We start from the raw sequence: 54480 nt of genomic DNA on the forward strand, positions 1-54480 counted from the left end.
ACGAGCTACAGCGAACCGCAGTCCCAACCGGACTGCGGTTCGCTGTAGGCTGGCGGGGCCGGGGCGTAGCGGAAAGGACCGCCGATCCGGGAATCCGGAGGAAGACGCCATGCCGAGCCGCCGCCATCTCCTCGCCGTCGCCGCCGCGTCGCTGCCCGTCCTCGGCGGCGCCGTCGCGGCGCGGGCCGAGGCACGCTTCGCCAGCATGACCATGTTCATCCCCGCCGGCCCCGGCGGCGGCTGGGACGGGCTCGGCCGCGCCATCGAGCAGGTGGCGCGCCCGGCCGGCCTGGTCGGCAGCTTCCAGTTCGAGAACATCGGCGGCGCCGGCGGCACGGTGGGCCTGCCGCGCTTCGTGTCGCAGCGGCGCGGCCGGCCCAATGCGCTGATGGTCTCGGGCTCGATCATGGTGGGCGCCGTGCTCACCAACCGCTCCCCGGTCGGGCTGAAGGACGTCTCGCCGGTCGCGCGCCTCACCGAGGAATCGGGCGTGGTCGTGGTGCCGGCCGAGAGCGAATTCCGCGACCTGAAGTCGCTGCTCGACGCGTTCCGGGCGGGGCCCGGGGCCGTCTCCGTCGCGGGCGGCTCGGCGGGCGGGACGGACCACATCACGCTCGGGCTGATCCTGAAGTCGCTCGGCCGCTCGGCGCGCGAGGCCTCCTACGTCGCCTTCGCCGGCGGCGGCCCGGCGCAGGCGGCGATCCTCGGTGCGCAGGTGCGGGCCGGCATCTCGGGCCTCTCGGAATTCGCCGAGCAGATCAAGGCCGGGCGGATGCGCGCGCTGGCCACCACCGGCGAGCGCCGCGTCCTGCCCGAGGTGCCGACGCTGAAGGAGAGCGGCCTCGACATCGTCATGACCAACTGGCGCGGCGTCTTCGCCCCGCCCGGGCTGCAACCGGCGCAGCATGCGGCGCTGGTGCAGCTCATGACCGAGATCCACGCCCTGCCGGCCTGGGCCGAGCTGCTGCGCACCCGCGACTGGGAGGACGCCTTCCTCACCGGCGCCGACTTCGAAAGCTTCCTCCGCCGCGACACCGAGGCCACCGGGACGGTGCTGAAGGAGCTGGGGCTGGCCTCGTGAGGCCGGAACCGCGCGCGGCCTGGCCCGACTTCGCCGTCGGGCTCGGCATCCTCGCCCTCGGCGGGCTGGCGCTGTGGCAGGCGGCGGCGATCCCGCCCTCGCCGGTCTATGCCCAGCTCGGCCCCAAGGCGGTGCCCTACCTCGTCGCCGCCGGGCTGCTGCTGCTGGGCTGCGGCCTCACCGCCAGCGCGCTGCGCGGCGGCTGGTCGGCGGCGCTGCCCGAGGTGCGGGAGGCGCCGCCGCCCAACCGGCGCGCCTTCGCCTGGCTGCTGGCCGGGCTCGCCGTCAACCTGCTGCTGATCGACCGGCTCGGCTTCGTCGTCGCGGCCACGGGGCAGTTCGTGCTGGTCGCGCGCGCCTTCGGTTCCCGCCGGCCGCTGCGCGACCTCGCCATCGGCCTCGCCGTGACGCTCGCCGCCTATCTCGGCTTCGACCGTGTGCTCGGCGTCTCGATCGGCGCCGGCATCCTGGAAGGGTGGCTGTAGCCTTGCCAGCGACAATGGACGTCTGGACCGGACTGGCGACGGGCTTCGGCCACGCGCTCACCCTCGGCAATCTCGGCTGGGCGCTGCTCGGCTGCTTCCTCGGCACCGCGGTCGGCGTGCTGCCCGGCATCGGCCCGGCGCTGACCATCGCGCTGCTGCTGCCGATCACCTTCCAGGTGCCGGCGACCGGCGCCTTCATCCTGTTCTGCGGCGTGTTCTACGGCGCGATGTATGGCGGCTCCACCACCTCGATCCTGCTCAACACGCCGGGCGAGTCGGGCTCCATCATCACCGCGCTGGAGGGGGCGAGGATGGCGCGCAACGGCCGCGCCGGGCCGGCGCTGGCGACCGCCGCGATCGGCTCCTTCGTCGCCGGCACGATCGGCACGCTGGGGATCAGCTTCCTCGGCCCGCTGATCGTGGAGTACGCGCTGCGCCTCGGCCCGGCCGAGTATTTCTGCCTGATGGTGCTCTGCTTCGTCACCGTCTCGGCGGTGCTCGGCGGCTCGCCGCTGCGGGGGCTGACCAGCCTGTTCTTCGGCCTGCTGCTCGGCCTCGTCGGCATCGACCTGCAGACGGGACAGCCGCGCCTGACCTTCGGCATCCCGGAGCTGCTCGACGGCGTCAACGTCGTGCTGGTGGCGGTCGCGCTGTTCGCGGTGGGCGAGACGCTCTATCTGGCGTGGAACCACGTGGAGGGGCGGCAGGAGATCCGCCCGGTCGGGCATCTCTGGCTGTCGCGCGCCGACTGGAAGCGCAGCGTCGGCCCCTGGCTGCGCGGCGCGCTGCTCGGCTTCCCCTTCGGCGTGATGCCGGCCGGCGGCACCGAGATGCCGACCATGCTGAGCTACTACGCCGAGCGGAAGCTCTCGAAGCACCCCGAGGAGTTCGGCACGGTGGGCGCCATCGAGGGCGTGGCGGGGCCGGAGGCGGCCAACAACGCCGCCGCCGCCGGCATCCTGGTGCCGATGCTCACCCTCGGCCTGCCCACCTCCGCCACCGCCGCGATCATGCTCTCCGCCTTCCAGAGCTACGGCATCCAGCCCGGGCCGATGCTGTTCACCTCGCAGGCGGAGCTGGTCTGGACGCTGATCGCCAGCCTCTACGTCGCCAACGTGCTGCTGGTGGTGCTGAACCTGCCGCTGGTCGGGCTCTGGGTGCGCATCCTGCGGATCCCGACGCCGCTGCTCTACGCCGGCATCCTGGTCTTCGCGACGATCGGCACCTACGGCATCTCGAACTCGGTGATCGACCTCGTGCTGCTCTACGGCATCGGCCTCGTCGCCATGCTGATGCGCCGCTTCGACTTCCCCACCGCCCCGGTGGTGATCGGCATGATCCTCGGGCCCATGGCCGAGCAGGCGCTGCGCCAGGCGCTGACCATCAGCCAGGGCGACTGGAGCGTGTTCCTGACGCGCCCGCTCTCGGCGACGCTGCTGCTGCTGGCGCTGCTGGCGCTGACGGGGCCGCGCCTCTGGGGCATGCTGCGCTTCCTCATCGGCCACCTCATCGGACGGAGAACGGCATGAGCCAGCCCTGGGCGGCGCTGCTCGACCTCGACGGCACGCTGATCGATTCCGGGCCGGGCATCATCGCCAGCCACCAGGCCGCGCTGCGCGCCCTCGGGCACGAGCCGGACCCGTCGCTCGACCTCACCTTCGTCATCGGCCCGCCGCTGGAGGACGTGGCGCACCTGCTCCTCGGCCCCTATGGCGAGACCCGCTTCGACGAATACCGCGCCGCCTATCTCGACCACCAGGAGCACGTCGCCCTGCTGCGGAGCACGCCCTATCCCGGCATTCCCGAGGCGCTGGACGCGCTGGCGGCGGACGGTGCCACGCTCTACCTCGCCACCTCCAAGCGCGAGGTGTTCGCGCGGCGCATCCTGGCGCATCTCGGCCTCGACGGCCGCTTCCGCGGCATCCACGGCGCGCAGCCGGGCGGGGTGCGGGCGCGGAAGCCGGAGCTGCTCGCGCACGTGCTGGCCGAGCACGGGATCGATGCCGGACGCGCGGTGATGGCGGGCGACCGGCGCTACGACATCACCGGCGCCCATGCCAACGCGCTGCGCGCGGTGGGCGTGCTGTGGGGCTACGGCACGCGGGAGGAGCTGGAGGAGGCCGGGGCGGACCGGCTGGCCGAGGCGCCCGGCGCGCTGGCCGCGGCGATGCGCGCGGCGCTGCGCGGCTGAGGCCGCTGGCGGCCTGCGGCCGTGGCCTCGTCGCGGGCGCGCCGGCGGCATCCCGGCGCGCCCGGCGTCGCCGTCACACGTCGAAGAACACCGTCTCGCCCTCGCCCTGCAGGCGCACGTCGAAGGTGTACACCACGGCGCCGTTGCGCACGCTGCGCTCGGCGATCAGCGTCTGCCGCCGCCCGGGCGGATCGACCATGCGCAGCACCGGGTCGGCGGCGTTCGCCTCCGCCTCGTCCGAGAAGTAGATGCGCGTGCTGAGGCCGATGTTGATGCCGCGCGCGGCCAGCCACAGGTTGATGTGCGGCGCCATCGGCTTGTGGCCGTGCCGGCCGATCACCCGGCCCGGCTTGATCGTCTCGAAGTGCCAGACGCCGCTCTCGAAATCCGTCCCCGTGCGGCCCCAGCCGCGGAAGGCCGGGTCGATCGCCTTGCCTTCCTGACGGTCGGCGGGGTGGTTGTAGCGGCCGGCGGCGTTGGCCTGCCAGATCTCCAGCAGGATGTCCTTGGTGGGCGAGCCGGTGCCGTCCAGGACCCGGCCTTCCAGGCGGATGCGCTCGCCCTTGGTCTCGGGCTTCACCAGCACGTTGCTGAAGTTCTTCTCGAAGATGTCGAAGCCGGCCTGGTGCGGGATCAGGCCGATATGCACGTAGGGACCGGCGGTCTGCGAGGCGGTCTCGTGCAGCGGGAGCTCGATGGTCGGGTGCAGCATGGCTCAGTTCCCCTCCAGCTTGTTCTCGAACAGCGTCGAGCGCTTGCCGCGCAGCACGATGTCCCAGCGATAGGCGATGGTGTCGAGCGGGACGGTGTTGTTGAGGTCGAGCTTCGCCACCAGCCGCTGCCGCGCCGCCTCGTCGGGGATGACCTTGAGGATGCTGTCGTGGGGGATCAGCGGGTCGCCCTCGAAGTACATCTGCGTGATCAGACGCTGCGCGAAGCCGCTGCCGAACAGCGAGAAGTGGATGTGCGCCGGGCGCCAGTCGTTCACCCGGTTGCGGAACGGGTAGGCGCCGGGCTTGATGGTGCGGAAGTAGTAGTAGCCGTTCTCGTCGGTGATGCAGCGGCCGCAGCCGCCGAAATTGGGGTCGATCGGTGCGAGGTAGGTGTCGTTCTTATGCCGGTAGCGGCCGCCCGCGTTGGCCTGCCAGAATTCGACCAGCGAGTGCGGCACGGCGCGGCCGTTCTCGTCCAGCACGCGGCCATGGACGATGATGCGCTCGCCGATCGGCTGGCCGGTCTTGGCGTAGTTGAGGATCAGGTCGTTGTCGAGCTCGCCCAGCTCGTCATGGCCGAAGACCGGCCCGGTCACCTCGGAGAGCGAGTTCTGCAGCGACCAGAGCGCCAGGCGCGGCGAGCGCAGCACGCTGGTCTTGTAGACCGGCGTGAAGGCGGGCGGCTGCAGGCTCCGGTCCCGCTGGAAGAATTCGGCTGTATCCTTCATGGGATTTCCTTGTCCCTTACGGTCGTGGCAGGGCTGCGACGGGCCGGCCTGCGCGATGGCGGGCAGGCCGCCGAGGCTCGCATGGCGTGGCGGGCGGCGCCTTGATCCAGCGCAAGGTCGCCCCGCTCGCCGCGTCCCCGGCGCCGCGCCCCGGCGTCAGGCCGCCTGCGGCAGGCCGAGCAGGGTGCGCGCCTGGGCCGGCGTCGCCACCTCGCGCCAGTTGCGCCGCACCATCTCGGCGGCCAGCGCGACCAGCTCGGCATTGCTGGCGGCGAGCCGGTCGCGGCTGATGCGGATGTTGTCCTCAAGGCCGGTGCGCACGCCGTGGCCGCCGCGCGCCAGCACCCATTCCATCACCCGCGACTGGTTGACGCCGATCCCGGCCGCCGTCCAGGTCGCCTCGGGCAGCACCACGCGCAGCTCGTTCAGCAGGATGTCGAGCAGGCGCTCCTCGGCGGGCATGGCGTTCTTGACGCCCATCACGAACTGCACGTGCGGGCGCGGGTTCATCAGCCCGGCATCGACGAGGCGGCGCGCGCCGTGGATGTGCGAGAGGTCGAACACCTCGATCTCCGGCAGCACCGAATTCGCCTGCATGCGGGTGGCGAGGTCGGTCACCAGCGCGGCGGAGTTCTCGTAGACGATGGTCGGGAAGTTGACCGAGCCGGTGGAGAGGGAGGCCATGTCGGGCCGCAGCTCCAGCGCGTTGCCGCGCGAGGCGGGGTCGCGGCCGCGACCGCCGGTGCTGAACTGGATGATCATCCCCGGACAGTGCCGGCGCACCCCCTCCTGCACCTGGCCGAACAGGGCGGGGTCGGAGGAGGGGCTCTCGTCCGGGTTGCGGACGTGGATGTGCACCAGCGACGCGCCGGCCTCGTAGGCCGCGTGCGTGCTCTCGATCTGCTCGGACGGCGTGACCGGCACCGCCGGGTTGTCCTTCTTGCGCGGCACCGAGCCGGTGATCGCGACGGAGATGACACAGGGTTCGGCCATGGTGTTGCCTTCCGTTTCGTTGCTTGCCCCGGGGCTGTCTCGGGCGGTCCCGGCCGGGTCGCCCGGCCGGAAGGCGGGATGCTACTCCAGGCGGATGCCGCGCTCCTGGATCAGGTCGCCCCATTTCCTGGACTCGGCGGCGAGCTGGGCGGGCCATTGCTCGGGCGAGCCGATCGCGGGGAAGACCGAGTTCTGCTCCAGGCGCTTGACGAATTCCGGGTCCTTCGCGGCGGCGACCAGCGCGCCGTGCAGCTTCTGGATGATCGCGGCCGGCGTGCCGTGCGGCGCGAGCAGCGCGAAGTCCGAGGTGCACTCGTAGCCGGGGAAGCCCGATTCCGCGATGGTCGGCACGTTCGGCGCCAGCGGGTTGCGCTCCTTCGAGCTGACGCCGAGGGCCACGATCTGGTCCGAGGCGATCAGCGGCAGCGCCGTCACCGCGTCCACGAAGGCCATCTGCACCTCGTTGGCGATCAGCGCCTGCACCGCCGGCGCGCCGCCGCGATAGGTGACGTTCTCGACCTGGATGCCGGCCATGGAGAGGAACAGCTCGGTGGCGAGATGCGCGGAGCTGCCGGCGCCGGAGGAGCCGTAGCTCATCTGCCGCGGCGCCGCCTTGGCCTTCGCCACGAAGCCCGCGATGTCGCGCACGCCGAGCTGCTTGTTGACGCAGAGGAAGATCGGCGTCGTCGCCACCTTGCCGATGCCGTCGAAGGCGCGCTCGTCGTCGTAGCCGCGCTGCGGGAAGAGGTGGCGCGCCATGGCGTAGGTGCTGTTGACGCCGAGCAGGAGCGTGTAGCCGTCGGGCCGCGCGCGGGCGACGCTGCCATGGCCGATCGTGCCGCTGGCGCCCGGGCGGTTGTCCACCACCACGTTGCCGGGCAGCGTCGCCGAGAGTGCCTGCGCCAGCACGCGGGCCACGAAGTCGGTGGAGCCGCCGGGGGCCCAGGCCACCACGATGGTCACGGGGCGGGTGCCGGGGAACGAGCCGGCCCCCTGGGTGGCGGCCCCCTGGGCCGAATTCCCTTGGGCCGAGTTCCCCTGGGCACGGGAATCGCGCGGGGCGAGGCCGCCGAGGACGGCGAGGCTGCCGAGCATGGCGGCGCCGAGATCGCGACGTTTCAAGGACATCCGTCCATTCTCCCTTACCCGGCCGGACGTTGCCGACCCGGGCTGCCTGCACCCGATAGCGTTGATGTACGTACCGGATGGTGAAAAGCTGTTGACCGGTACGTACCGGATAGTCCATAGCGGCGCAAGCGGAAAAAAGATGGAGGAGGCGCCGGCACCATGCACCCGATCCCGAATCCGGCCGAAGGGCGGCCAGGCGCCGTTCCCCGGCGCCCGGTGCGCACGATACGCTTGCGATCGCGGCGATGGCAGCATCCGTTCGCCGCCCGTCGGCGGAAAGAGGGGCCGGGCCCTGCCGCCTCCCTCCGGGTGGCCGCGCTTCCGTCGCTTTCCCGCCCGTCCCCTCCGGTGGCGTTCCGCCGCACGCTCCCCCTTTCCTCGCCCCACGGCGCCGCCGGCGCCAATTCCCGGGAACAAGCCGCATGATTTCCGACGCCAGCCCCGCCGTGCTTGCCGGCCTGATCGGCTACGGCATCCAGGCCTCGCGCACCCCGGCCATGCATGAGCGCGAGGGCGCCGAGCAGGGCCTGCGCCTGATCTACCGGCTGATCGACCTCGCCGAGCTGCGCCTCGGCGTCGAGGCGCTGCCCGAGCTGATCACCGCCGCGCGGCGCCTCGGCTATGACGGGCTCAACATCACCTATCCCTGCAAGCAGGCGGTGATCCCGCTGCTCGACGGGCTCTCGGACGATGCGCGGGCCCTCGGCGCGGTGAACACCGTGGTGCTGCGCGACGGCAAGGCCGTCGGCCACAACACGGACTGGTACGGCTACGCCGAGAATTTCCGCCGTGGCCTGCCGGACGTGGCGCGCCACCGTGTCGTGCAATTCGGTGCCGGCGGCGCCGGCTCGGCGGTGGCGCACGCGCTGCTGACGCTGGGCGTCGGGGAGCTGTCCATCGTCGACGTCGATGCCGGCCGGGCCGGGGCGCTGGCCGAATCGCTCTGCGGGCATTTCGGCGCCGGCCGCGCCGTGGTGGCGGGCGACGTGGCGAAGGCGGTCGCGGCGGCGGACGGGATCGTCAACACCACGCCGCTCGGCATGGCCAAGAGCCCCGGCATGCCGCTGCCGGCCGATCTGCTGCGGCTGGCGCTCTGGGTCTCGGACATCGTCTACTTCCCGCTGGAGACCGAGCTGCTGCGCACCGCCCGCGCCGCCGGCTGCCGCACCCTCGATGGCGGCGGCATGGCGGTGTTCCAGGCGGTGGGGGCGTTCCGCCACTTCACCGGGCTGGAGCCGGACGCGGAGCGGATGCGCCGGCACTTCGACTCGATGGGCTGAGGCCGCGGGCGGGGCGGGTCGGCGGCGGGGCGCCTGTCACGCAAGTATCACATCGGTTCCGCTTGAACCGGCGCCCCGGGCCCGTCACAGGGTCCGGCAGCCGGTGGGCTGCCGCCGGCCAGGGGAGCCCCGGATGGAATACGCGCGCCGCTTCAAGTTCCTGGTCTGTGCCCCGGCCTTCGACGAGGCCGATCTGGAGGGGGCGCGGCTGCGCCAGATCCTCGCCGAGATCGAGGGGATGGGCTACGGCGTGCTGCGTGCCCGGCGCGACGACGATGCCGAGCTGGTGGTGCGCACCGATGCCGCGATCGGCTGCGTGGTGGTGGACTGGGGCAAGAAGGGCCTCCAGGGCAAGGCCGCCTCGCTGATCTCGCTGGTGCGCCGGCGCGGCACCGAGGTGCCGATCTTCCTGCTGGTGCGCCGCCGCCGGCTGGAGGACATCCCGGTGGACGTGCTCGACGACGTGGACGGCTTCGTCTTCCTCGCCGAGGAGACGCCCGAATTCATCGCCAAGAACCTGGTGGCGCGGCTGCGCCAGTACGCCGAGACGCTGAAGACCCCCTTCTTCGGCGCGCTCGCGGACTATGCCGAGCAGGGCAACCAGCTCTGGACCTGCCCCGGCCACAATGGCGGCATGTTCTACAGCCGCAGCCCGGTGGGGCGCATCTTCGTCGAGCATCTGGGCGAGGCGATCTTCCGCGACGACCTGGACAATTCCGTCCTCCAGCTCGGCGACCTGCTGACCCACGAGGGCCCGGCGCTGACCGCGCAGCGCGAGGCGGCCAAGATCTTCGGCGCCGAGCGCACCTACTTCGTGCTGAACGGCACCTCCACCTCGAACAAGATCGCCCTTTCCGCCGTGCTGGCCGAGGGCGACCTCGTGCTGTTCGACCGCAACAACCACAAGGCGGCGCATCACGGCGCGCTGTTCCTCTCCGGCGCCGTGCCGGTCTTCGTCGAGGCGGCGCGCAACCCGCATGGGCTGATCGGGCCGATGCGCCAGGGCGCGCTGGACGAGGAATTCCTGCGCGACGCCATCCGCCGCAACCCGCTGGTGCGCGACCCCGAGGCCTGGCGCCGCCCGCGCCCCTTCCGCGCCGCGGTGCTGGAGCAGTGCACCTACGACGGCACGATCTACTCCGCCGAGGAGGTGATCCGCCGCGTCGGCCATCTCTGCGACTACATCCTGTTCGACGAGGCCTGGGCGGGCTTCATGAAGTTCCACCCGCTGTTCCGCGGCCGCTTCGGCATGGGGCTGGAGAATCTCGGCCCGGACTCGCCGGGGATCATGGTGACGCAGAGCACCCACAAGCAGCTCGCCAGCTTCTCGCAGGCCTCGCAGATCCACGTGAAGGACAGCCATCTCGGCCAGCAGGCGCGGCGCGTCGGGCACCGGCGCTTCAACGAGATGTTCCTGCTGCACGCCTCCACCAGCCCGTTCTACCCGCTCTTCGCCTCGCTCGACGTCGGCGCGCAGATGATGAAGGGCCGCTCGGGCGAGGTGCTGTGGGACGACACGATCCGCCTCGGCATCGAGATGCGCAAGAAGCTGCGCCTGACGGCGCGCGAGGTGGCCGAGCGCGAGCGCGACCCGGCGCGGCGCTGGTTCTTCGAGCCCTTCGTGCCCAAGACCGTGCCGCTCGACGGCGTGCCCACGGCCTGGGAGGAGGTGCCGACCGACCTGCTCGCCTCGCGCCCCGAATTCTGGGAGTTCCGCCCGGGCGAGGACTGGCACGGCTTCGGCGACGTGCCGGCGGGCTGGGCGATGACCGACCCGAACAAGCTTACCGTGCTGACCCCGGGCTTCCGCGAGGGCGGCTACGACGCGCATGGCGTGCCGGCGCCGGTGGTGGCGGAGTACCTGCGGCAGAACCGCATCGTGCCGGAGAAGAACGACCTCAACAGCCTGCTCTTCCTGCTCACCCCCGGCAGCGAGAGCAGCAAGGCCGGCACGCTGCTCTCGCACCTCGTCACCTTCAAGAAGCTGCACGACGAGAACGCGCCGCTGGAGGAGGTGATCCCGGGCTTCGTCGCGCGCCGGCCGAAGCGCTACGCGGGGCTGCGGCTGCGCGACCTCTGCGCCGAGATGCATGCCTTCTACCGCGACCAGAACGTCAGCCAGCTCCAGGCGGCGCAGTTCCGCGCCGAACACTTCCCGGAGCTGGCCATGCCGCCGCACGAGGCGGTGCGCGAGCTGGTGCGCAACCGGGTGGATTACGTGCCGCTAGAGGAGACCTTCGGCCGCGTCGCGGTCACGCTCTGGCTGGTCTATCCGCCAGGCATCGCGACGGTGATCCCGGGCGAGCGGCTGGGGCCGGCGGCGCGGCCGATGATCGAGTACCTGCGCGCCTTCGAGCGCGCCGCGAACGAATTCCCCGGCTTCGAGAACGAGGTGCAGGGCCTGTACCGGGAGACGATGCCGGACGGCTCGGTGCGCTTCTATACCTACGTGCTGCGGGAAGCCGTGGCCCCGCGCGACTGACGGCCCAGCATGCGGGCCGGCACGGTGGCCGGCCGGCGCGCCACCGGGCGCCGGCCGCTACGGTGCCGGCGCGGCGGGCGCCCCAGCCGCCGCTTCCGGCCGCAGATAGCCGAGCACCGCCTCCACGATCATGCGTTTCTGCGCCGCCGCCTGCTCCGGCGCCGTCAGGTCGCGGCCGTAGATCACGCCGAGCGTGTGCCGGTTGGAGACGCGGTGGAAGCAGAAGCCGTTGATCAGCATATGCAGGTCGAACGGATCCACCCCGGCGCGGAAGACACCCTCCCGCACGCCGCGTTCGAGCAGCGTCCGCACCGTGCCGATCACCGTCGCGTTGCGCTGCCCGATCGTCGGCGACTGCGCGATGTGGCTGGCGTGGTGGATGTTCTCCACCGCCACGAGGCGCACGAATTCCGGGTGCGCCGCGTGGTAGTCGAAGGTGACCTCCACCAGCCGGCGCATCGCCTCCGCCGGCGGCAGCGTATCGAGGACGAGACCGCGCTCCGCCTCCCGGATGCCGCCGTACATCTCCTCCAGCACGGCGGCGAAGAGCTGCTCCTTGCTGGTGAAGTAGTAGTAGATCATCCGCTTGGTGGTGGCGGTGCGGGCGGCGATCTCGTCCACGCGGGCGCCGCTCAGCCCCTTCTCGGCGAACTCGGCGATCGCCGCGTCCAGGATCGCCCGGCGGGTCTGCTCCGGCGCGCGGCTGCGCGTCGGCGCGGCCGTCTCCTCCGCGCCGGCGGACTCGTTGAGGGCCTCGGCTGGCTCCAGCATGGCGATTGTGAACTACCCGGATTGTTCGCAACCAAGCTGGCCACGGACGCCGCCTGAGATCAAGCTCGAATGCGGCAACGCGCCGGGCGGGCAGGGGCGCGGCTCAGGGCCCAGGCGGCGCCTCCAGGCAGCCGCGCCGCACCAGCTCCTCCCGCACCAGCTTCTTGGCGATCTTGCCGTAGCCGGACTGCGGCAGCGCCTCCCAGAAGAAGACGCGGCGCGGCAGCTTGTAGCGGGCCACCTTGCCGTCCAGCCAGCCGAGCAGCGCCGCCTCGTCCGGCGCGGAGCCCGGCCGCGCCACGCAGACCGCGACGCCGACCTCGCCCCACTCCCGGTCCGGCACGCCGAGGATCGCGACCTCGGTGACGTCCGGATGGGTCAGCAGCTTCTCCTCGATCTCGCGCGGATACACGTTGGAGCCGCCCGAGATGTACATGTCCGAGGCCCGGCCGGTGATGTAGAGGAAGCCTTCCGCGTCGAGGTGGCCGAGGTCGCCGGTGCGGAACCAGCCGTCGCGGAAGGACTTCGCGTTGGCCTCGGGGTTGTCGTAGTAGCCGGCGAACACGGCGGGGCCGCAGACGCAGATCTCGCCCGTCTCGCCCGCCGCCAGCTCGCGGCCCTGCCCGTCCTGGATCGAGACCTGCATCGCCGTGCGCTCGAAGCCGCAGGTGCCGATGCGCGCCTGCGGGCCGTCCTCGATGCTGTGCAGGGCGGGGGGCAGCACGGTGATGTTGCCGGTCACCTCGCCGAGGCCGAAATACTGCACCAGCACCGGCCCCAGCTTGCGCAGCGCGTGCTTCTGGTCCTCGCGGTACATCGGCGCGCCGGCATAGATCACGTGGCGCAGCGAGGAATGGTCGAAGCGGTCCACCGAGGGGTGCTCGGTCAGCAGCTTCACGATGGTCGGCACGGTGAACAGGTTGGTGACGCGCCAGCGCTCCACCAGCGCCCAGGCCTCGGCCGGGTCGAAGCGGTCGCCGGCGAGCAGCACGGTCTTCGCGGCGCGCGCCACCTGGGTGAGCTGGTGGATGCCGGCGCCGTGCGAGAGCGGCGCCACCACCAGCGAGGCATCCGCCGCCGTGGTGCCCGGCATCAGGTCGCAGAGATGGTTGGTGACGACGAAGCCCATCTGCCCGTGGGTGAGCACCGCCGCCTTCGGCCGGCCGGTGGTGCCGGAGGTGAAGAAGAACCAGCAGGGATCGTCGTGCTCGACATCGGCGGCGGGGAAGGGGGTGCCGAGGTGCCGCGCCACCAGCGCGTCGTAGTCCTCGCCGAAGCCGCCGTCGTCGCCCGCGGAACCGCCGCGGGGGCTGCCAGGGGGATTGCCAGGGGGACTGCCAGAGGGGGGGACGCCGGAGGGACCGATGGAGACGACCGTGGCGATGCCCGGTGCCGCCGCGCGGCAGGCGGCAACATGGTCGGGGAAGTCATGCTGGCAGATCATCGCCACGGCGCCGCTCGATTCCGCGAGCCAGGCGACCTCGGCCGGGGTCTGGCGGAAATTGGTCGGCACCCAGACCGCGCCCAGGCGGAAGCAGGCGAACATCGATTCGAACATCTGGTTGACGTTGCGCGACTGCACCAGCACGCGGTCTCCCTTGACGATGCCGCGCGCGGCCAGGGCATGGGCCATCGCGTCCACGCGCCGGTCGATCTCGGCCCAGCGCCAGCTCGCCTCGCCGCGCACCAACCCGATCGCGTCGCCATGCCGGCGCGCCGCCTGCCGCAGGAAGTGCGACAGGTTCATCACGCGGCGCGTCGCCGGCACGACCCCGCCACGCGGCGCCCGGGTGCCCGCGCCGCTCATCGTGGCCATGCCGGATGCAGGGCGCCTTCGGTCCTGACGGATGCCGCCTCGTCTGCCCGCACGTCGTTTTCCTCCCCGTATCGGCCTTCCGCCGGGCCGTCGTGCCGCATCCGCGCCGCGCGGTGGGGGCGCAGCATTCGGGCAGCGGCCTGTCGGGGGGCAGCATGCCGGGTGGGGCCAGGCCGGTCGAGACGTTGCGTCCGGGTGGCACCGATGGCGGGACAGGGGGGACTGCCGCGCCGGCCCGGCGCCGATCGCGCACGGACAGTGGGTTGAGCAGGCCCTGGTTTGCTTCGGGAGGGGGCGGCAGCGCGATCGGGGCGGCGATCGTAACTCCCTGGTTGGACGAGGCGCGGCGGATGGTGGATCGCGGCTTGCCGGCAGGGAAGTTCGCAACCTGCCCGACTTCTCCGTCGCCGTTTTCCCTGTTGGTCCAGGCAGGAGGTAGGCCGGGGCGGGAAGGTGGTTTGACGCAGGGCATGTTGGTCGGTAAACAGGCGCTCCGCATGGGGCCTGGACATGCGCTGGAGGGGTGGCCGAGTGGCCGAAGGCGGCGGTTTGCTAAACCGTTATAGGGGGATAACTCCTATCGTGGGTTCGAATCCCATCCCCTCCGCCAGTTTGGTCCCGTAAACACTTGAGATTACTCGTGTTTTTCGGGGGGCTTCATTTTGGTCCCATTTCAGGTCCCATCCGCTATGCTGCCGGCATCCCGCCGGTAACCGTGCCCCCTCGGTTGAGCGGGAGGGTAGCCCGCCGCCGATGGCCTGCTGAGCGGGGTCGGCGGTGGGCGCTTCCGGCGGCAGTGTCAGCCGACAGCCGGCATGGGGTTCACGACGGGCTGTCCGGTGCCATGGCGCGCTCGACGCGCGGCGCGACCTGCACCCCGGGCGAGTTGGTGCGCACCTGGGCGCCGAAGCCAGGCGGCGCGGTGATGCGGACGTCCATCTGGATCCTCTCGGGGTCACGCCCCCCGCCGCCGTTGCTCGGCTGGTTGGCGGGGACGATCAGCGGTCCCCGGGCTGGCACCGTCGGGTTGGGCAGCGGCTCCTCGCCGCGCGGCTCGTTGGGGTCGAGCGGCCGCGGCGGGGCCGGCGGTGGATCGAGCGGCACTCGCTCGCGGCCACCAGCCGGCGGGGCCGCGGCCGGGGGTGGGGGGGACCAGGGAGCGACGACACCCGGCCTCCCCGGCGCGGGAGGCGGCGGGACGGCGCCCGCAGCGGGCGGGGCGCCGGCCGCCGGCGGAGACAGGGCGCTCGGCGCCGGCAGGGGCGGCTGTCCTGGCGCCGCTCCGCCGAACTGTCGGAACGCCTGCTCGGCGCGCGCCTGGCGGTTCTCCAGCAGCCAGTTGCCGGGCGGAACCGGGGAGTTGGGCGAGCCCAGCCCCAGCCCGTACATCATCATCATCACCCGCGCGGCCTCGGCGGGCGTGCGCGCGTTGCGAAGCTGGGCGGCCGCCTGGCGATGGGTGTTGCGCAGCTCCCAGTCCACGAAGTCGAGCTGCATCTCCAGCGGCGCGCCGATCGGGCTCCGGCCGTAGCGCGCCTCGAAGGCACTGATGCGGGCCCCGCGCCACTGGCCGATGCCCTGCGCGCCCCGCCCACCCCCCTCCGGGTTGTAGGCGTTGGGGTCGAGGAAGGGGCTGGCCTCGCCGGTGAGGTGGCCGATGATGCCGGCGGCCTGCTCGGCGCCCCAGCCACGACCGCGCAGGAGGTTGAAGGCGGCACGCTGCCGATCGGCGGCGGCACCGGTCGGTGCGCCCTGGCGCCGCTGCTGCTCCTCCGCCTCTCGCAGCCGTCGGCGCTCCTCGTCGCCGCCCATGATGCCGCCATCCGGCAAGAACAGCCCGAGCCCGAACCCGCCGGCGAAAGGCAGCATCCGACGCAGGAAGAAGCCCCCGAGGCCTCCGCCGACGCCGGCGCCCGGCGTGAGCCCGATCGGCGGACGAAGCCCGAAGAGGAGCTGCATCGCGTTCACCGCCAGGTTGGCGGCGGCACGGATGCCGAGGATGCGCGCGATCAGCGCGGCGGCGGCGAGGCTGAGCCGGGCCACGCTGAACACCATCCTGCCGCCGATCACCGTGGCCAGCACCGTGCCCATGATGGCGGCCAGGTCGCGGTTGCTCCTGATCCACTCGGCGGTGCGGTTCAGTCCGATGGTCAGGCTCGGCGCCAGGCGCTCGGCGATGCTGTAGCCCACCTCCTCGCCGGCGAGCTGGAGCCGGGTCCACGATTCGCGCAGCTCGTTGGCAGCGCGCACGCCGCGTTCGTTCATGAGGTGGCCCGCGCGCTGCTCGCGGGTCAGGTCGCGCATGCCGCCGGCGCCGCGCCGCAGCAGGGGCAGCATGTCGGGGCTGAGACCGAACCACGACATCACCCGGAGCTGCGTGTCGGGGTTCGGCAGCCGGGAGATGGCATCGGCCAGTTGCGGCAGCACGTCGGTGGCGGCGCGGACCTGGCCGTTGGCGTCGCGCAGGCCGATGCCGGCGCGACGGAGGAACTCGAAGGCGAGGGGGTTGCGCCCCCAGCGGGCGCCCATCAGCGCCTCGCTCATCCCCTCCATGCTGGCGGTGAAGCTCTCGCCCGTCACGCCGGCGATGCGCGCCGCGTTGCGGAAGGCGTGCAGCTCGGTGGCGGAGAGGCGCAGCCGCGTGGCGCTGTTGCCGAGCTGGGTGCCGAAATTCCCGAACTGCTGCGCCAGCCTGGCCACGCCGGCGACGCTGGCCGCGCCGGCGATGGCGCCGAGCGCCGGCGAGACCATGGTCAGGCCGGCGGTGAGGTCGGTCGCGGAGCGCCGGACCCGATCCAGGCCCTCGCCGAGCCGGCGCACACCGGGCCCGGCCTCGCCGAGCGTGTCGAGCGCCTTGCCGGCCCGCGCTGCCGGATCGATCAGGCTGCGCGCCCCCAGCTTCATCCGCTCGAAGGCTTGCCGGGTGCGGTCGGTGGCGCTGATGACGACGTTCAGGCCGGGTTCGGTGGCCATGGCGGGGTGCCTCGCAGGCGGAAGGGGAGGAGGGGCCGTGGGTGGCGCCGCGACGCCGGACGGTGCTGGTGCGGGCGGGAGGGGTCGGCGGCCGCGTCCGGCGGGCCTCGGCCGGCGCGCTCGTGGCGCACCGCGGTCAGGCCGTCACCGCTTCTTCGCCTGGCGGTTGGCCTGGCCGCACCACCACACCAGCCGGCCGATGGGCATGTCCCAGGCGTCGTTCGGCCCCCAGCCGTAGAACTGCGTCAGGTCCGCGATCAGCTCCCGCCACCCCCGGGGGCGGAGACGGAAAAACCCTGGAAGAACACGTCAGCCTCCAGGGCGAGGTTGACCGGGATCTGCCGCACCGCCGGGGAGGGCACGCCGGCGGTGCGGGCGATCAGCGTGATGGTGCTCGCCAGGCCGCGCTCGGTCTCGGCCGCGTCCCAGTCGGCGCCGTTGGGCTCGTGCAGGTCGAGGCGGGCATAGCTCTTCCCGTCCAGCACCACCGGAGGATCGAGCTGCAGCGCCATCCTGCCCGCCTCGATCGCCTTCTTCAGCGTGCCGGGCTCGGCGGAGATGGCCGCGCAGTGCTGGAAGAAGCGGTCGGCCCGGAAGATCTGGCTGATGCGCATCTGGCGCACGACCTGCTCGGGCGTGCTCCCGACCGCGGCCATCAGCTTCATGGTGCCGGCCGTGCCGGTGCTCTGCTCGGCGTCGGCCCAGGCGCCGGCGGTCGGGGTGGTGAGGGTGATGTGGTCGTAGGTCTTCAGGTTCCACTCGATCGGCTGGGGGAACGTGATGACCAGCTCTTCGGGCATGCCGAGGCTCCATGGATGCGGTGGATGGGGGGGAGGGCCGCGGGGTGCGCGGCCGGTGGGACCAGGGCATCGCCCCGGCCCGAAAGGGCGGCCCGCCGTGACGCCGACGAACACGGCGGGCCGGTCGATCCGTGCGCCCTCTCCTCGCCCGAGGCGCGGCAGAGCCGCAGCAGCCCGGGGGATACCGCTCGCCGGATCGGACCTGATCGGGTGCCCGCGGCGGCAGCCGTTCCGGCTGCTCAGGGTGCGGACACGCGAGGTGCGGACAGTGCGGACTGTCCGCGGCATTTCGACTGTTGCTGCGGACAACTGTCCGCACCACTAATGGCTGTGAACCTTGGTTCGTGTCGGAGGAACGTCAGCGTTCTATTCGGAAAAATACTCGATTAATCGGCGATTCGATCAGAATTCAGAGATCGTTCCATACAACCAAAAGGAGAGCCGTCCATGCCTCGCGGGCGGGTGCGGACAGTGCGGACACGGGTGCGGACAGCATTTCGAGGGCCATAGCTGGGGGAGGGGCGGGCTCGGAAATGCCCCGCGCTTCCGCATCCCCCAGGAAGGACCCAAGCGCTCTGGGGTGGCCGGTCAGGCGGCCCAGAGGAGGGTCAGCGCCATGGTCACGTCGCCTTCGCGGAGGCCGACCCGGTAGTCCGGGCACACCAGCCGGTCGGCGTGGTCCTCGACCCCCTGGCGCCAGTCATCGAGCACCACGTACCGGCTCACCTCGTGCGCCCGCAGCCACCGCGTGATCTCCTCGCCGCGCGTCGGGCCGTCTTCGTCGGTGCGCCAGTCCGGATGGAACGGCCCGGCGACGCCGGCGGCGGCGAGCTGCGGCCGCCAACTGCTCGACACGACGAGCTGGGCTCGCGTCCTGCAGCTCAGGTCGTTCAGCCTGGCGATGGCATCGGCTTGCAGGATGCGCGGCGGCTTCGGCCGCTGGGGCTGGTGGTGGAGGTGGTGGTGGCCGCGGCGAGGGGTAGCGGGGTGCGGACTGGGGCGAAACGCTGATGCCGGGCGCACCGCGAGCACGCCGTCGATGTCGAGAAACAGGATCGTGGACATCGTCTTCCCCGCGCGAATGCTGTTCACGGCTTGGCCGTCGCCAGAGCCTTGGCCAGTGCGACCCGCATCTCTCGCGGAAAGGCCGCAGTCGCCACTTCCTCCGCACGCGGCACGAAGCCGAGACGCGGGCGGTACTGCGCCACCGGCTCGAAGGACGCGAGAAGCTTCATCCGGCCGGGCGCGGCGCGCCGCTGCCCGTCCTTCGGCCGCTGCCAGATGCCGGCCATGCCCTTCACCTTGCCCACGAACACGTCCCTGCGGGCGATCGCGCGCTTGATCGCGCCCTTGGGCATGTTGCCGTAGGTGTTCAGCGTGATGCGGGCCGGCAGCACCAGCGCGCGCTTCGCCGGTAGGCGTGTGCCGCCCGTCTCCTGCAGGCCGAGATAGCTGGCCTGCTTGTCCTTCACGAACACCCTGGCTTCCAGCCGGTCCTTTCGGGCCGGCACGATCCCGATGCTGTTCAGCGTGAAGGGCGTCGGCCGGTCGAAAACCGAAGGCAGCTCCCGCCTCTCCTCGGCCTGTACGGCACGGGCCGTGGCATTCAGCGCGTTCGCGGTGGCGAATGGGATCTGCCGCCGCTGCACGTTGTCCAGGGTTCGCTCGAAGGAGCGGATGTCGGCACGGACATCGATCCGCAGCATGCTCAGTGCAGCACCGCCGGAGCCTGAACCGTCGGTTCGTCCTCCAGCTCGCCAGCCATGTGGGCGGCGATCACGGCCTCGGCGTCGCGCATCAGGCCCTCCGCGAACTCATCCACGATCGTGCTCATCAGGCCTGAAAACCAGAAGACACGGACCAGGCCGAGGTTGAGCTGGCGCACCTTGCGCGCGCCTTCGCGCGGCTCCGGCGAGTGGTAGCCGATGCCGCAACGGCAGAACTCGGCCAGAATGGTGAAGGCCATGACGGCTCCTCGCGAATGAGGGACAGGTTCACCGGCCCGAGGCGCGGGCCAGTACCCGGCTGACTTGGCTGTGGCCCCACTCGGTGCCGCCCGAAGCGGTCCGGATGCCACGTGCTTGCAGGGCAGCAGCGATGTCGGTGAGGCTCTCGCAGCCGGCTGCGCGTGCCGCCTCGATGAAGGGCAGCACGGCGGCAGCATGCCGACACGACCGTGAAGTGCGGACCTCGCCGGCTCGGCGCGCTGCCGTCGCGTCGCCGGCGCGCAGGCGTGGGTTGCCCAGCTTCACCCCACGCACCTTCGCCGCGGCCAGCGCTGCCTTGGTACGGGCCGAGATCATCTCGCGCTCGTGCTCGGCGACGGCGGCCAGGATGTGGATGGTCAGGCGGGTGGCGTGGGGGTTGTCGCAGGCCACAAAGGCGACGCCCGAGTCCATCAATGCCGAGATGAAGGCGACGTTGCGCGCCAGCCGATCCAGCTTGGCGATCACCAGCGTGGCCTGCTGCGCCTTGGCCGAGGCGATCGCTGCGGCGATCTGGGGCCGGTCGTTGCGCTTGCCGCTCTCCACCTCGGTGAAGGCGGCGAGGATCAGCCCGCCCGAGCCCCGAACGTGCCGCTCGACCGCCTCTCGCTGGGCTTCCAGGCCGAGCCCGGATTGGCCCTGCTTGTCGGTAGAGACGCGGTAGTAGGCGACGAAGCCCGGTGCGCCCTGCGCGGCGCTGACGGGCCGGATTTTGGCTTTCCGACCCATTCAGGCGGCCGGGCGCGCCGGATCGGTGCAGCGCATTTCCAAACGCTCGTATGACGAAATGCGCGGGATATTCGGCGCGTCATCACGGCGCATGGGCGCGGGCGCACCGCGTCGGGCCGGGGCGCGGAGCGTCCGGATGAAGATAGCGGGCATGTCGGGTTGTCCGGAATGGCGGCCGAGCCGCCGATGGGAGAAAGGGCGCCCTCCCACGGCATGGACCGTGGGAGGGCGCCATGCGGCCTCGCGGGATCTCTTCCCCCGGAGGACCGGCGGGGACCGGAGCCCGCGCCGCCGGTCAGCCGCGCCCGCTGCCCTTGGAGGCAGCGGCGTCGCACCCCGGGCGCCATGCAGCGGCAACGCCGGGGTGCTACACGGCCTCGCGCCAGCGAGCGCGGAAGTGCAGCCGTGATTCCTGGGGAGCGGCTACCGGCGAAGCGCCGGCGTGTCCGCCCCGATCTGGTCGAGGAGCGCCAGGAAGGCGGCGTCGCGCGACGCCACCTCGTCCGCCAGGCCGGCAGCGACGCCGGCCGGGCCGAGGAAGGTGCCCGCCTCCATGGCGCGGACCCTGCTGGCCGCGAGGCGCCGGTTGCGCGCCACCGTGTCGGTGAACAGGTCGCCGAGCTGGTCGATGTCGGCCTGCATCCGGGCCTCCGCCGCGCTGCTCAGCGGCTTGACGTCGGACAGGTCGTCCTTCCGGGCGCCGTACTTGATCGTCGTCACCGTCACGCCGCCGGCGTCCAGGGCGCGGCTGATGTCGACGTGCATGGTGATGACGCCGATCGAGCCCGTGCCGCCGGTGCGCGGCACGGCGATGCGGTCGCAGGCCGAGGCAAGCCAGTAGGCCGCCGAGTAGGCAGCTTCGTCGAGGATGGCCCAGACCGGCTTCGTGCCGCGTGCCGCGAAGATCACGTCGGCCAGGTCGGCGAGGCCGGCCACCTCGCCGCCGGGACTGTCGAGGTGCAGCACGATGGCGCGGCACTCCGGATCGCCCAGCGCACCGAGGAAGCCCGACCGGATCGCGTCGTAGCTGGTCTCGTCGTACCAGCACCAGGGGCGGCTGGTGAGGATGCCCCGCACCGGGATTACGGCGATCGGCCCGGCCATGGCGTAGGGCGGCCGCCGCGCGCCGTCCGGCGCCCCCAGGCCGAGATGGGCGCTGGGGTCACCCTGGCCGCGGAGGATCTGCATCAGCAGGCCGGCGCGATCGGGTTGCAGCGCGAGGGGCTGGTTGAAGAACCGCTGCGAGGCGGGATGCAGGCCGTGTTGCATGGTGCCTCCGGCGGCATCAGAGCATGTAGGCGTCGCGCTCGCCCCCCGAAGGCGGCGGAGGCGGCATGGCCACCGGGGCGGTGCCGGGCTTCAGCGACGGCAACGCGACGGTCAGGGCGAAGCTTCGGCCGTACTGTTCCCGCATGAACGCGCGGGGGCGTGGCGGCGGCGGCGGCGCTCTGGTGGGAGGCGGTTCCACGTAGCCAGGATGACGCCGCAGGGCGGACCAGGCCTCGACGGCGGCCGCCTGCGCCTGCTCCGCCTCCCGCTCCAGCCGAATGCCCTCGGCGATCGCCTCGGCGTGCTTCAAGTACTCGGCCTCGACCCAGAGACGGAAGCGCTCCTCCGCCGCCCTGGCGGTGGTGGTGAGCCGCTGGGCATGTGCGGCGGCGGCGCGCGCATATGCGGCCTCAAGGTCCTGCTGCAGCTCGGACAGCCCGGCGGCGAGCTGCTCGGCCAGGATGTGGGCGAGCCGCTCGCCCCTCTCGCCGGCCTCGATCTGCTCGGCCGTGCCGTCGCGCACCAGCGCGCTCCTGGCAGCCTGCAGCTCCGCGATCCGGACTGCATTCCACTCGGCGGCATCCTGCACGCGCTTCAGGGCTGCGGAGACGCCGGCAACGGAGCCGTCGTGCTGGCGGAGCTGCTGGACGGTCGGCGGTGCGGTGGTCGGGGTGGAAGAGGCGGGCATGTCGGGCTCCGTGGGGCCGCAGGGTTCAGCCTTCACCGCGCGCCTTCTTCGCGGAGGCGATGATGCTGGCGGCGAGGCCGGTGGAAGGCGGCGGCGGCGCTTCGCCGCGGGCCATGCGGTCGGACGCAAGGATGCGCTCTGCCAGCGGGCGCTTCGTCGCTGGCGACGGCGCATGGCTCGACGCGGCGGCGGACATCAGGGCGATTGCCGCACGTGCCGGCATGGTGGTCTCGAAGGCGAGGTGCATGGCGCCATCGAAATTCGCCGCTGCGAGCGGGCTGCGGAAGATCGCGGCACAACGCGCACGTTCGCGTCGGCGCGCGGCTCGCGCCGCATCGCCTTCCCTCTCCTCCTCGTCGTCCGCATCGTCCTGGTCTTCGTCGTCGCCCTTCTGCTTGGCGCGGCGCTTCACCTTGCGAGTGGTCTCGCCGTCTTCGTCGTCGGGCTTCTTCGGCGGGTCGCGCTTGTCTTCCTCCTCGGCGCGCTTGGCGCTGCGCCTGAGCGGCTGGCTGGCGAACAGGCGTGCGAGCGGGTTCAGGGACATGGTGCTGCTCGAGGTTCGATGAGGTTGATCGCGGTGATGAGGCCGAACGCGTCCGCGCCAGCCGTTCACCCGATTGTCGGACTGCGCGGATGCAGGCGCACGTCGAGCTGGTGGGGGCGATGGAGGCGTCGGGATGGAGGACCGACGCCGCAAGGTCTTCATCCCGAGGGGGGGCGAAAACGCAAAACGCCCGGGCCTTGGCAGGCTCCGGGCGCAGCTATCGCGGGAAGGCGACCTTTTTGATCTGCGCAGGTTGCGATGTCAAGCGGATCGTGCGTCCGGCGGTCCCTCTCCGGCCACCTCCGCGAAGCAGGCGATGGGCTCGTTCGGGTGCTCCAGGCGCCAGCGGGTCAGCACGTCGGCATAGGCTCGGGCCTCCGCCTGGTGGCGCCGCAGCCCGGCATCGAATTCCAGGATCGCGGCGCGCTCCTCGAAGCGGTCCTGCCAAGCCAGCGCGTCGACAGCCCGCAACTCGGCGGTCAGGGCCTCCCTATGCCCCCGAAGATAGGCGAGAAGGTCCACCGACGGATCGGCAGTCGCTTCCCATCGTATGCGCCCATTCGACAACCATAAGTATATGCCTGCTTCCATGGCCCGGGCGAGGAGGGGGAAAGCCGACAGGCTCACAGATCCCCCCTCCATATTCCATTCCCGCTAGACCCCCCCTTTTGAACCGTAACACCGTCACAATGCAGATTAATACTAGGGTTTTCCTGAAATTCGGACCCGTCACACCCCTCCTGTGTGACGGGTCCGAATTTGGAAAAGTTCCCTGTATTTTTCAGGGTTGTGACGGTGTTACGGTTCAGAACGGGGGGTGAGGCGGAAACAGGTGTAAGATACCTCTCCCAAGCCTCCTGGAAGGTCTCCTTGTAGTACCCCTTGGCCGTCTCGTTACCCAATCGTACGGTGCTGGGTCGGACGCCGAAGGGCTTCAATGCTCGCGCAAGTTGCACCACGGTCATGGGTTTGCCGTGCTTCCATTCTGGCCACGGACGCTCCTCCAGCTTGCCCAGCCGCTCGCAGAGGTCCTGGCTGGCGATCACCAGGGCGGAGAGTCCCCCAAAGATCAGCTTGATGTCCGCGAGCAGCAACGCACCCGTCTCCATGGTGCCTTCATCGTCGGCACGGCGCCCGAATACCTCCAGCAACGCGGCGCGCCCTCGCTGCGGCCAGTCGCCCCCTGCATCGTCGGCGATCGCCAGCAGCGGGATGGAGATGTCTCCCTCCCGGTCGCCGAGGGCATCAGGGACTGCCGGGTTGGTCGGCAGATGCCCCGCCCGGTCCTGCGCCCAGCGCGCCAACTGGCGGGCCAGCACGGCGAGCCTCGCGCGCGCCCCAGGCGCGCGGAGCTTCGTCACGATCTCCGTCGCCGGCTTGCGCTGCAGCACGACCGGCACGGCACGGTCTTCCAACGTGCTCGGGAATTCGCCGATCGCTGCCAGTGCCATTGGGGCGAAGGTGGCGAAGCGCGTCGGTCGCAGATCCCCCTGCACCTCTACGATACGGATCACCTCGCCACTCTGCTCGAAGCCAGAATTCATCACGCCCCGCAGCTCCTCGTTGTCGCCGAGGAAGGCGTCTGCCTCATCGATCAGGAGGGTGCAGGGCGAGAGCGCCTCCACGATGCGGAACACGCCGGACGCAGAGATGTTGTCGGCCTTCAGTGGACGGCGCGACAGCATGCGCAGCACGTCGAGCAAGGTGGACTTGCCGCAGCGTTTCGCCGGGCTGCGAATACCGAGGCGCGGCGTGTGCTGGAACCTGTCATGCACCCAGGTGTGCGCTGCCCACAGTGCTGTGGCGACGCAGGCAGCATCGGTCATGACGACGTGTTTGCGTATGGTGCTCGCGAGAACGGTTAGCAGCTCGGCTGCATTCACCGCGCGGTCCCACGGCTCGACGGCAGGCAGGTCCATGCCACGGCCCGCTGTCCGATCCTGTGGCTTCGATCGGATCGCTTCGACCTGCCGGTCAAGGGTGCCGACACGAATGCCGAGATGGGCGGCCGCGGCTTCCCTTTCGCGGTCATAGGCCAGCGGATCCAGGGTAGCCAGCCGCGCAATCTCGGTTGCTTCTGCGGCGAGGTCGCGCGGGGGTGTGTCGTCCGGAAGCCGTTCCTGACCGCTCATCACGGCCTTCCCCCGACTGCCGGCAGGCCCGCATCGGGGCGATGCGTCACGGCCCAGCGTGCGATCGCCTCGCCCTCGCCCTTCGGCTTGCCGGCGCGCTGCAGGGCGCCGTCCACGGTGCCGATCACCTCGCCCTCGGTCAGCAGGCCGCCGTGCACCAGGCGCGCCAGCCCCCAGGCCTCGCGCACCGCGGTCGGGTGCCGGCTGTCCACCGGCGCCGTGGCGATCGCCACCGCCGCCCGCGACAGCGCGGCGAGCGCGTAGCGGCTGCCGCTTTCCGCGGTCGGCCGCGGCGGCGGATCGCTCGGCGGACGCGGCGCCAGCTCGGCCGGCGACGGCACCGCGACCATCGGCTCGCCGGGCATCACCACCAGGCGCTCCGGCAGCGGGTCGGCCATGCCGACGAACACCGGCGCCGCCGTGTAGATGATCTGCGCGGCGCGCAGCGTGGAGGGGTCGCAGGCCGGCTGGTCGCGCAGCCAGCGTTGGCACTCCGCCCCGGCCAGCGGCCGCGCCAGTCGGGCCCAGAGCCGCAGCCGCGCGCCCGGGCGGATCACGTGCGAGGCCGTGGCCGCCACTAGGCAGGCGGCCCGCTGGAACGCCGCCGGCAGCGCCCGCCGCGCGGCGGCGCCGCAGGCCTCGAGGTCGCAGGGATCGCAGCCGGCCGGCAGCGGCATGCCGTCGAGGTCGAGCGCGATCCAGGCGCGCGGCACGTCACGCAGCGTCGGCGCCTCGCCGGTGGCGGCGTCGGGGTGCAGCAGCCGCCGCACGCCGCGGGTGCGCGCCGGATCGGCGATGGCGCCGCGCACGATGGCGCTGTCCTGCCGGCCGGCAAGCGCGCGCAGCAGCTCGGCGAGCGCCGGCAGGTCCGGCACGGTGGCGGCGTGCAGGTCGAGCGTCTTGGCCAGGTCGTAGCCCTGCGCCGCGCCGTCGCGCCGGATCAGCTTGCACAGGCGCCGGCCGCGGGCGCGGACCACGGTCAGCCCCAGCGGGTCGGAGAAGGGTTCAGGCATGTGAGCCTCGAAGATCGAGGCCACGACGAAGCTGGCGTGCGCGCGGACGCTCGGCTAAACTCGGTGCGTTCCAAGCATCCCAGTAGCAGCGTGCGTTTTCCGCGAGCCCGCCGCTTCACCGCGGCGGGTTTTGCACGTCAGGCGGTCGGCAGGCTGTCGAGGAAGGCGCGCACGCTGGCCATGTCCACCAGCGTCGAGCGGCCGTTCTTCAGCAGCTTGATCTGCCCCTTGCGGGCGGCCCGGTAGATCGCCGTGCGCGACAGGCCCGTCACCAGCGGGGCCTGCGGCAGCGGCACCACGAGCGGGCCGGCGGCGCGCGGCGACAGCACCTCCAGGGGCGGAGCCGCGGGCGCTGGCGGAGACTGCGGGGCGGGCGGCCGCGCGGCCTTCCGGGTAGCGGGCGCGGCGGGGGTCCTTAGGCGGGTCATGGTGTGCCCTGGCGATTCGCAGCGCGCCATGCGCCGCGGGGGCATTCCATCTATCGCGGAGGAATCCCGAGCGCGACGCGGAAATCGGATCGGCGATTTAGGCGGCTGGGACCCTATTTCGGCGGCTGAGGATCGAGCTTGCCGAGGACGCCAAGCATCTTGTCGATGGTGGGATCTACTGGTGCGCGATCGCCGAAGGTATCGCCGGCCCAAGCCTTCATGTGGTTGCGCAACTCTGAAAGCTCGGCGTCCGTGACCTGCCGTTTGAGCAGGTGTTGCACTACCTCTGCCCAAAACACGCGCCAATCGTGCACAACAGGCCGCCCTCTCGGTCGGCTTGAATCTGTACGATTCGATGCGGTTTGAACAATAGGTGGAGCTGAGCCCCCAAGGACTGACCAATAGGCTCGCACACCAGAATATTTCGCGCCTCCAAGAATTATGAAATTCTCTTCGAAATCCACTTCCGCACAAATGGCAAATTCTGGATCTATTTTTTCTCCTAACGTTTTTCCATCCAAGAATCCCCTTAGAAATGCCTCGCCTCTCCAAATTTCTTCCAATATCTCGCGCCATAGAGTTTCTCTCAGCGCTGTACGGTCCTCTTTGACCAAAAGTGAGCGATCGTAGTACTCCACAGTGATCGAGGTTTCGCCGTCGTCTCCCGGCGGCATCATTCCCAATTCCAGATACATAAGTTTGCGCATTATATCTGGATATCTCAATTGTGCCAGCTTCCGAACTGCTGAAGCTGTAGTCCAGCCATAACCCAGACTTTTCAGATCCATAAACGTGCAGTTCCGCAGCGCAATCCGCATCCAGAGGCGGCGGGCAACCCGGTGCGGAATACCGGGGATTCGGCTCGCGACTTCCTAGCCCGCCATCGGCGAGCATAGCGCGACCACGAAGCGGCTGAAGATCCATCATCGGCCGTGCTCCCCGTCCGACAGGAATTGACGCAGGCGAATCGCCCCGGCGGCGTCGAGGTCCACGTGGCGCCAGTGCGGCCCGGAGCGGCGCGCGCGCCAGAGCAGCAGCAGCGTGGCGCCGCCGGCCGGCCGCGGTACGGCCAGGAAGGCGGTGCGGCCGTCGCTCAGCGCCAGGTGCAGCCCGGGCGGCGTGCCGAGGCTGCGGGCGATCGGCAGCGCCAGCAGCTCGGCCACTTCTTCGCGGCGCGTCCGGCCGCGGCGGGACACCACGCCTTCGGCAGCGCGGAGGGTGGCGGCGTCACAGGCCAGCATCGCGGCGGCGAGGCGCAGGCGACGCCAGGCGGCGGGGATCAGCCGCATGCCGGGTCCTCCTCGGTCAGCGGCACCGGCGAGGCCTCCGCATCGGCATCGGGCTCGGCGTCGCCGTTCTCCTCCGCCTCCGCATCCTCCTCACCGTCGGCGCCGTCCTCCGCATTGGGATCGTCGTCCAGCAGGTCCAGCAGCTCGATCAGGGCGGCGATCAGCGCCTCGATGCGTGCCCGCTGCGGCAGCGGGGCGTCGGGGTGCAGCAGCTCGGCCAGCGACAGCTCCGCCGGCAGGGTCAGGCACGAGCACGGCGGCCGGGTGGCCGCACGCCGCAGGGCGAGCGCGCTCATGCCGCACCTCGCGGCAGCAGGGCCGCCACGCGCCGCTCCAGCCAGGCCGGCGCGACGCCCGCCGCGTCGCACCAGGCATGGCGCGCCGCGGCCCAGGCGCCGTCAGGCGAGAACAGGAAGAGCCGCGCCTGCCGCCGCTCCTCCGCGCACACCGCGCGAGCGTTGCTGCTGCTGTCCCGCCGCGCCGGCGCGGTCAGGTCGGCGATGGCGAGCTGCAGCACGGCCAGCGCCAGGGCGCGCTCCTGGATGGCGGCCGCGGCCCGCTCGCCGGCGGCGCCGGTGCCGCCCGGAAGCGCGGGCACGCGGTAGGCGAGGCGGACGACGCTGCGCCGTGCCGCCTCGCCGATCGGGGCCGGGCTCATGGCGTCACCGCCAGCCACGGGTCCGTGCCCGCGACTCCATGGTAGTTGCCGCCGATCGCCGCCAGCGTGACACCGGCGGCCTCGGCCAGGATCGGCAGCGCGGCGCGCAGCGAGCCCCGCACCAGCGCCAGGTCCTCCAGCAGCTCCGCCTCGGTCAGGCTGCTGCCGGCGATCAGGGCGGCGCGGCCGTGCGCGGCCATCACCAGCGCCGCTGCGTCGGCCAGGGTGACGGGCGGGGTCGCCTCGACCGTCTTCTGCAACTCCTGCATGCGCAGCAGCAGCGCGTCGCGCTGGGCTTCGAGGCGCCGACCGTCCTCGCTGGACAGGCCGGCAGCCGTGCTAGCGCGGTCGAACCGCGCGTGCTCGGCCCACAGCGCGTCGAGCACGCGCGTCATGGCCAGGATGCGCCCGGCCGGCGGTACCGGCGCCGCCGAGGTCGCGCGGGACAGCGCCGGGATCGCGACCACGCCGGCGATGGCGCGGCGGGACAGGATGCGGCTCATGCGCCGGCCCTCCCCAGTATGTCGAGCGCGAGGGAGTGGGCGAGCCGTTCGTGGCGCTTGCCCACCGTGGCGATCGTATCGGTCGGGCGAATGACCGCCTCGACTTCCAGTGCGGTTCGCGTGGCCTCGGCCTTGGCGCGGATGCCCGCCGGCGTGTGCGCCGGCAGCGCGGCCAGGGCGTCGATGGTGTCGGCCCAACGCTCCAGGGCTTCGTCCGCCTCGTCGTCCGGCACGGGGATCTCCGCGTGGTCGATCCGGTCGAGCGCGGCACGCCAAGCGCGCAGCTCGGCGCAGGCGGCCAGCAGCGCGGCGTCGGGTCTGGCGGCGCCGGCACGGCGCGGCAACAGCAGGACCGTCGGCGCGCCGGCGAGGAGGGTGCGGCGGCGGGTCATGCCACACCCCCGAGACGCAGGATGTCGGCCACCAGCAGCTCGGCGCTGGAACTCGGCATCGTACCCCGGAACACCCTCGCCTTCGCCACCAGCCCGGCGAAGGTGTGCGCCGGGGTGACTGCGATCCGGTCCTCGATGTCCCAGACCGTCCCGTCCAGCCGCCCCATCTCGGCGTCGTGCCGTGCCTCGGCCTCGCCCTGCTGGTCGGGCGGCATGGCGCTGACGTGCCGGGCGTAGAAGGAATCGGCCGCGTCCACTGCAGCCTGCCAGGAGGCGCATAACGTCAGCAGGGCGCGGTCCGCGTCCATGGCGGCAGCGCCGGGCGCCGCGGTGGGCAGCGCCGCCAGTGCCGGCACCCGCAGCAGCCCCCGCCGGGAAAGGGTGCCGCTCATGCGCCGGCCCTCCCGGTCAGGTCCAGCACCAGCGACCAGGGCAGCCAGGAATCGGTGCCGGCCGGGCCGTCCGCGACGGCGCCGCCGGCAGCCATGGCGAGGAACGCGGCCTCGGCCTTGGCGCGGATGCCTTCCGGCGTGCGTGCCGGCAGGGCGGCGATCCGCTCCTCCAACTCGCGCAGCAGCGCGGGCGAGGTGGCGCGGCCTGCGGCGAGGCGCGTGTACTCGGCCGAGGCGGTGATCAGCTCGCCGTCCAGCTCGGCCGCCTTGCCGGCGCCGGCCTCGACCGCGGCGAGCAGCAGCAACGCGGCGCCGGCGCCGGTGAGGGCGTTGCGCCGGCTGGCGCGGGCGCGCGGCAGGGCAAGCTCCCCGCGAGGCGGGGATGCGATAGGATGGGCGTCAGCCATGATCCGGGCTCCAGAAAGCCGGGGTTGCGGTCAGGCCAGGGGGAGCGGTTGCCGCCGCTCCCCCAGCCGCTCCATCCAACAACGTTGAATGGATCATTCATGGTTGCTACTTTGCCGCTTGGGCTGTCAAGCGGTTTTCATCCATGGATGGTGGTTTCGAGCGGGCGTGGTACGTGTCCCGCATGTCCCCTGCACAGAGTCGCGCGGCCCGCGGGCTGCTGAACTGGTCTCAGGAGCAGTTGGCCGCGAAAGCCTCTGTGTCCGTAACGACGCTTCGCAACTTCGAGCGCGGGGCGACGGTGCCCGTGACGAACAACCTCGCCGCCATCCGGTCCGCCCTTGAGGTCGGTGGCGTCGAATTCACCAACGGCGACCAGCCCGGCGTGCGGATGCGGAAGCCCGCCCCGTGACCGAGGCGGATCGCTACAACGAGCGCCTCAAGCTCGCGGCGACCTTCCTCAACACCGTGGGCTCGGGCAGCATCGTGGTGGGCGCGGTGGCGCCGGTGGTGGGGCTTATCACCGGGGCGGCGGGTGCCCATGTCCGGCCGGCGGTCCTCGTAACCATGGCTTGCCTCATGGTGGTGATCGGGTTGATCCTCCACCGCCTCGCAAGCCTGACCCTCAAGAGGCTGGTCTGATGGGCTCCCTGGAACTCTATGCCCTGGTCGGCGCGCCTCTCCTGCTGCTGGGCGCCGGCGTCTTCGTGTACCTGCAGGCCGCGCGCATGCCGCGCCCCGCGCCGGACGCGCCCGCCGGCATGTCTTCCCGCGCCGCCACCGCTCGCGATGCCGGCGCCGCGGCCAAGCGGCACTTCGAGCCGGCCGCCTGACACCGCCGGCGCCAAGTCAAGGCCCCGCGAGAGTGACCTTCGCCGAGCTGGTCGGGATGTTCGGCGGCCCGCTGCTGATCCTCCTCGCGGCCGGGGGCGTGTGCCTCGCCACCAGGGCCGATGGGCGCCGCTGAATCGCATGCCGATGCTGCGTGGCGCCAACCTCAACCCGCGCCGGAAGCCCAGCCGGCGATCGTTCGACAGCCTGCCGGCCCGGATGGCGATGCTGCGCATCGTCTCGCGGCGGCATCCGCTCATGTGCGGCGGCTTCGACGATCGTAGCGGCGACGGCCACGCTTCCGGCCAGGTTGGGTACCAGGGCCCCTGGATGTGGGAGCGCACGATCAAGCACGGGCAATGGGCCGGGCCGTGGCGGCGCGTGCGCTGGGAGGATGACGCGTAGGCGCGCCGCGCGGCCGGCGTCCCCCGCCGATAAGCCCCCGCCGGGGTATTTTTCGGGTTTTTCGGGTTTTTCGGGAGACCCTCCTATACGGAGATTCGATGCTCGCCCCCGGGTGGCACGCCCCCCTTCACGGGGCGGGCGGCGCGGCTACGGCCGCATGCACCAGGCGCCCCACTCCTCCATCAGCGGCCGCCGGCGTTCCAGCAGATCCGTGCGGGCATAGGCTGCCTCCACCTTGTCCCGGTTGACGTGCGCCAGGGCCGTCTCCACCACCTCGCGCGGGTAGCGAGTCTGCTCCCCGGCCCAGACCCGGAAGGTGCTGCGGAAGCCGTGCGGGACGATGGCGCGGCCGCCGATGTCCCGCCAGGGCGGCGGCGCGTCGCCTTCGGTCTTGTTCATCCGCCGCACCAGCATGGTCAGCGCCATGTCGGAGAGCGGCCGATCGGCCTTCTGCCCGGGGAACAGCAGCGCGGCCGGCCCGGACCGGAGCGGCAGCAAGCGACGCAGCAGCTCGAGCGCCGGGGCGGAGAGCGGCACGCGGTGCAGCCGCTTCGCCTTCATGCGCGCGGCGGGCACAGTCCACACCGCGGCCTCGAGGTCGAATTCCCGCCACGTGGCGTCGAGCACCTCGCCGGTGCGGGCGGCGGTCAGGATCAGCAGCGCCAGCGCCTGGGCGGAGACGCCCTCGACGTCGCGCAGCGCCGCCATGAAGGCGCCGATCCGCTGCCATGGGAGCGACGGCTGGTGCTCGACGGCGGCGATGCGCCCGCGCGGCGGCAGCAGGCCGGACAGTACCCCCTTCCAGCGGGCCGGGTTCTCGCCGGTGCGCCATCCCCGCGCCTTGGCCGCGTCCAGCACCTGCTCGATGCGCCCGCGCAGGCGCGAGGCCGTCTCCGGCGTCTTCGTCCAGATGGGCTTCAGGACGCGCAGCACGGCCTCCACGTCCACGTCCTTCACCGGCATGTCGCCGATCGCCGGATAGGCGTGGTTGTCGAGGGTGCTGCTCCACTGCGCCTGGTGCTTCGGGTTGCGCCAGCCGTCGCGCTGGGCCGCGATGTACGCCTCGGCGGCGGCGCGGAAGGTGTGCCCCCCGGCCTCGGCCCGCCGCTCGATCGCGGCCTGCGCCTGCACCGACAGCGGGTCGAGGCCCTCGCGCAGCTTCGAGCGGGCGATGTCGGCCAGCTCGCGCGCCTTCGCCAGCGTCACCTCCGGGAAGGGGCCGAGGCCCATGTCCCGCGTCTTGCCGTCGCGCGTGTACCGGAACACCCAGGCGCGGCGATCGGCGGCCCGGACGTGGAGGTGCAGGCCGCCGCCATCGGTGTACCGGCCGGGCGTCACCAGCGCCCTGGCGCCGAGCGCGGTCAGCTTGCCGGCCATGCGTTCCCGCTCCGTCCCAAGACCCGAAAACCTTCCGCCGAACCCAGCCGGTCCCATTCCGGTCCCATTTTGTGTGCTGGGCTTGTGGGGTTCAGTCTGACTCAGTGGGGCACGATGGGGGAGCTAGATTCCTGACTTTGCAGGGCGAGGGTGGCACGGTGGGAAACGGTCGGGCACGTCGCTTCGACTTCCATCCCCTCCGCCACCTGATCCATTTTCTCTAATCTTTTCAATCAGTTAGGTGTTTTGTTGGCAAACCCGTTGCCGCCGGGTTGCCAACGCTTGTTCACGGTTCGGCCGGTCCCCGGCTTCCGATCCGTGCGATCGCGGCCACGGCCAGGCGTTCCTGATCCGCGGCACGCGTGTAGCGTTCCACCTCTTTGAGCGTGGTGTGGCCGGTGACGGCCTTGATCTCGTGGACCGTGCATCGGGCCTCGGCCAGCCGGCGTGCCGCTGCCTTCCGCAGGCCGTGGGGACAGCACCCCTTCGGCAGCCCGGCAGCGCGGGCGCAGTCCACGAACCAGTTGGAGAAGCCCGGCCCGGTGAAAGCCTCGCCCTGCCGCGTCATCAGGAACGCCAGGTGCTCGGGCGGGGCCGCGTCCAGGGCCTCGCGCAGGGCAGGATGCAGGGGGGATGGACAGCCACGCGCCCGTCTTACGCTGCCGGACCGTGATGGCCCCGCCGCGGACGTGCTGGCGACCCATTCCGATCACGTCGCTGCGCCGCTGCCCGGTGTAGAGAAGGAGGGCAAGGGCGAGGCGAGCCCGGCTCCCCGTAATCCCCGTCAGGCGTATGCGCGGTAAAACTTCAGTCCGTTCCTACCGGCGCCCCATCCTTGCGGATCGCCGGGAGCACATCGCGGGTCACCCAATCTTGGAAGGTGCGTGCCTCGGGTTTGTCGAAGCACATGACGAGCTTGTACAGGCCGCTCTCGGAGATGATCCCGAGGCGCTGTTCGCCACCAGGGGTACGCATCGGATGCGTACCCTTCTCGTCAGCACCAGGCGGGCGCAGGGCGTTGGTCGTGCCGCTGGCAACGTTAATGCCCAAGGCGCGGCACACATCGGCCGCCACGAACCACGCGGTGCCCCCGAGGAGCACCGTGCGGATCATCTGGCCGGTCGCGGCAGGCGCCGCAATAGGGCGTGCAACCCTACAGGATCACGCCTTCCCCCGGGGCACACCCAGGGTGTCCTTATGGGGCTCGCGCGGCTTCGGCTCTGGCGCCGGGGATGGTCGCAGCCGGCGCCTACCTACGCTTGGGGGTAAAGCCTAGGGGGAAGGCACCTCTAACTGCCTTGAAAACAAAGGATTTTCAGGAATGGCGTCCCGTACGGGATTCGAACCCGTGTCGCCGCCGTGAAAGGGCGGTGTCCTAGGCCTCTAGACGAACGGGACAAGGCCTGGCTGGCCCGAATGGGCAGCCCCCGGGGCGGAGGCGGCGTGGGCCGCGGCTTAGTAGCCCGCCGCCACGGCCACGTCTACCGCGCGCGTACCGCGCGCGCGGGCGGGGCGAGGCCATGCGCACCCCGGACAACACGTTGATCACGTCTACCGCGCGCGGGCGGGGCCCTCGCCGCGCGAGCCCGGCTACTCCGCCGGCCGTCGCCCCAGCCCCGCCCGGAAATCCGGATGCCGGGGGGCCTCATGCACCGGACGCGCCGCGATGCCTTCCGTCGCCAGGGTGACCAGCACGAGGTGCTCGTCGGGGTCACCGTGCACCACGACCTCGCCCAGGTCGCAGTCGAAGGTCACGGCGGTGACCGAGGCGACCAGCATCAGCGCGCGCCGGATCCCCTCGGCGCGTTCCTCCGGCACATCACCGTCAATACGCAGGCGCAGCATGGGAACGTCTCCCTCCATCGCGCCGGCTTCAACATCATCCCGCACGGCCGGATCACCGCCGCCGACCGGCTCGCGAATGCGTGATCACGACATGGCGGCACGCCGGGGCGAGGGGACACGCCGGCTGCCCGTTCCGACGCGATGGCCCGCCGCCGGGCACGGGTCCACCGGCGACCCGTCCGCCGCCATTCCCGCTCGGCCATCCCGCCTCACGCCGGCGCCGCCACCGTCTCGCCGGCCAGGCGCTGCACGGCCGGGTAGTCGGTCTTGCCGGTCCCGAGCAGCGGCATCCGCTCGATCACCCGCACCTCGCGCGGCACGCCAAGCTCCGGCACGCCTCGCTCCCGTGCCCGGGCCAGCAGCGCCGCCGGCGTGGCGTCGCGCTGCGTGGTCATCAGCAGCAGCCGCTCGCCCTTGCGCGCATCGGGCAGCGAGACCACGGCGTGCAGCGCCTCCGGCCAGACCTCGCCGGCCAGCGCCTCGGCCGCGGCCATGCTCACCATCTCGCCCGCGATCTTGGCGAAGCGCTTGGCGCGGCCGAGGATGCGCACGAAGCCCTCGGCGTCGATCGAGACGATGTCGCCCGTGTCGTACCAGCCGCCCGGCGGCGGCTCCAGCGTGCCGGGCGCCTCGGGGCGCAGATAGCCCAGCATCACGTTGGGGCCGTGCACCACCAGCCGGCCGCCTTCCTCGATTCCGGGCACCGCCTCCAGCCGCGCCTCGATCCCCGGCAGCAGCCGGCCAACCGTGCCGGCCTTCGCCGCCTTGGGCGTGTTGATCGCGATCACCGGCGACGTTTCCGTCGCGCCGTAGCCCTCCAGGATGCCCTTGCCGAAGCGGTCGGCGAACAGGCGGCGCGTCTCCTCGCGCAGCCGCTCGGCGCCGGCGAAGATCTGCCGCACGGCGCGGAAGTCGTAGCTGTCGGCGTGCCGTGCCCAGCCGTTGAGGAAGGTGTCGGTGCCGAACAGGATGGTCGCGTCCTCGCCGTAGATGATCTCCGGCAGCACGCGGTAGTGCAGCGGCGAGGGGTAGAGGAAGGCCGGCACGCCGTTCAGCAGCGGCAGCAGCGTGCCGCCGGTCAGCCCGAAGGAGTGGAACAGCGGCATCGCGTTCACCACCCGGTCGGACGGGTTGAAGTCGAGCACCGCCTCGAGCTGCGCGCAATTGGCCAGGATGTTGCGGTGGCTGAGCACCACGCCCTTCGGCCGGCCTTCCGAGCCGCTGGTGAACAGCACCACGGCGGCCGCGTCGGCGTCGCCGCGCGCACCCGGCAGCCGGCGCGCGCGCCAGGCGTCGAGCATGCCGCGCAGCTTGTCGGCCGTGCCGATCCCCGCCCGCAGATCCTCCAGCCAGACGAAGCGCACCGCGCCGGAAAGCCGCTCGACCAGCGGCCCCAGCCTGCCCTTCTCCACGAAGCGGCGCGAGCACAGCACGGTGCGCAGCTCGGCCGTCGCGCAGGCGGAGAGCAGCGCCTCCGCCCCCGCCGAGACGTTCAGCATCGCCGGCACGCGCGCCTGCGCCTGCAACGCCATGAAGGTGACGACCGTGCCCTTGGCGTTGGGCAGCAGCAGCCCCACGCGTTCGCCGGGCGCGGTGATCGCCGCGAGTCGGCGCCCCAGCACGGCGCTGCCCAGCACCAGCCGGTCGAAGCCGATCGGCGCGCGATCCAGGTCGTCCAGCACGGCATGCCGGCCGCCGAAGCGCGCGCGCGCGTCCAGCAGCGCGCCGAACAGCGTACGGTCGAGGTTCGCCGCGGCGAAGGCGGCATCGACCATGATCGCGTCCATCACCCGGCCCAGCGCGCGTCGCCGGGGGCGTCCGACCAGCGCCGGATCGACCTCGGGCCGCACCGGCGGGCCGAAGCGCAGCACCAGTCGGGGGAACCAGCGCAGCCGCAGGATGCCGCGCATGCGGCCGAGCGGGGTGAATTGCGGCCCGTCGAGGCGCACCGGCAGCAGCGAGGCGCCGGTGCGGTCGGCGACCACCGCGGCGCCCTCGTACACCTTCATCAGCGCGCCGGTGCGGGTGATGCGCCCCTCCGGGAAGATCGCGAGCTTCCCGCCCTCGCGCACGCGGCGGACCATGTGCCTGAGCGCGAGCGGGCTGGCGGGATCGACCTCGAAGGTCTCGATCAGCGAGAGCAGCGGCCGCGCCCACCACTTGCGGGCCACGTGCGTGTCCACCACGAAGGCCGGGTCGTCGGGCAGGAAGGCGCCGAGCAGGCAGCCATCGAAGAAGCTCATGTGGTTGGCGACGATCACCACGCGCTCGCCGGCGGCGCGGTAGTGTTCAAGCCCGCGCACCTCGACGCGGTGGAACAGGCGGAAGTAGACGCGCAGCACCATCCGCACCGTGTCGCGCGGCATCACGGCGACGATCCAGAACGCGACCAGCGTGTTGATGGCGGCCGCGATCAGCAGCGTGCCGGTGGGGCCGATGCCGGCCGCCGCCAGCCCCGCCACCGCCGCCGCGCCGACCACCATGCAGAAGGCGTTCATCACGTTGTTGCAGGCGATCATGCGCGAGCGCAGTGCCGGCGCGGAACGCTCCTGCATGATGGTGTAGAGCGGCACGGAGTAGATGCCGCCGCAGGCGCCGAGCAGGGCGAGGTCGAGCAGCAGCCGCCAGCCCACGGCCGAGCCCAGCATCGCCGCCACGTCGTGCAGCCCCGTCGCCCCGGCCGCGGTGCGCGCGAAGTCCCAGGCGGCGAGCGAGATGCCGAGTGCGGCGAAGGGCACGTAGCGTGCCGAGATCTCGCCGCCCAGCAGCCGCGCGCAGAGCGTCGAGCCGATGCCGACGCCGAGCGCGAACAGCGTCAGGAACAGCGTCACCACATGGCCGTCGGCGGCCAGCGTGTCGCGCGCGATCACCGGGAACACCGAGAGCACCGTGGCGCCGATGGTCCAGAACCAGCCGATGGCGAGGATGGCGAGCCAGACCGGCCGGTTCTCCCGCGCGGTCCGCAGCAGCCCCCAGGTCTCGCGCGGCAGGTTCCAGCCGAGGCGCAGAGTCGGATCGGCGGCCGGTGCCGGCGGGATGCGCATCGCGGCGACCAGCCCGGCCACCGCCACCAGCAGCCCCGCCACCGAGACCGCCTCGCGCCCGCCCGGCAGCAGGACCAGCGCGCCGCCGACGATGGTGCCGGCCAGGATGCCGAGGAAGGTGCCGGCCTCGATCAGCCCGTTGCCGGCGACCAGCTCGGATTCCGCCAGGTGGTCCGGCAGGATCCCGTACTTGAGCGGCGAGAAGAAGGTGGCCTGCACGCCGAGGCCGAACAGCACGGCGAAGAGCAGCGGCAGGCTGCCGCTCAGGAAGCCCGCGACCGCCAGCACCATCAGGCCCAGCTCCAGCCATTTCAGCCGGCGGATCAGCCGGGACTTCTCGCTGCGGTCGGCGAGCTGGCCGGCGATCGAGGAGAACAGCACGTAGGGCAGGATGAACACGCCGCCCGCCGCCGCCACCAGCACCGCCCCTCCCTGGGCGGCCTGGAACAGCGTCAGCACCACCAGCGCGTTCTTGAACAGGTTGTCGTTCAGCGCGCCCAGCGTCTGCGTCACCAGCAGCGGCAGGAAGCGGCGCGTGCGCAGCAGGGAGGGGGAGGGGGTCATGACGGGGTATCCTCGGTCTGCCGGCGCGGCATCGTCCGGGGTTCGTGTCGCGGGGCGGCCCCTGTGTCGGTGTCGGTGCCGTCGCCGGCGCCTGCGGCGGGCGCGAGGCCGGCCGCGACGAGGCAGAGCGCCACCAGCGGATCGGCCAGCGCCTCCGGCGGGGCGGCGAGGCGGCCATACAGGTGGAAGGTCGCGGCCTGCACCAGGATGCCGACCACCGCCGAGGTGACCAGCGCGGCATCGCCCGCGGGCAGCTCCCCATCCCGCATGGCGTCGGCGATGGCGCGTTGCAGCACCTCGATGGGGTTGTCCGCATCGGCCGCGATGGCGGGCAGCCGCCTGTGCTGGGTCAGCAGCAGGAAGGCGAAGCGGGCAGGGTCCTCGGCGTGCAGGCGGCAGATCAGCCGCACCATCGCCTCCAGCCTGGCCGCGAAGGGGGTGGGCGAATCGGCCAGGGCCGCGAGGCGCCGGGCGTACTCGGTGAAGCCGTCGCGGAAAAGCGCCGCCACCAGCGCCTCCCTGGAAGGCCAATGGGCGTAGAGGGCACTCGGCCGGCAACCGGCCGCGCCGGCGATGTCCCGGATCGAGACCGCGTCCACGCCATGCGCCACGAAGAGCCGCAGCGCCTCGGTACGGATCCGCTCGCGGGTGGTGGAACCGTCTCTCATGGAAATACCGAAATGAACGATCGTTCGTTCATTCTTCCTTCGGCGGCATGGCTCGTCAAGACCGCGGTTCGGCAGGGACGGCGTGGCCATTGAGACGCGCCGGGAGCCGCGGCCTGGCCGCCATCGGTCAGGAACGCTACCGCATGGTCGGCTGCCGGCGGTTTCGGGACGTTGTGTCGTCGTCCCTCCGGTGAAACGTCGGCGATGCGCCAGAGACGGTGCTTCCCGACAGACGTGACGGGTGGATCCGGCCTCCTCCCACCCGACGGCCCCTGTCGGCGCATGTCCTGGCGAACCGGCAGCGGCCTGCTCGACGGTTCCGGAATCACAGGCCGTCGGAATTGGCATCGAAGGCGGCACTTCGGGCGGCGTGCCGGCTGGAGCCGTTCCGGCCTGATACAGTCAGGCCGGAACGGCTCCAGCCTTCTGGATTTTCGCGTTTTCCGGGTCGCTGGGTGAGTACGGCCAGCTTGAAAATGCTCTATCGGCGCGCGAACGGAAGGCGATGCGGATCCGATGCACGAAACCGGCGTTGCAGGCGCCGCGCGACACGTCGGCGGCGTGCGTATGATTCGGGCCGACGCCTGAAACGCCCGGTCGCAGTGCCGGGAAAAACCGACTCGTCGAGTAGCCCGGACACGCGCCGGGAAACGGTAACGCCATCGCTGCCGATTGCCGGAACATGCCGGTGATCATCCGCGCAGGCGTGGTCGACGCATGCTCCGTCCTGCCGGACGCGATGTGGCTATCGTTGGAATATGATGCGCTGGTCTGGAAACTTTCCTGCCCGCGGATCGCCATCCTGGTTGCATGCGGACTGGCGCGTGCAATGGCCATGCCGATGCAACCAGTGTCGTTCGACCCCTCGCGATCGCTTCAACCACGCGTGAGATATCCCTGCAACGACGTTCGACCATCCTGCATTTTCATGCGCGCGCACGTATCGAAATCGTCGGGAAGTCGAAGGAGCGCATGCCAACGACGCCGCTCTGTGCTTCCGTGCGTGAATCGGAATTCCGCCGGCCTGGAAATGAATGAGAGTGAACATGCCAGCAGCACGCGATCGGATCATCTGCGCCGTTTCAGCCGACCGGCGCGAGGTCCGGATTCGCGTGTCGGGAGAGGAAACCTCGGTCCCTCCCTTGCCGGATCTCGACAGCCGCGAAGTGGACGCCCTGATCCGTCGCCTGATCGCCTGCCGCGAGGCGATGCTGCCGCCGATATCCCGCGGCGACCCGGCGCCGGGAACCGCCGTCCTCACCTCGAACGAGATGCGCTGGTGGGTCGAGCCGAGCCCGGTGCCGGGGCACGTGACCTTCTGCCTGCTGCATCCCGGTCTCGGCTGGATCGGCCAGCACATCACGCCGGGCGCGGTGGACAGGCTGGTCACCGAGATCCGCCAGGCCGGCACCCGCGAGACGCGTACCACGCGGCCACGATGACCGGCGCCGGCTGCCGCGCCACGTTCCCGCGCGACCGGGCTTTCGTCGTGGCGTCGCCGGCGCGGCCTGTCGTCCGTCGGCGGGATCGTGGCGGCCGCCGACGGTGCCGTGGCGCCCGTTCTGGTGTGCCCGTGCTGACGTGCCCGTGCTGACCTGCCCGTGCTGACGTGCGAGGAGCCGCGACGGGGCCGCGCCTGACCGGAAGGCCGGCGCGGCCGGCTCAGCCGGCGAGGATCTGGTCGAGCCGGCCGCGGGTGATGTGGCCGACCTGATCGAGGTTGTTATCGATCTCCTCGTCGCGTGTGAGGGCGAGCCGGCGCTGCATCTCCGCCTGCACCGACTGCCGCGTCGGGTGCAGTCGCAGGGCGACGATGCAGGGCATGTCGAATTTCTCGCGATAGGCGGCGTTGATCCGCTGCATCAGGTCGAACTCGTCGCGCGAGAGCCGCGTGAAGCCCAGCCGGTTCTGCTCGCCGGTCGACTCGGCGGTCAGCACGCCCTCCTGCGCCTCCTGCCCGGCCAGCTCGGGATGGCCGCGCAGCAGCGCCATCTGCCGCTCCTCCGGCGCGGCGCGCACCGCGCCCAGCATCGCCTCGTGCAGCGCATCGACCGAGGCGAAGGGGCGCGCCGTCCAGGCGGCCTCGGCCACCCACGGCGCGTGCTCGAACACGCCCCCCAGGACGTCGATGAATTCGGCGCGGTCCAGTCCGTTCAGCGTCGGCAGGTCCATCGTGGGCTCCGTATCGGCAGGGCAGGGACGGCGAGGCAACGGGGATGCCAGCCCGGCATGGCCGCCTGACATGCCATCGGGGTCGGCCGGTCGCCAGCGCGCGTCGCGCCCCGGCGGAGCGTCGGGGCCGCCGCCGGAACGGTGCACCGGGGGGAGGGGCAGCGGGGGGAGGGGCAGCGGGTCAGGCCGCGTCGGCCGGCAGGTTCGGCAGCATCCCGGGTTCGGGCGGCCCGCCGTAGAGGCGGCGCAGCGCGGGCCGGAGGGCGGCCGGATCGCCGCGGGTGCGCTCGGCCGCGGGGGCGCCGGGCAGCAGCGTGCCGGACAGGTCCCAGGAAAGCCGGCGCGCGAATTCGAGCCGCTCCCGCCGCAACAGCTCGAAGCGGGCGGGCACCGCCTCGGGGGCATCCGCATGCGCCAGCAGCGCGCCGAGCATCAGCGCATCCTCCACCGCCTGCGCGGCGCCCTGGCCGAGGGTCGGCACCATGGCGTGGGCCGCGTCGCCGATCAGCAGCAGGCGCTCGCCCGGCCGTCGCAGCGGCGGCACATGACGGACCCAGCCCCAGTGGAGCGTGGCCATGTGCCGCGCCAGGGCGTCCAGCATCCAGCCGACCGGCGCGCAGGCCGGCCGCCCGGCCGGGACGAACAGGGCCCGCTGCGCCGCCGCGCTCCGCAGCCAGGCGGGCAGGCCGCTCTCCTCCGTGGCGGGCGGGGGAAGCCCGAAGGTGCCGGTGACGCAGGCCAGCCCGCCCGGCAGCCGGAAGCCCAGCAGCCGGTTGCCGCCGTTGAACCACTCGCCGACATCGTCCAGCGGGCAGTCCCGATCGGCCGGCACCTGCAGCCGCCAGACGCAGACTCCGAGGCGCGAGGGCGGTGGCGCCCCCGCCGCGAGGTCGCGCAGCCGGCTGTAGCGCCCATCGGCCCCGATCAGCAGGTCGAAGGCGCCGTGCCGCACCAGCGCCCCGTCGTGTCTCGCGAAGACCGGCACCGGCCGGCCCGATCCGTCCGTCTCCAGCGCCTCCAGCATGTGCCCGTGCCGGACCGCCGCCGCCGGCGAGGCACGCAGTTGCGCCTTGAATTCCGTCCAGCCGATGCGCAGCCCGGGCTCCTCGGCCAGCGCCTCGAGGTCGAGCGACATCAGCGGCGTGCCGTCGGCGAGGGCGGCGGTCCAGCGTCGCAGCGGCAGCGAGACCGCCCGCAGCGCCGCGTGCCGCGCCGGCAGGTAGAGGCGCAGCGCCCGCAGCGCGTTCGGGCCGAGGCCGAAGCCGGTGTCCAACGCGTCGGCCTCGCCCTCGCGTGCCCGCTCGAAGGCCAGCACGTCGATGCCCGGCCGCCCGGCCAGGCTCTCCGCCAGCAGGCTGCCGGCGATTCCCGCACCGATGATTCCGATCCTCAATCGCGACACCCCCCCGGCCGCGGAACGGCGCCGGGTTTGCCGTCCGGATCGCCCTCGCCACGCGGCGCCGTCCCGTGACCGCCGGTCGGCCGACGGCCTGGCGATTCCCGCATCTCCCTGTCGATCCCGCTGCCTTCCAAGCCTTCGCTTCCCCCTCCGGCCGGGCACGCCGGCGGGCGGCCGGCACCATCCGCGCGACGTGCCGTCCCCGAGCCGCTGGCCGGCACCGCCGGGACATGGTTTCGGGAACGTTTCCGCAGTGGTTTCTGCAATCGGCGGGCCAGGAGGGAGGCGCGCCGGGCGGGGGCGGCGGCCGGGCAGGGTTCGGGGCGACGGCGCCGGTCGCCTCGCCACGAGGCGGGAGAGGCGCGGCCGGCCGGGGCGCCGCCGCCGTTTCTGCACTTCTCTTGGGCAACTGTTCCAGGCAAGCGGCATAACGCCACGGCGCATTGATCGGATCGGCCGACGGGCCCAAATTGGCAGGGCGGTGCGGGTTTCTTCCCGATCCGTACAGGTACGGAACCGCGCATGACGTCGTCGCCCGCGCCCCCGCCCACGCCACGCTGCGGAGAGGCCGAACGGCTCGCCGCGCTCGCGGCCTGCGGCATCCTGGACACCGCGCCGGAACCCGAATTCGACGACCTCGCCAGGCTGGCCGCCGGCATCTGCGAGGCGCCCGTGGCGCTGGTGAGCCTGATCGACGCCGAGCGGCAATGGTTCAAGAGCGCCGTCGGCCTCGGTGTCCGCCAGACCCCGCTCGACACCTCGATCTGCGCGCACGCGATCCATCACGAGGCCCCCTTCGTCGTCCCCGACACCCTGCGCGATCCGCGCTTCGCCGGGATGGCCGTGGTCGTCGGGCCACCGCGGCTGCGCTTCTACGCCGGCGTGCCGCTGCGCGACGCGGCCGGGGTGGCGATCGGCATGCTCTGCGTGCTCGACCGGGAGCCGCGGCCGCAGGGGCTGACGTCATGGCAGGTCTTCGCCCTGACCGTGCTGGCGCGTCAGGTCATGTCGCTGATCGGGATGCGCCGCGCCGTCACCGCCGCCGATGCCGGCCTGGCCGAGAGCGAGGCGCGCTACCGCGCCCTCTACCGCCGGACGCCGACGCCGCTGCACTCGCTGGACCCGCAGGGCCGGCTGCTGGCCGTGAGCGATCGCTGGCTGGAACTGCTCGGCTACGGGGAGGAGGAGGTGATCGGCCGGCCGCTGACCGACTTCCTCGACGAATCGGCCCGGCGCGATTTCCCGGGGACCTGGGCGCGCATGCGGCGGGAGGGAATGCTGCGCGGGCATCCCGCCTGCTTCCTGCGCCGTTCCGGCGAGAGGCTGGAGGCGCTGGTCTGGGCCCGCGCCGAGACCGACGCCGAGGGCCGCTTCCGCCACAGCGTCGGCTGCCTCGTCGACGTCACCGGCCAGCGGGAGCTGGAGGAGGCGCTGCGCCAGTCGCAGAAGCTGGAGGCGCTCGGCCAGCTCTCCGCCGGCGTGGCGCACGACTTCGCCAACGTGCTGCAGGCGACGATGGGCGGGCTGGCGGCGGCCGAGGCGCGGCTCCACCAGCCGGACCGGGCCCGCCAGATCCTGCGCATGACGCGCGATGCGGTGGAGCGCGGCATCTCGCTGGCGCGGCGCATGCTCAGCTTCGCCCGCAAGGAGGCGACGGCGCCGGAGGCGGTGGAGGTCGCCGCCGTGCTCGACGGGCTGCGCGAGCTGCTCGGCCGGGTCGCCGGGCCCGGGGTCCGGGTCGTGGTGGAGGCGCCGGCGGCGCTGCCGGCGGTGTCGGCCGACCGTTCGCAGCTCGATCTCGTGCTGCTCAACCTGGCGATCAACGCGCGGGACGCGATGCCCCGGGGCGGCACGCTGTGCGTCTCGGCCTGCTGCGTGCCGCCGGAGGAAGAAGCCCGCGAGCCCGGCCTGCGCGCCCCGCATCTGCGCCTGGCGATCACCGACAACGGCGTCGGCATGCCGCCCGAGGTGCTGGCCCGTGCCGGCGAGCCGTTCTTCACCACCAAGTCGCGCGGCCAGGGCACCGGACTCGGCCTGTCCATGGCGCGCGGCTTCTGCGAGCAGGTCGGCGGGGCGCTGCGGATCGACAGCCGTGTCGGCGAGGGGACGACGGTGGCCCTGCTGCTGCCCTGCGCGGCGGCGGACTGAGCGCCTCGCGCGGCCCCTCGCGTGGCCGGTCGTCTCGCCGGGCAGGGTGTCGCGCGGGAAGCGGCCACGCGGCCCTTCCCGCGCGGGCGTGTCGGGCGCTGCCCGGCACGCCCTGCCCGGATCAGGCCCTGACCTTCTCCACCTGCACCACCTCCTCGACCTTCCGCGTCGCCGCGTCGGGCGGCGTCTCGGCGCTCGGGAAGTTCAGCTCCACCGCGACGCCGTCCGGGTCGTGCATGAAGATCTGCGTCTGCCGGTCGCGCGGGATCACCCGCACCTCGTGCCGCACGCCGCGCGCGTCGAGCCGCTCGCGCATCTCCTTGAGTCCGGTGCAGGAGAAGGCGATGTGGTCGAACAGCCCGGTGGGGCCGGGCTCGCGCGCCGGGCCGCCCAGCTCCTCCACCTTCGGCCCGATCAGGTGCACCGTCGGGTTGCCGCCGCAGTAGAGCCAGTAGCCGGGGAAGGCGAGCGGCGGCCGGTAACCGACCTCCAGCCCCAGCAGGTCGACGTAGAAGTCCTTCGTGGCTTCCAGATCGACCGGCTTGATCGTGTAGTGGTTCAGCGCGTTCAGGCCCATCTGGCCGTCTCCTCGTTTCCCGTGTCGCGGCGCCGGATCCCGCCGCCGTGGGGGCGGCGCCGCTGCCCTGCCGCCGACGCCGCTCAGAGAGCGCGCGCCGGAACCGCCAGCCCCAGCATATGCTGCCCCACCGACTCGAAATGCGCGAGGCGTCCCTGCAATTGCTGGGTCACGGCGTTCACGTCGCGGAAGCGGCGCTCGAAGGGGTTGCTCTCGAAGATCGCCGTGGCGCCCGCCTCGCGCCAGCAGACCGAGACCACCGCCGCCGCCTCGTGGATCGCCCAGGTGGTGGCCATGCGGATCGCGGCGCGGTGGTCCATCGGCACGGCGTCGGCGTCCAGCGTCGCCTCCCACGCCTCGCGCAGCGCCTCCAGCAGCCCGGCGCGGGCGCCGCGCAGCCTGGCCTCGGCCTGGGCGAGGGTGCCCTGCAGCACCGGGCTGTCGCGCAGCGAGCGGGCGGCCTGGCTCGGCGTCTTCTTCCGCGCCAGGGCGACCAGCGCATCCAGCGAGGCGCGGGCGAGGCCGAGCGCCACCCCGGCGAAGCCGGCGGCGTAGAGATGCGTCGAGGTGAAGCGGTAGAGCGGGCCGGGCGCGAGCTCCGTCCGCACCGCCTCGCGGTCGTACACGTAGCCCTCGGGCACGAACAGGTCGGTGACGGCGTAGGTGTCGCTGCCGGTGCCGCGCAGGCCCATCACCTGCCAGACGTCGCGTATCTCGGCCGCCGCGCGCGGGAACAGCGCGGTGCGTTCCAGCGGCGCCCCGTCCGGGCCGCGCCGGGGCGTGCCGTCCGCGTCGAGAAGCTGGCAGTGGCCGCCGAGGAAGTTGGCGTGCCGGCTGCCGCTGGCGAATTGCCAGGTGCCGCTGACCAGCCAGCCGCCCTCGACCGGCCGCACCCGCCCGGCCGGGCCGAAGCCCCAGGCCAGCGCCGCGCGCGGATCGCCCCACACGGCGCGCGCCACCTCGGGTGACACGCTGGCGGCGCTCATCGAGCAGCCGGAGGCCTGGTTGACGCACCAGGCAACGCTGCCGTCGCCGCGGGCGAGCTGCTCGATCATCCGCACATGGGTGGCCGGGTCGAGCTCGTCGCCGCCCTGGTCGCGCGGGATCAGGCAGCGGAACAGGCCGGCCGCGTGCAGCGCGTCCAGCACCTCCGGCGTGATGGCGCGCTCCTGCTCGATGCGCGGGGCGTGGGCCTCGATCAGCGGCACCAGCGCGCGGGCCAGGGCGACCGGGTCGCGCGGCGCCGGGGCGGCCGATGCGGCGGCCAGCGGGGTGCCCGGGCTGGCGAAGGGGAGTTCCACCACCTCCGCGCGACGCTTCAGGTCGAGGGGGGCGTTCATGCCTGGGCCATCCCTTTCCGGGAACGCTTGATCCGAGGCAGGCCGGAAGGCGTGCCGGGGGAGCGGGCGGGAGCGGCGCCCGACCGCGGGGCGGCGGCGCTCACGCGCCCACCGCCGGCGGGCGCGCCGCCTCGGCGGTGACGGCCATGGCGCCGGCAGGGACACCGACCGTCGCGCCCGCCGCGGCGCCGCCGGTCAGCGAGCGGTCGATCTCGCCGATCGAGCGGCCCCGCGTCTCGATGCCGAAGAAGAGGAACATCACGCCCACCAGCGCGAACCAGCCCGCGAGGTAGAGGAAGGCCGGCACGATCTGCTCCACCGTCGCCTCGGGCTTGATGACGTTGGAACTGCCGACCACCAGCGCCAGCCCCAGCGGCCCGATGATCTTGCCGATGCCGCCGAAGCCGTAGGCCGAGCCCATGCCGGTGGTGCGCAGCGAGGCCGGCCAGACCTCGGCCGCGTAGGGGCCGATGATGGCGAAGCCGCCATCGACGAAGACATAGGCCGCGATCAGCAGCAGCCAGAAGGCCGAGACGCCGAAGAGGACCTCGTTGTGGTAGAGGCCCGCCAGCACGATGAAGGCCGCGCCCGCGAAGCCCGCGAGCCCGCCCGAGGCGCGTCGGCCGATCCCGTCCGACAGCCAGGAGAACAGGAAGCGCCCGGCGAGCCCGCCCAGCGTGACCAGGATCATCAGCGAGGAGGCCTGCGCCGGCGGTACGTGCAGCAGCAGCACGAACAGCGTCGGCGCCCAGAGGGTGAGGCCGTAGGAGCCGGTCTGGCCGCCGAGGTTGGTCAGCCAGGAGACGGCCAGGCTGCGCGGGTGGCGGAACAGCTCGCGCCAGTCGGACTCCGGCGGCGTGGACCGGGCCTCGGGCAGCGGCAGGCTGCGCGGATCGACCTCCAGCGCCCAGGCGACGGAGCGCCGCGCCTCCTCGCGCCGGCCCTGGCGCAGCAGCCAGTGCGGCGATTCCGGCACCCACATGCGCACCAGCAGCACCAGCAGCGCCGGCAGCACGCCGACCGCGAACAGGCCGCGCCAGCCGATCAGCGGCGCCAGCAGCGCCGCCAGCACGGCGCCGAGCATGGTGCCCACCGGGATGAAGGAGGTGACCAGCCCGCCGATGCGGCCGCGCTTGGACTTCGGCATGAACTCCTGCACCAGCGGCAGGTCCACGCAGTAGAGGCCGCCCACGCCGAAGCCGACGACGAAGCGGAAGGCGGTGAGCCAGAGCCAGCCGCCATCGGGCGTGAAGGCGAGGGCGCCGGTGGCGATCGAGAAGTTCAGGATGGTGGCGACGAAGACCGGGCGGCGGCCGATGCGGTCGGCCATCCGGCCCCAGAACACGGCGCCGAGCATGGCGCCGATGCCCGAGGAGAGCAGGATCACCGCCGACTGGCCGAAGGTGAGCTGCCACGGCCCGACCACGAAGGCGAGCACGAAGCCGATCAGGAAGTAGTCGAAGAATTCGAGCATGTCCCCGAGCACGGCGGCGACGACGATGCGCCGCTGGTTGCCGGTCAGGGTCGTGCGCCGGTCGAGCGCCTCCAGCATCCGCGTTCCTCCCCCTGTTTCCCGACCACCGGGAGGACGGGCGCGGCGGGTGCGTCCCGTCCGGTGCCGTGTCGCCCTGGTGGCGGCGGCCGGCCTCGGCCTGCCGGACCCGGCCGCGCGGCGGCCCCGGGGCGGCGCCGCCACGATCGGGTGGAGGCGCGTGTCGGGTGCGGCGTTCGGGTTCGATAGGGGGCTGGTTTTATCGGTCGCCTGACCAAATCTCGCGCGCGTGATTGTTCCATGTCAAGGCGGATCGCCGGGCGGTGCGCTCCGCTGCCGGCGGCCGGGCGGCGCGCCGCCGTCCCGGTCTTTCCTCTTGCCTGCGGCAGCGGTGCTGGCGGACGAAGGGGAGGGATGCACGCGACCGGAGACATGTCGCGGCGGGCGGGCAGGGCTGGAGACGCGACTTGATGGCGTATGCGAGAGAGAACGCCTTTCCGGCGCGGCATGGCCCGGAAGGGATCGGGCCGGACGGCGAGCGGGCGGGCCGGCCGGGCAGCCGGGCGACGGGGAGTCCGGGCCAGGCGGCGGGAAGTCCGGGCGGCCGGTCGGGCGCCACGCGCGAGCGCATCCTCGACACGGCGCAGGCGCTGTTCGCGGAGCAGGGCTACGCGGCCACCTCGACCCGCGCGATCGCGCAGGCGGCGGGCGTGAACCTAGCGCAGCTGCACTACCACTTCGGCTCCAAGCGGGACCTGTTCAAGGCGGCCTACCAACGCGGCGCCGAGCCCGTCACCGAGGCGCGCCGACGCCATCTCGACGCGGCCGAGGCGGCGTGGCCGGGCGGCGACATCCCGCTGGCCGAGCTGGTGCGCGGCTTCGTCGCGCCCTTCATGCTGAACGGCGCCTCGCCGGAGGGCAGCGCCACCATGCGGATGCACGCGCGGCTGAACACCGAGCCGGAAGGGCTGGGCGGCGAGGTGCTGAGCGCCGTCTACGACGAGACGACCCTGGCCTATGTGGAGGCCTTCGCCCGCGCCCTGCCGCATCTGCGGCGCGAGACGCTGTGCTGGCGCCTCTACTTCATGATGGGCGCCTACCGCTACACGCTGCTGCACACCGGGCGGCTCGAGATGATGTCGCGCGGCGCCTGCGATTCCCGCGACTTCGAGGCGGCGATGGCCGAGATCGTGCCCTTCCTGTGCGCCGGGCTGGCGGCGCCGGAGGCCGGCTTCCCGGTCGTGGCGGAACGGCACGACGCGGCGGCGGGACGGATGAGCGGTTGAGCGCCTGGCGTGGACGGCGCCCGGTCGGGCGGTTCGAGTGGCCGGCCCGTCGTGGGGCCGGCGTCAGCCCGGCCCGCGCCCGGGGCCGGCGGCGGGATCGCCGCCCGCTCGATGGCCGGGCCGGAAGGACGGCGGATCGGCGAAGCGCCGCCGCTCCGGCACGCCGTCGAAATCCGCGGGCAGGGCGGGGGTGGCGAGATCGATGAGCAGGTCGAGCGGCGGTCGCCGCGCCGCCCGACGGGCCACCGCCGCGGCCACGGTCGCGCGCGCCGCCGGCGGATCGGCCACGCCGCAACAGGGCAGGCGCAGCGCCAGCAGGTAGTCGGTGGCGTCCGCGAGCGCGTCCTCCGGCGCCACGCCGCGCCGGACCAGCGCGAGGAATCGGTCCACGATGGTGGTGGCGACGGGACAGGCCGGTGACGTCTCCATGGCCGCCTCCGCGGGATCGGGGTTCAAGGAAGCGGGAAGGGGATGCCGCGCCGGGGCGGCGGCACGGTCATCCGGCCCGGGGGCCGCGGCGGCGCGAGTCGCCATCCGGTGGGGGCGAGGCGGGAATCGCTGGAGCGGGCGGCGGGCATGGGGGGAGCCTAGCCCCAGAAAGAACAGAAAGTGAACAAAATTCGCGCGAGGAAGGACGCGCGGGCGCGATGGCCGAGCGGCCCGGCGGCACGACGCCTCCTAGCGAGGGAGCGGTCGGTCGCGGTTCTGCGATGTGACCGGATCACCGGCCTTCCAGGGGGGGGGCCGGCCTTCCAAGGGGGAAGGTGGTGCTGCCAGAGAGGATTGAAGACTATCCCTTCCGGAAGAATCTGCGCAAGATCAGTAGGTTACGAAGACTGCTGACGCCAGTTTTGTACCAGGGCCGTGGGCCGGCGGCAATGGGCCGGTGGGGCAGTTTCCCGCCCCATGCCCGCCACCTCCCCGGCGCAAGTACCGTTACCTCGGCGGGAAGGGGGCGGGGTCCTTCAGGGGCCTGGGGGGCGGAACGACAACGACAACAACCCTTTACCCGGTTTTTGAAGTCGATCCCGGGAAGAAGCCCCGTGGGGGTCGGTCGCCAGATGGGACCCGAACGGCGCCGCCGGCCGCCGCCGCAGGGCGGTGCGCAGCAGCCGCAGCTTGACCGCTGCCCCCGTCTACTGTACTCAAATCTCAAGATAAAGGTACGGGAACGGTGCAAGTGGCCAGCATCAGCAAGGCATTGGGAGAAGAGAAGACGGAACAGGACCGGCGGGCATTGGCGTACCTGCGGACCAGTTCTGCGACCAACGTCGCCGGGGACAGCGCACCGCGCCAGCGGCAGGCCATCGCCGAGTACGTCGCCCGGACCGGCCTGGAGCTGGTCGCCGAGTTCCATGACGCGGCCGTCTCCGGGGCGGACCCGCTGGACCAGCGCGAGGGCTTCGCGCGGCTGCTGGCGGCGGCCCGAGAGCAGGGCATCGGGACGGTTCTGGTGGAGAACGCCAGCCGCTTCGCCCGGGACCTGATCGTACAGGAGACGGGCCACGCCATGCTGCGGCGGGAGGGGCTGGCCCTGATCGCGGTCGACGATCCGGACGCCTTCACGGCCGACACGCCCACCGCCCGGCTGGTGCGGCAGGTGCTGGGCGCCGTGGCCGAGTTCGAGAAGGCCGCGCTGGTCTCGAAGCTCAAGGGGGCGCGGGATCGCGCTTCCACCGCCGCCGGGCATAGGGTCGAAGGGCGGAAGGGCTATGCCGACACGGCGCCCGAGTTGGTCCGTGAGGCGCGCCGGCTGGCGCGGAAGTCGCCCAAGACGGGCAAGGCCCGGAGCCTGCGGGAGATCGCCCGTGAGCTGGCGGCGCTGGGCTACCGCACCGCTTCGGGGGCCGAGTTCTCGGCTTCCCAGGTCCAGCGGCTCTTGGGGCAGTAGGCGCAGGGCACGGCGATGGCATCCGGAGTGCGGACGTCATCCCGGTCCGGACCTCGATAGACGTTGGTATTCAATCTGGAGCGGAACGGTTTTGGAGAAGAAAATCGGTTTCCGGCTTCACAGACGCTTGTTCCACGAATCCGTTCCGAATTAGACTCGTCTCGGGCTTTCGCACGGCCTTCAACCCGAGAGGATCAAGACGCAACCCCGTCCCGGCGCATGCCGGCGAGACGAAAGAAAAGTCATGTCTGAACAAGACCCTACCGCCGAGACCCCCGCGCCCGACAACGTGATTACCTTCCCGCCCCGCCGCCCGAGCACCACGCCGGAAGAGCTTCAGGCCGGCTTGGAGTTCGCCGCCCGACATGGCTGCGAGGTGGGCGAGGAGAGGACCGAGAGCGGGGACGCTTGGCTGTTCGTTCAGCGGCACCCGAACATCGGCAACAGCATCATCGACCGGCGAGAGGATGGCCGGCTGCATGTGGACGATCCGTGGAACGAAGAGAGCGGCTCGTTCGACAGCATCGGGGAGGCGCTGACGGCGGCCCTGAGCGCGGCCGAGGGGCGCGGCCTGCGGGGGCCGGCAGCGGCGTGAGGCGGCCGGACCGGGGCTGAGATCGGGCGCCGCCCCGCCCTCGACCCGAGCGCCACGGACGGATTGATGCCTCACAGTGGAGCGGGCGCGCGCGCGATCTATACTACTGCGGCACTGCCGAACCGCTGTTCCGCGACGGCCTGTCCAATAAGGCGGCCCATATGAGAGAAGTGCGGTCGTTACGGTGACAGCTACTGGACACCCATGAGACGGGGGCGCCCGGCGCCAGGGTAGTCCTGGAAGCTCGTCGGCACCGACCGCCAGCGGCTGCCGCGCACCGCCCGCACCACGAGTGCCGGCAGGCCGCCAAGGGCCTTCCTGGCAGGAGGGCGTGAGGCGCATTCGGGCGCTGTAACACCCAGGGCACCTCCTTGAGGAGAGTGCGGTCGTTACGGGAACGGATAGGCGCCTACCCATAATGGGGCGCCCGGCCCTGCCAGCCCGACCCGCTCCACCGAAACCGCCGAACGCCTGCCGCCTTCCTGGCGCGCGGGCCGTCGGCGCTTGGCCGCATTCGCGGTCACCACCACCACCGAGAGAACAACACCATGAGCATCAACACGACCGCCCCGGCGGATGACTTCGCCGTGCCCGTCCGGACGGACGGCTTCACCGTGACCGTCCGGCTGACGGACGCCGCGATAGGGCACCTCGAAGACTTAGCCCTCCTGCTGGATGAAGCCTACCCAGATGCCGATGTGCCGGAAGACGATGTGCTGGTCCGGCTGGCGCTGGACATGGCCGCCGAGCAGGCCCGCGACCTTTTGACGCGGCTGCACCGATCCCGCGCCCGCGCGGCCCAGGCAACCGAAGCATGAGCCCGATCCCGGTCACGCTGCTGCCGGACGGCCGGGCGGTCCATGGCGAGCATGAGGCGAAGGGGCGGACCCCGATCCTGGCGCTGGCGCGGGTTCTGGTAGCCGCCGGCTTCGATCCAGGCCGCCCGGTCGAAGTATCCGGGGCCGATGGAAGGCCCGGGTTGCGGGGCCGGCTCGGCGCCATGGCCCGGCTGACCGTGACCGAGGGCGACCGAGAGGGGCCGCGCTTTGCGCTCTGGCAGCCGATGCCGGCCGACCGTCTCGCAGAGCTTCGAGAGATAGGCCGGCCAGCGGCCACGGCGGCGGCGCATTGACCGCCCGCCCGACACCACCGAGCCCGCCCCACGGCCCGCAGCATGACGCTGGCGGGCCGTCTTCATGTCTGAACTAGGAGATATCTCAATGACTTCGACCGATACCGTGATCGACCAGCCGTTATTAGCCGACGCCCTGGACGGCGGCCGTACCCGCCGGCCGTGGCGCTACCCCGCAAAGCCCCGCGTGCTGGAGCCGGTCGTGGAGCCGGTGCTGGCGGACGGCAAGCCGGCGCTGCGGGTGCAGCTTTCGGGCGGTCGGGCGGCGGCGCTGGGGGCGCGCATGCTGATTGACCGGGAGGACTGGGACCGCGTCTCGGCCAAGGCCGGCAAGTGCTGGACCCTGAGCACGAACGGTAGCGACAACGCGCTCGTCATCAGCACGGCGCGGATCGCCGGGCGGCTGGCAGGGCAGGACGGACCGAAGCCGAAGGCGGTGCTGGCACGGCTCATCGTGGGCGGCGCCGAGTTGCTCCGAGGGCAAGTCGTCCGGTATCGCAACGGTGATCCATGGGACCTTCGGCGGGCGAACCTGATCGCGCTGCCGCGCAGCGAGGCGCGGAGCTGGCGCCCCGACATGCCGAAGCCGGACATCGTGACCGTCCAGTGAGAGCAGCGGCGTAGCCGGAACGCAGTAGCGGCGCCACCGCCGCCATAGACCGAACATCACGAGTACCCGTCGAAGGCCCGCCGGCAGAACACGCCGCGCGGGCCTTCGGCGTTCTTGGAGACGAACACGATGCCACTCGACACGATGGCGGCCGGGAGCCGTCGGACCGCCTTGAAGACGCGCACCTTGGCGAGCTTGCTGGCCGAGCCGTATCCGGCCCGCGAGCCGCTGCTGCACCCGGTCCTGAAGCAGGGCGAGAGCATGATGCTCTGGGCACAGACCGGGGCCGGGAAGACATGGCTGTCCCTGACCATGGCGCTCGCCATTGCCGGCGGCGGCACCTTCATCGGCTGGAGCGCCGAGAAGCCCCGGCGGGTGCTGCTGGTGGACGGCGAGATGGCCATGGAGGACTTGCAGGACCGGCTTCGGGTGCTCGCCGGGACGGTCGAAGGGCTGGACGCAGAGGCGGCCGGCAGCAACCTGTTGATCCTGGCGCGGCAGGACCAGTCGGCGGACGTCCTCTTCCCCGACATCGGGAAGGAGGAAGGACAGGATGCGGTCCTGCGGATGGCCCAGGGGCACGGCGCCGAGCTGGTGCTGCTGGACAACTTCAGCACCCTGGCCGAGGTGGAGGACGAGAACGCCGCCAGCGCGATGAACCCCGTGCTGTCGTTCCTGCTGCGGCTGAAGCAGGCCCGGCTGGCGTGCGTGCTGGTGCATCACTCGGGGAAGGACGGCGGCAACTACCGAGGGTCCAGCAAGCTCGCGGCGACCTTCGAGGTGATCTTGGGGCTGGTCCGCGAGAACAGCGCCGGCAGCGTGACCGGGGCGGCCTTCACCACCCAATGGGACAAGTTCCGCTCCGCTCCGCACCCGACCCTGGTGCCGCGCGATGTGGCGCTGGTGGATGGACCGGATGGCGTCTTGCTGTGGCGCGCCGAGCCGGCCGAGCGGGACAAGGTGCGGGCCTATCTGGCGGCCTTGGAGACCGGGCAGTGCAGCAGCCAGCGGGAGATCGCGAAGGCATGCGGCTGGAGCGAGGGCGAGGCGTCCAAGGTGCGGGGCCGGGCGATCCTCGCCGGGCGGCTCACGGAGGCGCGGCTGAAGGAAGTCTTCGCGGCGGTCAATGAGGGGCGGAGGGCCGGGCCGGATGTGGGGCTGGAGGCGCCTTTCTGACGGTCTTCTGGACGTTCGACAGGGGCGTCAGCCCCGTCTCACAGAGACAACGGGTTTCCA

The 54480-nt window shown here is 72.1% G+C and carries 59 protein-coding genes and 2 tRNA genes; 20 read left to right on the top strand and 41 right to left on the bottom strand.

Annotated features, from left to right (window positions below; all coding sequences use genetic code 11):
* The first annotated feature begins 109 nt into the window (after window positions 1–109).
* The 4 genes from M0638_RS06955 to M0638_RS06970 are packed head-to-tail and all read left to right on the top strand — an operon-like array spanning window position 110 to window position 3757.
* A complete protein-coding gene (locus M0638_RS06955; RefSeq protein WP_248666240.1) occupies window positions 110–1081 on the top strand; it encodes a Bug family tripartite tricarboxylate transporter substrate binding protein in 972 nt (323 codons plus the stop codon).
* Window positions 1078–1566 (top strand): tripartite tricarboxylate transporter TctB family protein, encoded by a 489-nt coding sequence (locus tag M0638_RS06960; RefSeq protein WP_248666241.1) that lies wholly within the window; start codon window positions 1078–1080, stop codon window positions 1564–1566. Before M0638_RS06955 ends, M0638_RS06960 begins: the two co-directional genes overlap by 4 nt.
* A 2-nt stretch (window positions 1567–1568) precedes the next feature.
* Window positions 1569–3095: a tripartite tricarboxylate transporter permease gene (locus M0638_RS06965; RefSeq protein ID WP_456316028.1), complete on the top strand. Its 1527-nt coding sequence runs from the start codon at window positions 1569–1571 to the stop codon at window positions 3093–3095.
* A complete protein-coding gene (locus M0638_RS06970) occupies window positions 3092–3757 on the top strand; it encodes an HAD hydrolase-like protein (protein ID WP_248666242.1) in 666 nt (221 codons plus the stop codon). The genes M0638_RS06965 and M0638_RS06970 overlap by 4 nt, the downstream gene beginning before the upstream one ends.
* A gap of 73 nt (window positions 3758–3830) precedes the next feature.
* On the opposite strand, the gene pcaG is transcribed toward M0638_RS06970, so the two are convergent.
* From pcaG to M0638_RS06990, 4 genes are all read right to left on the bottom strand, one after another.
* Complete coding sequence (gene pcaG, locus M0638_RS06975) at window positions 3831–4469, bottom strand: protocatechuate 3,4-dioxygenase subunit alpha (RefSeq protein ID WP_248666243.1); 639 nt, start codon at window positions 4467–4469, stop codon at window positions 3831–3833.
* A gap of 3 nt (window positions 4470–4472) precedes the next feature.
* On the bottom strand, window positions 4473–5198 hold the full coding sequence (gene pcaH / locus M0638_RS06980; RefSeq protein WP_248666244.1) for a protocatechuate 3,4-dioxygenase subunit beta: 726 nt from the start codon (window positions 5196–5198) through the stop codon (window positions 4473–4475).
* Between the two features lie 156 nt (window positions 5199–5354).
* Window positions 5355–6191: a BKACE family enzyme gene (locus M0638_RS06985; protein WP_248666245.1), complete on the bottom strand. Its 837-nt coding sequence runs from the start codon at window positions 6189–6191 to the stop codon at window positions 5355–5357.
* An 81-nt stretch (window positions 6192–6272) separates the two neighbouring features.
* Window positions 6273–7319 (bottom strand): Bug family tripartite tricarboxylate transporter substrate binding protein, encoded by a 1047-nt coding sequence (locus M0638_RS06990; RefSeq protein ID WP_248666246.1) that lies wholly within the window; start codon window positions 7317–7319, stop codon window positions 6273–6275.
* Window positions 7320–7741: 422 nt separating this feature from the next.
* Between M0638_RS06990 and M0638_RS06995 the strand changes: the two genes are divergently transcribed.
* Window positions 7742–8599: a shikimate dehydrogenase gene (locus M0638_RS06995; RefSeq protein WP_248666247.1), complete on the top strand. Its 858-nt coding sequence runs from the start codon at window positions 7742–7744 to the stop codon at window positions 8597–8599.
* A gap of 133 nt (window positions 8600–8732) precedes the next feature.
* On the top strand, window positions 8733–11081 hold the full coding sequence (locus tag M0638_RS07000; protein WP_248666248.1) for an Orn/Lys/Arg family decarboxylase: 2349 nt from the start codon (window positions 8733–8735) through the stop codon (window positions 11079–11081).
* Window positions 11082–11138: 57 nt separating this feature from the next.
* On the opposite strand, the gene M0638_RS07005 is transcribed toward M0638_RS07000, so the two are convergent.
* The gene (locus M0638_RS07005) at window positions 11139–11852 is read right to left on the bottom strand and encodes a TetR family transcriptional regulator (protein ID WP_248666249.1); all 714 of its coding nucleotides are present in this window, start codon (window positions 11850–11852) and stop codon (window positions 11139–11141) included.
* 103 nt (window positions 11853–11955) lie between these two features.
* Window positions 11956–13659: an acyl-CoA synthetase gene (locus M0638_RS07010; protein ID WP_248666250.1), complete on the bottom strand. Its 1704-nt coding sequence runs from the start codon at window positions 13657–13659 to the stop codon at window positions 11956–11958.
* Between the two features lie 526 nt (window positions 13660–14185).
* On the opposite strand from M0638_RS07010, the gene M0638_RS07015 reads away from it, so the two are divergent.
* Window positions 14186–14278: transfer RNA gene (locus M0638_RS07015), tRNA-Ser, on the top strand.
* Window positions 14279–14490: 212 nt separating this feature from the next.
* On the opposite strand, the gene M0638_RS07020 is transcribed toward M0638_RS07015, so the two are convergent.
* The 21 genes from M0638_RS07020 to M0638_RS07120 all read right to left on the bottom strand — a co-directional run bounded on the left by M0638_RS07020 (window position 14491) and on the right by M0638_RS07120 (window position 29870).
* Entirely contained in the window at window positions 14491–16641 is a 2151-nt protein-coding gene (locus M0638_RS07020; protein WP_248666251.1) for a phage tail tip lysozyme, read from the bottom strand.
* A gap of 257 nt (window positions 16642–16898) precedes the next feature.
* Complete coding sequence (locus M0638_RS07025) at window positions 16899–17441, bottom strand: phage tail assembly protein (protein WP_248666252.1); 543 nt, start codon at window positions 17439–17441, stop codon at window positions 16899–16901.
* Between the two features lie 588 nt (window positions 17442–18029).
* On the bottom strand, window positions 18030–18506 hold the full coding sequence (locus tag M0638_RS07030) for an HAD domain-containing protein (RefSeq protein ID WP_248666253.1): 477 nt from the start codon (window positions 18504–18506) through the stop codon (window positions 18030–18032).
* A gap of 23 nt (window positions 18507–18529) precedes the next feature.
* The gene (locus M0638_RS07035; RefSeq protein WP_248666254.1) at window positions 18530–19147 is read right to left on the bottom strand and encodes a hypothetical protein; all 618 of its coding nucleotides are present in this window, start codon (window positions 19145–19147) and stop codon (window positions 18530–18532) included.
* 2 nt (window positions 19148–19149) lie between these two features.
* On the bottom strand, window positions 19150–19407 hold the full coding sequence (locus tag M0638_RS07040) for a hypothetical protein (RefSeq protein WP_248666255.1): 258 nt from the start codon (window positions 19405–19407) through the stop codon (window positions 19150–19152).
* 28 nt (window positions 19408–19435) lie between these two features.
* Complete coding sequence (locus M0638_RS07045) at window positions 19436–20155, bottom strand: recombinase family protein (protein ID WP_248666256.1); 720 nt, start codon at window positions 20153–20155, stop codon at window positions 19436–19438.
* Window positions 20156–20578: 423 nt separating this feature from the next.
* Window positions 20579–21424: a S49 family peptidase gene (locus tag M0638_RS07050; RefSeq protein ID WP_248666257.1), complete on the bottom strand. Its 846-nt coding sequence runs from the start codon at window positions 21422–21424 to the stop codon at window positions 20579–20581.
* A 16-nt stretch (window positions 21425–21440) separates the two neighbouring features.
* Window positions 21441–22112 (bottom strand): hypothetical protein, encoded by a 672-nt coding sequence (locus M0638_RS07055; RefSeq protein WP_248666258.1) that lies wholly within the window; start codon window positions 22110–22112, stop codon window positions 21441–21443.
* A gap of 25 nt (window positions 22113–22137) precedes the next feature.
* On the bottom strand, window positions 22138–22656 hold the full coding sequence (locus tag M0638_RS07060; RefSeq protein ID WP_248666259.1) for a hypothetical protein: 519 nt from the start codon (window positions 22654–22656) through the stop codon (window positions 22138–22140).
* Between the two features lie 261 nt (window positions 22657–22917).
* Window positions 22918–23127 carry a hypothetical protein gene (locus M0638_RS07065; RefSeq protein WP_248666260.1) on the bottom strand — a complete coding sequence of 70 codons (210 nt, stop codon included), beginning with the start codon at window positions 23125–23127 and terminating at the stop codon, window positions 22918–22920.
* 152 nt (window positions 23128–23279) lie between these two features.
* Complete coding sequence (locus M0638_RS07070; protein ID WP_248666261.1) at window positions 23280–24788, bottom strand: DUF3631 domain-containing protein; 1509 nt, start codon at window positions 24786–24788, stop codon at window positions 23280–23282.
* On the bottom strand, window positions 24788–25801 hold the full coding sequence (locus M0638_RS07075; RefSeq protein ID WP_248666262.1) for a hypothetical protein: 1014 nt from the start codon (window positions 25799–25801) through the stop codon (window positions 24788–24790). The genes M0638_RS07070 and M0638_RS07075 overlap by 1 nt, the downstream gene beginning before the upstream one ends.
* A 137-nt stretch (window positions 25802–25938) precedes the next feature.
* Window positions 25939–26130 carry a MerR family transcriptional regulator gene (locus M0638_RS07080; RefSeq protein WP_248666263.1) on the bottom strand — a complete coding sequence of 64 codons (192 nt, stop codon included), beginning with the start codon at window positions 26128–26130 and terminating at the stop codon, window positions 25939–25941.
* A gap of 212 nt (window positions 26131–26342) precedes the next feature.
* Window positions 26343–27017 (bottom strand): hypothetical protein, encoded by a 675-nt coding sequence (locus M0638_RS07085; protein ID WP_248666264.1) that lies wholly within the window; start codon window positions 27015–27017, stop codon window positions 26343–26345.
* A gap of 135 nt (window positions 27018–27152) precedes the next feature.
* Window positions 27153–27518: a hypothetical protein gene (locus M0638_RS07090; protein WP_248666265.1), complete on the bottom strand. Its 366-nt coding sequence runs from the start codon at window positions 27516–27518 to the stop codon at window positions 27153–27155.
* Window positions 27509–27814, bottom strand: a complete 306-nt coding sequence (locus M0638_RS07095) for a hypothetical protein (RefSeq protein ID WP_248666266.1) — start codon at window positions 27812–27814, stop codon at window positions 27509–27511. The genes M0638_RS07090 and M0638_RS07095 overlap by 10 nt, the downstream gene beginning before the upstream one ends.
* Complete coding sequence (locus M0638_RS07100; protein ID WP_248666267.1) at window positions 27811–28176, bottom strand: hypothetical protein; 366 nt, start codon at window positions 28174–28176, stop codon at window positions 27811–27813. Before M0638_RS07100 ends, M0638_RS07095 begins: the two co-directional genes overlap by 4 nt.
* Complete coding sequence (locus tag M0638_RS07105; RefSeq protein WP_248666268.1) at window positions 28173–28679, bottom strand: hypothetical protein; 507 nt, start codon at window positions 28677–28679, stop codon at window positions 28173–28175. The genes M0638_RS07100 and M0638_RS07105 overlap by 4 nt, the downstream gene beginning before the upstream one ends.
* A complete protein-coding gene (locus tag M0638_RS07110; RefSeq protein WP_248666269.1) occupies window positions 28676–29071 on the bottom strand; it encodes a hypothetical protein in 396 nt (131 codons plus the stop codon). The genes M0638_RS07105 and M0638_RS07110 overlap by 4 nt, the downstream gene beginning before the upstream one ends.
* Window positions 29068–29463: a hypothetical protein gene (locus M0638_RS07115; protein WP_248666270.1), complete on the bottom strand. Its 396-nt coding sequence runs from the start codon at window positions 29461–29463 to the stop codon at window positions 29068–29070. The genes M0638_RS07110 and M0638_RS07115 overlap by 4 nt, the downstream gene beginning before the upstream one ends.
* Window positions 29460–29870 (bottom strand): hypothetical protein, encoded by a 411-nt coding sequence (locus M0638_RS07120; RefSeq protein ID WP_248666271.1) that lies wholly within the window; start codon window positions 29868–29870, stop codon window positions 29460–29462. The genes M0638_RS07115 and M0638_RS07120 overlap by 4 nt, the downstream gene beginning before the upstream one ends.
* A 182-nt stretch (window positions 29871–30052) precedes the next feature.
* Here M0638_RS07120 and M0638_RS07125 point away from each other — a divergent pair, with 182 nt between their 5' ends.
* The 4 genes from M0638_RS07125 to M0638_RS07140 all read left to right on the top strand — a co-directional run bounded on the left by M0638_RS07125 (window position 30053) and on the right by M0638_RS07140 (window position 31104).
* Complete coding sequence (locus M0638_RS07125; RefSeq protein WP_282571896.1) at window positions 30053–30280, top strand: helix-turn-helix domain-containing protein; 228 nt, start codon at window positions 30053–30055, stop codon at window positions 30278–30280.
* Entirely contained in the window at window positions 30277–30510 is a 234-nt protein-coding gene (locus M0638_RS07130) for a hypothetical protein (protein ID WP_248666273.1), read from the top strand. The genes M0638_RS07125 and M0638_RS07130 overlap by 4 nt, the downstream gene beginning before the upstream one ends.
* Window positions 30510–30701 (top strand): hypothetical protein, encoded by a 192-nt coding sequence (locus M0638_RS07135; protein ID WP_248666274.1) that lies wholly within the window; start codon window positions 30510–30512, stop codon window positions 30699–30701. The genes M0638_RS07130 and M0638_RS07135 overlap by 1 nt, the downstream gene beginning before the upstream one ends.
* 139 nt (window positions 30702–30840) lie before the next feature.
* The gene (locus M0638_RS07140; RefSeq protein ID WP_248666275.1) at window positions 30841–31104 is read left to right on the top strand and encodes a hypothetical protein; all 264 of its coding nucleotides are present in this window, start codon (window positions 30841–30843) and stop codon (window positions 31102–31104) included.
* 147 nt (window positions 31105–31251) lie between these two features.
* Here M0638_RS07140 and M0638_RS07145 read toward each other — a convergent pair whose 3' ends face one another.
* From M0638_RS07145 to M0638_RS07180, 8 genes are all read right to left on the bottom strand, one after another.
* On the bottom strand, window positions 31252–32481 hold the full coding sequence (locus M0638_RS07145) for a tyrosine-type recombinase/integrase (RefSeq protein WP_248666276.1): 1230 nt from the start codon (window positions 32479–32481) through the stop codon (window positions 31252–31254).
* A gap of 286 nt (window positions 32482–32767) precedes the next feature.
* Complete coding sequence (locus M0638_RS07150) at window positions 32768–33049, bottom strand: tyrosine-type recombinase/integrase (RefSeq protein ID WP_248666277.1); 282 nt, start codon at window positions 33047–33049, stop codon at window positions 32768–32770.
* 239 nt (window positions 33050–33288) lie between these two features.
* Complete coding sequence (locus M0638_RS07155; RefSeq protein WP_248666278.1) at window positions 33289–33594, bottom strand: BRO-N domain-containing protein; 306 nt, start codon at window positions 33592–33594, stop codon at window positions 33289–33291.
* Window positions 33595–33803: 209 nt separating this feature from the next.
* Window positions 33804–33879, bottom strand: a tRNA-Glu gene (locus M0638_RS07160).
* 192 nt (window positions 33880–34071) lie between these two features.
* Window positions 34072–34326: a hypothetical protein gene (locus M0638_RS07165; protein WP_248666279.1), complete on the bottom strand. Its 255-nt coding sequence runs from the start codon at window positions 34324–34326 to the stop codon at window positions 34072–34074.
* A 209-nt stretch (window positions 34327–34535) separates the two neighbouring features.
* Window positions 34536–37934: an acyl-[ACP]--phospholipid O-acyltransferase gene (locus tag M0638_RS07170; protein WP_248666280.1), complete on the bottom strand. Its 3399-nt coding sequence runs from the start codon at window positions 37932–37934 to the stop codon at window positions 34536–34538.
* Entirely contained in the window at window positions 37931–38602 is a 672-nt protein-coding gene (locus tag M0638_RS07175) for a TetR/AcrR family transcriptional regulator (protein WP_248666281.1), read from the bottom strand. The genes M0638_RS07170 and M0638_RS07175 overlap by 4 nt, the downstream gene beginning before the upstream one ends.
* 402 nt (window positions 38603–39004) lie before the next feature.
* Window positions 39005–39403, bottom strand: coding sequence for a hypothetical protein (locus tag M0638_RS07180; RefSeq protein ID WP_248666282.1), 399 nt, complete (start codon window positions 39401–39403; stop codon window positions 39005–39007).
* A gap of 341 nt (window positions 39404–39744) precedes the next feature.
* Here M0638_RS07180 and M0638_RS07185 point away from each other — a divergent pair, with 341 nt between their 5' ends.
* Complete coding sequence (locus tag M0638_RS07185; protein WP_248666283.1) at window positions 39745–40044, top strand: hypothetical protein; 300 nt, start codon at window positions 39745–39747, stop codon at window positions 40042–40044.
* Between the two features lie 220 nt (window positions 40045–40264).
* Here the strand turns inward: M0638_RS07185 and uraD are convergent, their stop codons facing one another.
* Both uraD and M0638_RS07195 read right to left on the bottom strand, forming a co-directional pair.
* Complete coding sequence (uraD, locus tag M0638_RS07190) at window positions 40265–40774, bottom strand: 2-oxo-4-hydroxy-4-carboxy-5-ureidoimidazoline decarboxylase (RefSeq protein ID WP_248666284.1); 510 nt, start codon at window positions 40772–40774, stop codon at window positions 40265–40267.
* Between the two features lie 181 nt (window positions 40775–40955).
* Window positions 40956–42167, bottom strand: a complete 1212-nt coding sequence (locus tag M0638_RS07195; protein WP_248666285.1) for an FAD-dependent oxidoreductase — start codon at window positions 42165–42167, stop codon at window positions 40956–40958.
* Window positions 42168–42695: 528 nt separating this feature from the next.
* On the opposite strand from M0638_RS07195, the gene M0638_RS07200 reads away from it, so the two are divergent.
* On the top strand, window positions 42696–44321 hold the full coding sequence (locus M0638_RS07200) for an ATP-binding protein (RefSeq protein ID WP_248666286.1): 1626 nt from the start codon (window positions 42696–42698) through the stop codon (window positions 44319–44321).
* A gap of 121 nt (window positions 44322–44442) precedes the next feature.
* On the opposite strand, the gene M0638_RS07205 is transcribed toward M0638_RS07200, so the two are convergent.
* From M0638_RS07205 to M0638_RS07215, 3 genes are all read right to left on the bottom strand, one after another.
* Complete coding sequence (locus M0638_RS07205) at window positions 44443–44898, bottom strand: VOC family protein (protein WP_248666287.1); 456 nt, start codon at window positions 44896–44898, stop codon at window positions 44443–44445.
* 83 nt (window positions 44899–44981) lie between these two features.
* Window positions 44982–46238 carry an acyl-CoA dehydrogenase family protein gene (locus tag M0638_RS07210; RefSeq protein WP_248666288.1) on the bottom strand — a complete coding sequence of 419 codons (1257 nt, stop codon included), beginning with the start codon at window positions 46236–46238 and terminating at the stop codon, window positions 44982–44984.
* 100 nt (window positions 46239–46338) lie between these two features.
* Complete coding sequence (locus M0638_RS07215) at window positions 46339–47790, bottom strand: MFS transporter (protein ID WP_248666289.1); 1452 nt, start codon at window positions 47788–47790, stop codon at window positions 46339–46341.
* 410 nt (window positions 47791–48200) lie between these two features.
* Between M0638_RS07215 and M0638_RS07220 the strand changes: the two genes are divergently transcribed.
* Window positions 48201–49016, top strand: coding sequence for a TetR/AcrR family transcriptional regulator (locus tag M0638_RS07220; RefSeq protein WP_248666290.1), 816 nt, complete (start codon window positions 48201–48203; stop codon window positions 49014–49016).
* Window positions 49017–49079: 63 nt separating this feature from the next.
* Here the strand turns inward: M0638_RS07220 and M0638_RS07225 are convergent, their stop codons facing one another.
* Complete coding sequence (locus M0638_RS07225; RefSeq protein ID WP_248666291.1) at window positions 49080–49445, bottom strand: hypothetical protein; 366 nt, start codon at window positions 49443–49445, stop codon at window positions 49080–49082.
* Window positions 49446–50196: 751 nt separating this feature from the next.
* Between M0638_RS07225 and M0638_RS07230 the strand changes: the two genes are divergently transcribed.
* From M0638_RS07230 to M0638_RS07255, 6 genes are all read left to right on the top strand, one after another.
* Entirely contained in the window at window positions 50197–50907 is a 711-nt protein-coding gene (locus M0638_RS07230; RefSeq protein WP_248666292.1) for a recombinase family protein, read from the top strand.
* A gap of 244 nt (window positions 50908–51151) precedes the next feature.
* Window positions 51152–51502, top strand: a complete 351-nt coding sequence (locus M0638_RS07235) for a hypothetical protein (protein ID WP_248666293.1) — start codon at window positions 51152–51154, stop codon at window positions 51500–51502.
* A 548-nt stretch (window positions 51503–52050) separates the two neighbouring features.
* The gene (locus M0638_RS07240) at window positions 52051–52320 is read left to right on the top strand and encodes a hypothetical protein (RefSeq protein ID WP_248666294.1); all 270 of its coding nucleotides are present in this window, start codon (window positions 52051–52053) and stop codon (window positions 52318–52320) included.
* Window positions 52317–52634 (top strand): hypothetical protein, encoded by a 318-nt coding sequence (locus tag M0638_RS07245; RefSeq protein ID WP_248666295.1) that lies wholly within the window; start codon window positions 52317–52319, stop codon window positions 52632–52634. Before M0638_RS07240 ends, M0638_RS07245 begins: the two co-directional genes overlap by 4 nt.
* An 88-nt stretch (window positions 52635–52722) precedes the next feature.
* A complete protein-coding gene (locus tag M0638_RS07250) occupies window positions 52723–53244 on the top strand; it encodes a hypothetical protein (RefSeq protein ID WP_248666296.1) in 522 nt (173 codons plus the stop codon).
* Window positions 53245–53373: 129 nt separating this feature from the next.
* Window positions 53374–54420, top strand: coding sequence for an AAA family ATPase (locus M0638_RS07255; protein ID WP_248666297.1), 1047 nt, complete (start codon window positions 53374–53376; stop codon window positions 54418–54420).
* Window positions 54421–54480 lie beyond the last annotated feature (60 nt).

The organism is Roseomonas acroporae, assembly GCF_023223525.1.
In the GTDB taxonomy this organism is placed as follows: Bacteria; Pseudomonadota; Alphaproteobacteria; order Acetobacterales; family Acetobacteraceae; genus Roseomonas_E; species Roseomonas_E acroporae.

Coding starts and splice junctions, on each gene's coding strand:
- M0638_RS06955 (WP_248666240.1), top strand. CDS start 110: ATGCCGAGCCGCCGCCATCTCCTCGCCGTCGCCGCCGCGTCGCTGCCC.
- M0638_RS06970 (WP_248666242.1), top strand. CDS start 3,092: ATGAGCCAGCCCTGGGCGGCGCTGCTCGACCTCGACGGCACGCTGATC.
- pcaG (WP_248666243.1), bottom strand. CDS start 4,469: ATGCTGCACCCGACCATCGAGCTCCCGCTGCACGAGACCGCCTCGCAG.
- pcaH (WP_248666244.1), bottom strand. CDS start 5,198: ATGAAGGATACAGCCGAATTCTTCCAGCGGGACCGGAGCCTGCAGCCG.
- M0638_RS06985 (WP_248666245.1), bottom strand. CDS start 6,191: ATGGCCGAACCCTGTGTCATCTCCGTCGCGATCACCGGCTCGGTGCCG.
- M0638_RS06990 (WP_248666246.1), bottom strand. CDS start 7,319: ATGTCCTTGAAACGTCGCGATCTCGGCGCCGCCATGCTCGGCAGCCTC.
- M0638_RS06995 (WP_248666247.1), top strand. CDS start 7,742: ATGATTTCCGACGCCAGCCCCGCCGTGCTTGCCGGCCTGATCGGCTAC.
- M0638_RS07000 (WP_248666248.1), top strand. CDS start 8,733: ATGGAATACGCGCGCCGCTTCAAGTTCCTGGTCTGTGCCCCGGCCTTC.
- M0638_RS07005 (WP_248666249.1), bottom strand. CDS start 11,852: ATGCTGGAGCCAGCCGAGGCCCTCAACGAGTCCGCCGGCGCGGAGGAG.
- M0638_RS07010 (WP_248666250.1), bottom strand. CDS start 13,659: ATGAGCGGCGCGGGCACCCGGGCGCCGCGTGGCGGGGTCGTGCCGGCG.
- M0638_RS07020 (WP_248666251.1), bottom strand. CDS start 16,641: ATGGCCACCGAACCCGGCCTGAACGTCGTCATCAGCGCCACCGACCGC.
- M0638_RS07025 (WP_248666252.1), bottom strand. CDS start 17,441: ATGCCCGAAGAGCTGGTCATCACGTTCCCCCAGCCGATCGAGTGGAAC.
- M0638_RS07030 (WP_248666253.1), bottom strand. CDS start 18,506: ATGTCCACGATCCTGTTTCTCGACATCGACGGCGTGCTCGCGGTGCGC.
- M0638_RS07035 (WP_248666254.1), bottom strand. CDS start 19,147: ATGCTGCGGATCGATGTCCGTGCCGACATCCGCTCCTTCGAGCGAACC.
- M0638_RS07040 (WP_248666255.1), bottom strand. CDS start 19,407: ATGGCCTTCACCATTCTGGCCGAGTTCTGCCGTTGCGGCATCGGCTAC.
- M0638_RS07045 (WP_248666256.1), bottom strand. CDS start 20,155: ATGGGTCGGAAAGCCAAAATCCGGCCCGTCAGCGCCGCGCAGGGCGCA.
- M0638_RS07050 (WP_248666257.1), bottom strand. CDS start 21,424: ATGCAACACGGCCTGCATCCCGCCTCGCAGCGGTTCTTCAACCAGCCC.
- M0638_RS07055 (WP_248666258.1), bottom strand. CDS start 22,112: ATGCCCGCCTCTTCCACCCCGACCACCGCACCGCCGACCGTCCAGCAG.
- M0638_RS07060 (WP_248666259.1), bottom strand. CDS start 22,656: ATGTCCCTGAACCCGCTCGCACGCCTGTTCGCCAGCCAGCCGCTCAGG.
- M0638_RS07070 (WP_248666261.1), bottom strand. CDS start 24,788: ATGAGCGGTCAGGAACGGCTTCCGGACGACACACCCCCGCGCGACCTC.
- M0638_RS07075 (WP_248666262.1), bottom strand. CDS start 25,801: ATGCCTGAACCCTTCTCCGACCCGCTGGGGCTGACCGTGGTCCGCGCC.
- M0638_RS07085 (WP_248666264.1), bottom strand. CDS start 27,017: ATGGATCTGAAAAGTCTGGGTTATGGCTGGACTACAGCTTCAGCAGTT.
- M0638_RS07090 (WP_248666265.1), bottom strand. CDS start 27,518: ATGCGGCTGATCCCCGCCGCCTGGCGTCGCCTGCGCCTCGCCGCCGCG.
- M0638_RS07095 (WP_248666266.1), bottom strand. CDS start 27,814: ATGAGCGCGCTCGCCCTGCGGCGTGCGGCCACCCGGCCGCCGTGCTCG.
- M0638_RS07100 (WP_248666267.1), bottom strand. CDS start 28,176: ATGAGCCCGGCCCCGATCGGCGAGGCGGCACGGCGCAGCGTCGTCCGC.
- M0638_RS07105 (WP_248666268.1), bottom strand. CDS start 28,679: ATGAGCCGCATCCTGTCCCGCCGCGCCATCGCCGGCGTGGTCGCGATC.
- M0638_RS07110 (WP_248666269.1), bottom strand. CDS start 29,071: ATGACCCGCCGCCGCACCCTCCTCGCCGGCGCGCCGACGGTCCTGCTG.
- M0638_RS07115 (WP_248666270.1), bottom strand. CDS start 29,463: ATGAGCGGCACCCTTTCCCGGCGGGGGCTGCTGCGGGTGCCGGCACTG.
- M0638_RS07120 (WP_248666271.1), bottom strand. CDS start 29,870: ATGGCTGACGCCCATCCTATCGCATCCCCGCCTCGCGGGGAGCTTGCC.
- M0638_RS07125 (WP_282571896.1), top strand. CDS start 30,053: ATGTCCCCTGCACAGAGTCGCGCGGCCCGCGGGCTGCTGAACTGGTCT.
- M0638_RS07135 (WP_248666274.1), top strand. CDS start 30,510: ATGGGCTCCCTGGAACTCTATGCCCTGGTCGGCGCGCCTCTCCTGCTG.
- M0638_RS07140 (WP_248666275.1), top strand. CDS start 30,841: ATGCCGATGCTGCGTGGCGCCAACCTCAACCCGCGCCGGAAGCCCAGC.
- M0638_RS07145 (WP_248666276.1), bottom strand. CDS start 32,481: ATGGCCGGCAAGCTGACCGCGCTCGGCGCCAGGGCGCTGGTGACGCCC.
- M0638_RS07150 (WP_248666277.1), bottom strand. CDS start 33,049: ATGACGCGGCAGGGCGAGGCTTTCACCGGGCCGGGCTTCTCCAACTGG.
- M0638_RS07155 (WP_248666278.1), bottom strand. CDS start 33,594: ATGATCCGCACGGTGCTCCTCGGGGGCACCGCGTGGTTCGTGGCGGCC.
- M0638_RS07165 (WP_248666279.1), bottom strand. CDS start 34,326: ATGCTGCGCCTGCGTATTGACGGTGATGTGCCGGAGGAACGCGCCGAG.
- M0638_RS07170 (WP_248666280.1), bottom strand. CDS start 37,934: ATGACCCCCTCCCCCTCCCTGCTGCGCACGCGCCGCTTCCTGCCGCTG.
- M0638_RS07175 (WP_248666281.1), bottom strand. CDS start 38,602: ATGAGAGACGGTTCCACCACCCGCGAGCGGATCCGTACCGAGGCGCTG.
- M0638_RS07180 (WP_248666282.1), bottom strand. CDS start 39,403: ATGGCGATCCGCGGGCAGGAAAGTTTCCAGACCAGCGCATCATATTCC.
- uraD (WP_248666284.1), bottom strand. CDS start 40,774: ATGGACCTGCCGACGCTGAACGGACTGGACCGCGCCGAATTCATCGAC.
- M0638_RS07200 (WP_248666286.1), top strand. CDS start 42,696: ATGACGTCGTCGCCCGCGCCCCCGCCCACGCCACGCTGCGGAGAGGCC.
- M0638_RS07205 (WP_248666287.1), bottom strand. CDS start 44,898: ATGGGCCTGAACGCGCTGAACCACTACACGATCAAGCCGGTCGATCTG.
- M0638_RS07210 (WP_248666288.1), bottom strand. CDS start 46,238: ATGAACGCCCCCCTCGACCTGAAGCGTCGCGCGGAGGTGGTGGAACTC.
- M0638_RS07215 (WP_248666289.1), bottom strand. CDS start 47,790: ATGCTGGAGGCGCTCGACCGGCGCACGACCCTGACCGGCAACCAGCGG.
- M0638_RS07220 (WP_248666290.1), top strand. CDS start 48,201: ATGGCGTATGCGAGAGAGAACGCCTTTCCGGCGCGGCATGGCCCGGAA.
- M0638_RS07225 (WP_248666291.1), bottom strand. CDS start 49,445: ATGGAGACGTCACCGGCCTGTCCCGTCGCCACCACCATCGTGGACCGA.
- M0638_RS07235 (WP_248666293.1), top strand. CDS start 51,152: ATGTCTGAACAAGACCCTACCGCCGAGACCCCCGCGCCCGACAACGTG.
- M0638_RS07240 (WP_248666294.1), top strand. CDS start 52,051: ATGAGCATCAACACGACCGCCCCGGCGGATGACTTCGCCGTGCCCGTC.
- M0638_RS07245 (WP_248666295.1), top strand. CDS start 52,317: ATGAGCCCGATCCCGGTCACGCTGCTGCCGGACGGCCGGGCGGTCCAT.
- M0638_RS07250 (WP_248666296.1), top strand. CDS start 52,723: ATGACTTCGACCGATACCGTGATCGACCAGCCGTTATTAGCCGACGCC.
- M0638_RS07255 (WP_248666297.1), top strand. CDS start 53,374: ATGCCACTCGACACGATGGCGGCCGGGAGCCGTCGGACCGCCTTGAAG.